At 44.7% G+C, this 57671-nt stretch carries 43 protein-coding genes and 1 tRNA gene (2 of these 44 cut by a window edge); 22 read left to right on the forward strand and 22 right to left on the reverse strand.

Annotation, left to right across the window (positions count from 1 at the left end; genetic code table 11):
* Both ACRD6K_RS00765 and ACRD6K_RS00770 read right to left on the reverse strand, forming a co-directional pair.
* On the reverse strand, window positions 1-90 hold the 5' end (the start) of the coding sequence (locus tag ACRD6K_RS00765) for a globin domain-containing protein (protein WP_430971671.1). It extends 366 nt beyond the left edge of the window; 90 of the gene's 456 nt are visible here — the first part of the coding sequence; it begins with the start codon at window positions 88-90; its stop codon lies off the left edge, out of view.
* A gap of 217 nt (window positions 91-307) precedes the next feature.
* The gene (locus ACRD6K_RS00770; RefSeq protein WP_430971672.1) at window positions 308-1504 is read right to left on the reverse strand and encodes a phosphoglycerate kinase; all 1197 of its coding nucleotides are present in this window, start codon (window positions 1502-1504) and stop codon (window positions 308-310) included.
* Between the two features lie 212 nt (window positions 1505-1716).
* Between ACRD6K_RS00770 and ACRD6K_RS00775 the strand changes: the two genes are divergently transcribed.
* Window positions 1717-2841 carry a DNA polymerase III subunit gene (locus ACRD6K_RS00775; RefSeq protein ID WP_430971673.1) on the forward strand — a complete coding sequence of 375 codons (1125 nt, stop codon included), beginning with the start codon at window positions 1717-1719 and terminating at the stop codon, window positions 2839-2841.
* A 20-nt stretch (window positions 2842-2861) separates the two neighbouring features.
* Here ACRD6K_RS00775 and ACRD6K_RS00780 read toward each other — a convergent pair whose 3' ends face one another.
* Entirely contained in the window at window positions 2862-5270 is a 2409-nt protein-coding gene (locus tag ACRD6K_RS00780) for a PAS domain S-box protein (RefSeq protein ID WP_430971674.1), read from the reverse strand.
* Between the two features lie 222 nt (window positions 5271-5492).
* Between ACRD6K_RS00780 and ACRD6K_RS00785 the strand changes: the two genes are divergently transcribed.
* From ACRD6K_RS00785 to porX, 7 genes are all read left to right on the forward strand, one after another.
* The gene (locus ACRD6K_RS00785; RefSeq protein WP_430971675.1) at window positions 5493-6626 is read left to right on the forward strand and encodes a PSP1 domain-containing protein; all 1134 of its coding nucleotides are present in this window, start codon (window positions 5493-5495) and stop codon (window positions 6624-6626) included.
* The gene (locus ACRD6K_RS00790; protein WP_430971676.1) at window positions 6623-7084 is read left to right on the forward strand and encodes a gliding motility lipoprotein GldH; all 462 of its coding nucleotides are present in this window, start codon (window positions 6623-6625) and stop codon (window positions 7082-7084) included. The genes ACRD6K_RS00785 and ACRD6K_RS00790 overlap by 4 nt, the downstream gene beginning before the upstream one ends.
* Before the next feature lie 9 nt (window positions 7085-7093).
* A complete protein-coding gene (gene trmB / locus ACRD6K_RS00795; RefSeq protein ID WP_430971677.1) occupies window positions 7094-7834 on the forward strand; it encodes a tRNA (guanosine(46)-N7)-methyltransferase TrmB in 741 nt (246 codons plus the stop codon).
* 4 nt (window positions 7835-7838) lie between these two features.
* Entirely contained in the window at window positions 7839-8171 is a 333-nt protein-coding gene (locus tag ACRD6K_RS00800) for an MGMT family protein (RefSeq protein ID WP_430971678.1), read from the forward strand.
* Window positions 8172-8185: 14 nt separating this feature from the next.
* Window positions 8186-9301, forward strand: coding sequence for an Mrp/NBP35 family ATP-binding protein (locus tag ACRD6K_RS00805; protein ID WP_430971679.1), 1116 nt, complete (start codon window positions 8186-8188; stop codon window positions 9299-9301).
* Between the two features lie 326 nt (window positions 9302-9627).
* Window positions 9628-13314, forward strand: coding sequence for a type IX secretion system periplasmic lipoprotein PorW/SprE (gene porW, locus ACRD6K_RS00810; protein ID WP_430971680.1), 3687 nt, complete (start codon window positions 9628-9630; stop codon window positions 13312-13314).
* A gap of 84 nt (window positions 13315-13398) precedes the next feature.
* Window positions 13399-14955, forward strand: a complete 1557-nt coding sequence (gene porX / locus ACRD6K_RS00815) for a T9SS response regulator signal transducer PorX (RefSeq protein WP_299578351.1) — start codon at window positions 13399-13401, stop codon at window positions 14953-14955.
* On the opposite strand, the gene ACRD6K_RS00820 is transcribed toward porX, so the two are convergent.
* Together ACRD6K_RS00820 and ACRD6K_RS00825 are read right to left on the reverse strand one after the other, a co-directional pair.
* Window positions 14952-15719 (reverse strand): ABC transporter ATP-binding protein, encoded by a 768-nt coding sequence (locus ACRD6K_RS00820; protein WP_299578350.1) that lies wholly within the window; start codon window positions 15717-15719, stop codon window positions 14952-14954. The genes porX and ACRD6K_RS00820 overlap by 4 nt on opposite strands.
* Complete coding sequence (locus ACRD6K_RS00825) at window positions 15719-16456, reverse strand: MlaE family ABC transporter permease (protein ID WP_299578349.1); 738 nt, start codon at window positions 16454-16456, stop codon at window positions 15719-15721. The genes ACRD6K_RS00820 and ACRD6K_RS00825 overlap by 1 nt, the downstream gene beginning before the upstream one ends.
* 301 nt (window positions 16457-16757) lie before the next feature.
* On the opposite strand from ACRD6K_RS00825, the gene ACRD6K_RS00830 reads away from it, so the two are divergent.
* The gene (locus tag ACRD6K_RS00830; protein WP_299578348.1) at window positions 16758-17846 is read left to right on the forward strand and encodes a mannose-1-phosphate guanylyltransferase; all 1089 of its coding nucleotides are present in this window, start codon (window positions 16758-16760) and stop codon (window positions 17844-17846) included.
* Between the two features lie 116 nt (window positions 17847-17962).
* On the opposite strand, the gene porK (ACRD6K_RS00835) is transcribed toward ACRD6K_RS00830, so the two are convergent.
* From porK (ACRD6K_RS00835) to topA, 8 genes are all read right to left on the reverse strand, one after another.
* On the reverse strand, window positions 17963-19309 hold the full coding sequence (gene porK / locus ACRD6K_RS00835) for a T9SS ring complex lipoprotein PorK/GldK (protein ID WP_299578347.1): 1347 nt from the start codon (window positions 19307-19309) through the stop codon (window positions 17963-17965).
* Window positions 19310-19434: 125 nt separating this feature from the next.
* Entirely contained in the window at window positions 19435-20289 is an 855-nt protein-coding gene (gene porN / locus ACRD6K_RS00840) for a type IX secretion system ring subunit PorN/GldN (RefSeq protein WP_299578346.1), read from the reverse strand.
* A gap of 2 nt (window positions 20290-20291) precedes the next feature.
* The gene (gene porM / locus ACRD6K_RS00845) at window positions 20292-21896 is read right to left on the reverse strand and encodes a type IX secretion system motor protein PorM/GldM (protein ID WP_430971681.1); all 1605 of its coding nucleotides are present in this window, start codon (window positions 21894-21896) and stop codon (window positions 20292-20294) included.
* 22 nt (window positions 21897-21918) lie between these two features.
* Entirely contained in the window at window positions 21919-22890 is a 972-nt protein-coding gene (porL, locus tag ACRD6K_RS00850) for a type IX secretion system motor protein PorL/GldL (RefSeq protein WP_299578344.1), read from the reverse strand.
* Between the two features lie 23 nt (window positions 22891-22913).
* Window positions 22914-24251 carry a T9SS ring complex lipoprotein PorK/GldK gene (gene porK / locus ACRD6K_RS00855; protein ID WP_299578343.1) on the reverse strand — a complete coding sequence of 446 codons (1338 nt, stop codon included), beginning with the start codon at window positions 24249-24251 and terminating at the stop codon, window positions 22914-22916.
* A gap of 30 nt (window positions 24252-24281) precedes the next feature.
* Window positions 24282-25226 carry a PorP/SprF family type IX secretion system membrane protein gene (locus tag ACRD6K_RS00860; RefSeq protein ID WP_430971682.1) on the reverse strand — a complete coding sequence of 315 codons (945 nt, stop codon included), beginning with the start codon at window positions 25224-25226 and terminating at the stop codon, window positions 24282-24284.
* A 106-nt stretch (window positions 25227-25332) separates the two neighbouring features.
* Entirely contained in the window at window positions 25333-26499 is a 1167-nt protein-coding gene (locus ACRD6K_RS00865) for a formimidoylglutamase (protein WP_430971683.1), read from the reverse strand.
* A gap of 164 nt (window positions 26500-26663) precedes the next feature.
* On the reverse strand, window positions 26664-28988 hold the full coding sequence (topA, locus tag ACRD6K_RS00870) for a type I DNA topoisomerase (protein ID WP_430971684.1): 2325 nt from the start codon (window positions 28986-28988) through the stop codon (window positions 26664-26666).
* Window positions 28989-29289: 301 nt separating this feature from the next.
* Here topA and ACRD6K_RS00875 point away from each other — a divergent pair, with 301 nt between their 5' ends.
* Window positions 29290-31632, forward strand: a complete 2343-nt coding sequence (locus tag ACRD6K_RS00875) for a transglycosylase domain-containing protein (protein WP_430971685.1) — start codon at window positions 29290-29292, stop codon at window positions 31630-31632.
* A gap of 126 nt (window positions 31633-31758) precedes the next feature.
* Here ACRD6K_RS00875 and ACRD6K_RS00880 read toward each other — a convergent pair whose 3' ends face one another.
* Complete coding sequence (locus ACRD6K_RS00880) at window positions 31759-32652, reverse strand: carbon-nitrogen hydrolase (protein ID WP_430971686.1); 894 nt, start codon at window positions 32650-32652, stop codon at window positions 31759-31761.
* A 19-nt stretch (window positions 32653-32671) separates the two neighbouring features.
* Window positions 32672-33700, reverse strand: coding sequence for an agmatine deiminase family protein (locus tag ACRD6K_RS00885; protein WP_430971687.1), 1029 nt, complete (start codon window positions 33698-33700; stop codon window positions 32672-32674).
* A gap of 251 nt (window positions 33701-33951) precedes the next feature.
* On the opposite strand from ACRD6K_RS00885, the gene ACRD6K_RS00890 reads away from it, so the two are divergent.
* A complete protein-coding gene (locus ACRD6K_RS00890) occupies window positions 33952-34524 on the forward strand; it encodes a DUF3332 domain-containing protein (protein ID WP_430971688.1) in 573 nt (190 codons plus the stop codon).
* Window positions 34525-34606: 82 nt separating this feature from the next.
* On the opposite strand, the gene ACRD6K_RS00895 is transcribed toward ACRD6K_RS00890, so the two are convergent.
* The 5 genes from ACRD6K_RS00895 to ACRD6K_RS00915 all read right to left on the reverse strand — a co-directional run bounded on the left by ACRD6K_RS00895 (window position 34607) and on the right by ACRD6K_RS00915 (window position 39384).
* A complete protein-coding gene (locus ACRD6K_RS00895; RefSeq protein WP_430971689.1) occupies window positions 34607-35644 on the reverse strand; it encodes a DUF4837 family protein in 1038 nt (345 codons plus the stop codon).
* 96 nt (window positions 35645-35740) lie between these two features.
* On the reverse strand, window positions 35741-35947 hold the full coding sequence (gene tatA / locus ACRD6K_RS00900) for a twin-arginine translocase TatA/TatE family subunit (protein WP_299578334.1): 207 nt from the start codon (window positions 35945-35947) through the stop codon (window positions 35741-35743).
* A gap of 50 nt (window positions 35948-35997) precedes the next feature.
* Window positions 35998-37332: an RIP metalloprotease RseP gene (rseP, locus tag ACRD6K_RS00905; RefSeq protein ID WP_299578333.1), complete on the reverse strand. Its 1335-nt coding sequence runs from the start codon at window positions 37330-37332 to the stop codon at window positions 35998-36000.
* A 1-nt stretch (window position 37333) separates the two neighbouring features.
* Window positions 37334-38512: a 1-deoxy-D-xylulose-5-phosphate reductoisomerase gene (locus ACRD6K_RS00910; protein WP_430971690.1), complete on the reverse strand. Its 1179-nt coding sequence runs from the start codon at window positions 38510-38512 to the stop codon at window positions 37334-37336.
* 8 nt (window positions 38513-38520) lie between these two features.
* Complete coding sequence (locus ACRD6K_RS00915) at window positions 38521-39384, reverse strand: M23 family metallopeptidase (RefSeq protein WP_430971691.1); 864 nt, start codon at window positions 39382-39384, stop codon at window positions 38521-38523.
* A 220-nt stretch (window positions 39385-39604) separates the two neighbouring features.
* On the opposite strand from ACRD6K_RS00915, the gene ACRD6K_RS00920 reads away from it, so the two are divergent.
* The 5 genes from ACRD6K_RS00920 to trxA all read left to right on the forward strand — a co-directional run bounded on the left by ACRD6K_RS00920 (window position 39605) and on the right by trxA (window position 45576).
* Window positions 39605-39677 (forward strand) — tRNA-Met (locus ACRD6K_RS00920).
* 350 nt (window positions 39678-40027) lie between these two features.
* The gene (locus ACRD6K_RS00925; RefSeq protein ID WP_430971692.1) at window positions 40028-40723 is read left to right on the forward strand and encodes an energy transducer TonB; all 696 of its coding nucleotides are present in this window, start codon (window positions 40028-40030) and stop codon (window positions 40721-40723) included.
* Between the two features lie 217 nt (window positions 40724-40940).
* On the forward strand, window positions 40941-41414 hold the full coding sequence (locus ACRD6K_RS00930; protein WP_430971693.1) for a regulatory protein RecX: 474 nt from the start codon (window positions 40941-40943) through the stop codon (window positions 41412-41414).
* A gap of 159 nt (window positions 41415-41573) precedes the next feature.
* On the forward strand, window positions 41574-45215 hold the full coding sequence (gene dnaE, locus ACRD6K_RS00935; protein ID WP_430971694.1) for a DNA polymerase III subunit alpha: 3642 nt from the start codon (window positions 41574-41576) through the stop codon (window positions 45213-45215).
* 43 nt (window positions 45216-45258) lie between these two features.
* Window positions 45259-45576, forward strand: coding sequence for a thioredoxin (trxA, locus tag ACRD6K_RS00940; RefSeq protein ID WP_299578326.1), 318 nt, complete (start codon window positions 45259-45261; stop codon window positions 45574-45576).
* 106 nt (window positions 45577-45682) lie between these two features.
* Here trxA and ACRD6K_RS00945 read toward each other — a convergent pair whose 3' ends face one another.
* On the reverse strand, window positions 45683-46447 hold the full coding sequence (locus tag ACRD6K_RS00945; protein ID WP_430971695.1) for a 30S ribosomal protein S16: 765 nt from the start codon (window positions 46445-46447) through the stop codon (window positions 45683-45685).
* Window positions 46448-47052: 605 nt separating this feature from the next.
* Here ACRD6K_RS00945 and ACRD6K_RS00950 point away from each other — a divergent pair.
* The 3 genes from ACRD6K_RS00950 (at window position 47053) to ppk1 (ending at window position 51784) form a co-directional block, all read left to right on the forward strand.
* Window positions 47053-47769 (forward strand): hypothetical protein, encoded by a 717-nt coding sequence (locus ACRD6K_RS00950; RefSeq protein WP_430971696.1) that lies wholly within the window; start codon window positions 47053-47055, stop codon window positions 47767-47769.
* Window positions 47770-47884: 115 nt separating this feature from the next.
* Window positions 47885-48974, forward strand: a protein-coding gene (prfB, locus tag ACRD6K_RS00955) for a peptide chain release factor 2 (protein ID WP_299578323.1) whose coding sequence is annotated in 2 segments (ribosomal slippage) — window positions 47885-47947 and window positions 47949-48974 — 1089 coding nt in all. Because the reading frame shifts where the segments join, the coding sequence is not laid out codon by codon here.
* Between the two features lie 410 nt (window positions 48975-49384).
* Window positions 49385-51784, forward strand: a complete 2400-nt coding sequence (gene ppk1, locus ACRD6K_RS00960; RefSeq protein ID WP_430971697.1) for a polyphosphate kinase 1 — start codon at window positions 49385-49387, stop codon at window positions 51782-51784.
* A gap of 91 nt (window positions 51785-51875) precedes the next feature.
* On the opposite strand, the gene ACRD6K_RS00965 is transcribed toward ppk1, so the two are convergent.
* Window positions 51876-52664, reverse strand: a complete 789-nt coding sequence (locus ACRD6K_RS00965; RefSeq protein ID WP_430971698.1) for an outer membrane protein assembly factor BamD — start codon at window positions 52662-52664, stop codon at window positions 51876-51878.
* Between the two features lie 458 nt (window positions 52665-53122).
* Here ACRD6K_RS00965 and ACRD6K_RS00970 point away from each other — a divergent pair, with 458 nt between their 5' ends.
* The 3 genes from ACRD6K_RS00970 to ACRD6K_RS00980 form a co-directional block, all read left to right on the forward strand.
* Window positions 53123-54316, forward strand: a complete 1194-nt coding sequence (locus ACRD6K_RS00970; protein WP_430971699.1) for a T9SS type B sorting domain-containing protein — start codon at window positions 53123-53125, stop codon at window positions 54314-54316.
* Window positions 54313-55311 (forward strand): PorP/SprF family type IX secretion system membrane protein, encoded by a 999-nt coding sequence (locus ACRD6K_RS00975; RefSeq protein ID WP_430971700.1) that lies wholly within the window; start codon window positions 54313-54315, stop codon window positions 55309-55311. Before ACRD6K_RS00970 ends, ACRD6K_RS00975 begins: the two co-directional genes overlap by 4 nt.
* Before the next feature lie 112 nt (window positions 55312-55423).
* Window positions 55424-57671 carry the start of a beta strand repeat-containing protein gene (locus ACRD6K_RS00980; protein ID WP_430971701.1) on the forward strand. It continues 4553 nt past the right edge of the window, so 2248 of the gene's 6801 nt are visible here — the first part of the coding sequence; it begins with the start codon at window positions 55424-55426; the stop codon falls past the right edge of the window.

Below are 57671 nucleotides of genomic sequence, written 5' to 3' on the forward strand. Positions count from 1 at the left end.
TTCTTCGCCCAGGTGTTGGTACAGTTCCAGGTCGGGCATGTATTGGTTTGGGCGTGCGCCAAACGTCATTCGGTCTATCTTCAGCTCCATGTCTTTCTTGCTTGTGCTATCGGGTAATGGTTATTCTCAATTTCTATACGCAACAACCATTTTCACCCGCTGAATGTTCAATTCCGGCTTGCAGGAAGCACCGGCTGAAGCACAAAAAAAGCCCGAAGAAAAAATCTCCGGGCCTGTTTTTATCTGTGGTTTCTTGTTTGTTCAAGATGGGGTTTGTGTTTGCACACCACCGCTTGCTGTAACTGGCTTATTCGCCGCGAACAGCTGCAATACCAGGAAGCACTTTTCCTTCTAAGTATTCCAACAACGCACCACCAGCTGTTGAGATGTAAGAAACACCATCAGCAAGACCGAATTTGTTAACAGCAGCTACTGAGTCGCCACCACCAACAAGAGAGAAAGCACCTTTTTTAGTGGCTTCTACTACGGCGTCACCAATTACTTTGGTTCCTTCAGCAAATTTCTCCATTTCGAATACTCCGGCAGGACCATTCCAAAGAACTGTTTTTGAGTTGCTGATTACTTCGTTGAATGTAGCAATGGTGTCAGGACCTACGTCCAAGCCCATCCAGCCTTCTTTGATGTCGCCGGCAGGACAAACTTCTGTGTTGGCATCAGCCGCAAATTTATCAGCTGCTACGCAGTCCGATGCAATCACCAGGTTTACGCCTTTGGCTTTGGCTTGCTCAATAATGCTTTTAGCCAATTCTAAGTATTCGTCTTCGCAAAGAGAAGAACCTATGTTACCACCCATGGCTTTCACGAAAGTAAAGATCATACCTCCACCGATAATCAGGTTGTCCACTTTGTTCAACATGTTTTCGATGATGGTAATTTTTGTAGAAACTTTAGCACCTCCCATAATGGCAGTCATTGGGCGTTGTGGGTTAGCCACCACTTTGTCGAGGCTGGCTACTTCGCTGTCCACCAAATAACCGAACAATTTGTCGTTGGGGAAGAACTTGGCGATAACCGCTGTTGAGGCGTGTGCACGGTGCGCAGTACCAAAAGCTTCCATGATCCAGCAGTCGCCGTTTTCAGCTAGTTTTTTAGCGAATTCTTCGTCACCGGCTGTTTCTTCTTTGTGGAAACGCAGGTTTTCCAGAATCAACACTTCACCTGGTTTCAAATCGGCAGCCATGGCTTTGGCTTCGTCGCCAATACAATCGGGAGCAATTTTAACAGTGGCTCCGTCCAGCAACTCCGACAAGTGAGCAACCAAGTGTTTCAGAGAGAATTTATCTTCTGGTCCGCTTTTCGGACGGCCAAGGTGAGACATGATAATCGGAGAACCACCTTTTTCAATCACTTTTTTAATGGTTGGCAAGGCAGCACGCATACGGGTATCGTCAGTGATTTCGAAATTTTCATTTAAAGGCACGTTGAAATCCACACGGATCAGTGCTTTTTTACCTGCGAAATCATAGGTTTCAATAGTCTGCATAATTGTATTTTTTAGTTTCTTAAAAATCGTTCTCAAAGATACGAAAAAGATCGTTTTTAAAGTTTGCTGTATCGGCTTAATAAAGAATTATTAATGCAGAGGTAAACTTGGTTGAAGGGGAGCGAAACGGGGTAAGATATTTGGAAACTTCCGTGAAAATAAGCGGTAAAGGCGGCAGGTTTTATTATTTTTGTTTGCACTAAAAGTAGCCTATGTTTTTTCGTGACGTTATTGGGCAGGATGCCACCAAAAAAAGATTAATTCAGTCGGTCAGGGAAGAACGCATTAGTCATGCGCAATTGTTTGCCGGGGCCGAAGGTTCGGGGAAGCTGGCGCTGGCTTTGGCGTATGCCCAATATGTTTCGTGTTTGGATAAGCAAGCCGGCGATTCGTGCGGCCAGTGTTCGTCGTGTAAGAAGTACGCCAAGCTGATCCATCCCGATTTGCATTTCGTGTTTCCGGTAGTGAAAACGCCCAAGTTTAAAGAGCCGGTGAGCGATAACTTTTTGGCCGAATGGCGAAAGCTGGTGCTGGAGAAGGCCTATTTCAACCTGGAAGACTGGTTCAACTTTATTGGTGTTGAGAATGCGCAGGGACTGATTTATGCGCATGAAAGCGAGGAGATCATTCGGAAACTGAACTTGAAGTCGTTTGAGGGCGAGTACAAGGTGATGATCATCTGGATGCCGGAGAAAATGCATGTGGCTTGTTCCAACAAATTGTTGAAAATGATTGAGGAGCCGCCGGTGAAAACCTTGTTTTTACTGGTTACTGAAAGCGAAGAAGAAATTATTTCCACCATTCGGTCGCGCTGCCAGCTGATTAAAATTCCAGGCATTCAGGCCGAACCGATGAAAGCAGCCATCGAACAACTGCCCAGAGTCGCCGGGAAAGATGTGGACAACCTGGTGCACCTGAGCCGCGGAAATTACCGCCAGGCCATAAACCTGCTCGACTTGAACGAAAGCACCCGTTACAACCTGGACCGCTTCAAGGAGTTGATGCGCTTTTCGTATGGCCGTAAGTTTATGGAGCTGTTTGAATGGATCAACAATGTTTCGGGGATAGGCCGCGAGCGGCAGAAAATTTTTCTGCAATACGCCATGGGACTGATTCGCGAGAATTTCATTTTTAACCTCAAAAATCCGGAGTTGGTTTTTATGCACGAAGAAGAACAGGCTTTTTCTTCGCGGTTTTCACCCTTTATTAATGAGCGCAATATTATTCCCATTAGTGAAGAACTGGAGAAAGCTTATCAGCATATCGCCATGAACGGCAATCCGCGGATTATCTTCACCGACATGTCTCTGAAAATTGTCAAGCTAATCAGGAAATAAAACAACTGACAGGGAGTTCGTTACATCCTACGGCTGGCTTGTTCTTTAGGCAGAATAGGGAATTTGACGTAAAAGGTTGTGCCGACATTTTCGGTTGACTCGAACCAGATTTCACCATCCAGCAAATTGGTAATTCCCTTGATGATGCTTAATCCCAGTCCGGTTCCCGGCTTGATGGTTTTGGATTGAACCTGCGTAAACCGTTTAAAAATGACTTCCTTGAATTGCTCGGGAATCCCAATCCCGGTGTCGGCCACATAAAAGGTGATGCTGTTTTCTTCCAATTCATAAATGCCGAACTCAATGACTCCTTCGTTGGTGTTTTTGATGGAGTTGGTCAGCAGGTTGTCAAACACTTGTTTTAAGCGAATGGGGTCGGTGAAAATGATAATGGACTTGGTGGCCAGCTTGTGGTTCAGCTTTAACTTCACATTGGACTTTTCCTGAAACAAGGAGCTTTGACGATGGTGATCGTAGGTGTTTTGAAGAAAGGGAACCACTGAAAAATAGCTCAACTCTACTTTCAATTGGTTGGATTCGATCTTGGCAATGTCAATGATGTCGTCAATGATCCGCAGGAGGTGGTTGCCTGACTTTTGAATGAAGCTGGTGTACCGTTGTTGTTTTTCAGGCGTGGCATCGGTATTGGACAACAGGCTTGAAAAGCCAATGATGCTATTCATGGGCGTGCGAATTTCGTGCGACATGTTAGCCAGGAAGGCCGACTTTAGCTGGTCACTTTCTTTGGCTTTTTGCGTGGCCACTTGTAGCTCCTGATTAAGCTTTTGCAACTCGTTCATCGCATTCTGCAGTTCATCATTTTTAAACAAAATCTGTTCTTCCAAGCGCTTGTGTTCGGTCAGGTCGTTCAGGATTAAAACCAGTTTTTCGCTGATGAAACTCCATCGGATCTGCACAAATTTGGTTGAACCATCTTTGCAGGTGATGTTGGCTTCGAAAGGAGGTTTAGAGCCCGGACGCTTTTTGGGAGCCACGACGTTTTGCTGCCACAGTTGCTGCATGGTTTTTCGGTAAGTTATGTCGGGATACGCTTTTTCAAACCAGGCTTTTACGTTTGGAATATCTTGCGTGCTATAGCCAAAGGTGTTGGAGAATTCCCGGTTTAAGTACTCCATGTCGTCTTCCTTGCTGATAACGGCAATCGGAATGGGCGATTCATAAAGCAAGTGTCGCAGACCCTGTTGGTTTTCAACCAGCCTTTGTTGCATTTCCCGTTGCTTGGTAATGTCTGTCAGTGCACCAACAATCGAGCTGGTTTTGCCATTGGTCAGCACGGGGGCTTCGTGCACCTGAACCCACACCCGGTGCCCGTCCTTGTGAAGCAGTTCCAACTCATAAGGCTCTTGCATTTTTCCGGTTCGGATCGCTTTTTCAACCAGCTCAAACCCTTGTTGGTTAATGGGATTGTCTGACGTGAGCTTGGTCCATCGCACCATGGCTTCTTCGGGCGTGTACCCCAGCAAGGTCTTCATTTGCGGACTGATGTAGGTTAAAAGATGGTCGGTGGTGTGGGAGTAAAAAACGTTGGTGCTATGCTCAATAATGTTGCGCAGTTTTTCTTCGCTTTCGCGAATCAGCTGACGGTTTCGCTTGTCATCACTAATGTTGCGTGTGGTACAAATCATGCCATCAAAGCGGTGATTTTTGATCAGTGGTACCAGCCAGCCGGCTAAAGCGGCGGGTTCGCCCTGAAGCGTGATCAGTTGTGCTTCATATTTGTAGGGCTTTAAGCTTTGTTTGGCACGGGTGTAATCGTCCAGAAAGCTGCCCAGGTGCTTTTTTTTGAATTCGTACACATTCTTCCCAATCAGGTCTTTACTTAGTGAGCCGGTATTCAGGGTTATGCCCGAGTTGGCGAAGAAAATGTTATCATGTTTGTCGGTTACCCAAATGCCTTCATGCAGGTGTTCCATTACCCGCTCATAAAAGTGAATGGGTTTTTGTCTGGGCTTTTCAATCCCTAAGGGTTGAATCAGGGTGAGCACAAAACATTCGGCCTGATACGAATGGACCTGGATATCAAAATAGGTTTTTGAATCGAACGAAAATTCGGTGAATTTTTTCTTTTCCCCGGATTGAACGGCAGTGGCAAATTTATTGATCCAAATGGGGTTGAAATCTTTAAAAACAGCTAAAACCGACTGTCCAACCACCTGTTGGCTTGTCAAGCCGGTTGTCTTTTCAAAGGCTTGGTTTACTGCCAAAGTAGTAAAACCGACGGGCTTTTGTTTGTTATCGTATTGCATTTGATGCAAGGAGCAGGCCAAGGGAAGTTCTTCGAAAGCGGACGTGTAGGCTTGGGGACTGATTTCACGACCTTTAATGGGAGTGTCCGGCTTCTGCTCTAACAAAGCAATTTGCTTTTTGAGAAGCTGAATTGTTCGTTGATATTCCTTTTCTGTACCCATATTTTTTTCGACAACAGATATCTAAATTAACTCATTTCGACTAATAATGCTATTTTTTAAGAGACTCAATTCGCGTGCTGACTGCTTTTTAACTTTATCTGCCACATTACTTATTTGACATCTGACGCTACCACTTTGTTTGTCAGCATTATTAATTATTTTTGTATCGATAAAGCATATTTTGCTTCCGGATTAACCTGATCCGGCATAAATTCTTAAACTATGGATGATCAACTATCAATCGAGCGAGGCTGTTGTAAAAAATCTGCCGGAACATGTTCCAAACTGGAGGTTTACGATTGGTTGAATGATGTGGTGAATAAGTCAGGAGAAGATGACATCATTGAAGTTCGATTTAAAAATACACGAAAAGATTATTACCGAAATGTTAACAACTTAAAGCTAAAAGCAGGTGACCTGGTGGCTGTGGAAGCAAACCCGGGACATGATATTGGCATTGTGTCTTTGACGGGGGCTTTGGTGAAACACCAAATGAAAAAGCACAAGGTTACCCTGATCAATGGCGACATTCGGATAGTATACCGTAAAGCAAAAACGGTCGATATCGACAAGTGGCGCGAAGCCATGGCGTTGGAACACAATACCATGATTGAAGCCCGGAAAATTGCGGCCAACCTGAAGCTGAACATGAAAATCGGTGATGTGGAATACCAGGGAGACCGGACGAAGGCGATCTTTTACTACATTGCTGATGAGCGGGTTGATTTTCGTCAGCTCATTCGTGTGCTGGCTGATACCTTCCGGATACGCATTGAAATGAAGCAGATTGGCGCTCGCCAGGAAGCCGGGCGTATTGGAGGAATCGGGCCGTGCGGACGTGAACTGTGCTGTGCCACCTGGATCGGCAATTTTGTGTCGGTAACAACCAATGCGGCACGCTACCAGGAAATTTCGCTCAACCCACAAAAACTGGCCGGACAGTGCGGAAAGTTAAAGTGTTGTCTGAACTTCGAGGTGGATGCGTACATTGATGCGCAGAAAGATTTCCCGCCAAGCAATGTTCCGCTGGATACCGAGGAAGGGCGTTATTATTTTCAGAAATCGGATATCTTTAGCCGTATTCTGTACTACGGAATGAATGGCAACAAAGGCCTGCCGCCGGTGGCCGTTTCGGTTGAACGTGCCAAAGAAGTGATTCGCCTGAATAAAAGAGGTAAGAAGGTTGAGAAACTTTCGGACGGGGTAATTGATAACGGCATTAAAAAGACCAAAGGCTTTGAAGATGTGATTGTCGAGGAAAGTTTGACGCGCTTTGACGAGCCCAAACCACGTCACCGGAAGAAAAAACGGTACTCGAAAAATAAGTCTTCCAGACAACCAAAGAAGAAATCATGAAAAACATCCTGAGGGGAATTGCTATCATCTTATTGATTGTGGCTTGTGATGCCAACCGGGTGTATGAAGATTATAAATTCATTGGCGAAGAGGGCTGGCATAAAGATTCGGCAGCCCGTTTTCAGGTGCCGGTCGATAGTAGCGGAAGCAGTCATAACGTCTACATCAATATTCGAAATAAGGGGAATTACCCGAACAGTAACATTTGGCTGTTTCTGGAGATTGTTTCGCCTCAGGGCAAGGTGCTGACCGATACGGTTGAGTATATCCTGGCCGAAAAATCCGGAAAATGGCGGGGCAGCGGAATTGGAGACCTTTTTGATAACCAGTTTCTCTATCGGAAAAATGTTCATTTTGACGAGTCTGGTGAATACCGGTTTGCCATTCGTCAGGGCATGCGGGCCCAACAGTTGAAGGGAATTCATGATATAGGACTGCGGGTAGAAAAACAAAACTAATATAGGAAAGTGGGAAAGAATAAACTGGCCAAGTTTTCGGAAATGGCCACATTTGATCATGTGATTCAGGCACCGTACAATAAAGTTGATCAAAAGGATCATGAATTGAAAGGACGGTGGAAACAGGATTTTTTTAAGAATGAGAACCCGTTGGTGGTTGAACTGGGCTGTGGAAAAGGAGAGTATTCTGTTTCGCTGGCTGAGTATTTTCCGAATAAAAACTTTATCGGGGTTGATATTAAAGGATCCCGAATGTGGAAAGGGGCTAAGCAGGTTGCCGAAAGAGGTTTGGAAAATGTTGGTTTTATACGGACTAATATTGAGATTATCGGTGCTTTTTTTGGGGCCAATGAAGTGGATGAAATTTGGCTCACATTCCCGGATCCGCAAATGAAGAAGCATACCAAAAGGTTGACCTCTACCAGTTTTATGAACCGGTATAAGCAATTCCTGAATCCGGAAGGAACCATACACCTTAAAACCGACAGCAATTTTCAATACCAGTATACGCTGGCTATGGCCAAGGAAAACAGCTTCCCCATTTTGGCCGAGACCGATGACTTGTATGCCTCTCCTTTACTGAGTGAGGTGCTTTCGATTCAAACTTTTTACGAAAAACAATGGCGTGAACGTGGCCTGCCCATTAAATACCTGTCTTTTCAGCTGCGTTCGGATAAACCATTGCGTGAGCCTGATGTTGAGATAGAAAAAGACCCCTACCGAAGTTTTGGGCGGTCGGCACGAGAGTAAGCTCATGGACAATTTTTTTGAAAAGGTGTGGGACGTGGCCTGCCTGATACCTGTTGGACGGGTGACCAGCTATGGCGCAATTGCCCGTTACCTGGGAACGGCCCGCTCGGCCCGGATGGTTGGCTGGGCCATGAACAATTGCAGTGCTGCAAAAGTTACAGTTCCGGCCCATCGGGTGGTGAATTCGAAAGGGATATTAACCGGGAAACACCATTTTCAGGGAGCTTATGTCATGGAGGACTTGCTGAAGAGTGAAGGAATCGAGGTGAAGGATAACCAAATAGTGAATTTTGATGAACACTTTTGGGATCCAATAAAAGAATTAGGAATACATTAAAAAAACAAGATACAATGGCTGATACACCACGTAAATTTATAGTTCCCAAAGATGTTACTGATGCCTTACGTACGGTGCAGTTTCCGGGGGGAAAAGAAAATATTGTTGCGCTGGACATGGTGCAGGAAATTCGCATTGCCGGTAAAAAAGTTACTTTTTCGCTGGTTTTTCAGCGTTCCGACGATCCCAATATGGCTGCTGTTATTCAGCAGTGCGAAGAAACCATCCTGCGTGAGTTGGGTGCCGATGTTGAGATTAAGGGAAACATTACGCCCAAAGCCATTCACCAGATGGAGCGCCCTATTTTACCCGGGGTGAAAAACATTGTTGCCGTATCATCCGGTAAAGGCGGTGTTGGAAAATCAACGGTTGCAGTTAATCTGGCAGTAGCGCTGGCTAAAACCGGTGCTTCGGTTGGGGTTGTTGATGCGGATATCTTTGGCCCTTCCATTCCCAAAATGTTTGGAGCCGAGCAAATCCGGCCGGCGGGCATTAAGGTTGACGGACGCGAAATGATTGATCCGGTCGTTCAGCATGGCGTTAAAATTCTGTCTATTGGTTTCTTTGTTTCGGGCGACGATGCTTTGGTTTGGCGTGGTCCAATGGCCAGCAATGCGCTGAAACAATTAATTACCGATGGAAACTGGGGTGAACTGGACTACCTGTTGATTGACTTGCCTCCGGGCACCAGCGATATTCACCTGACCTTGGTTCAGACGGTTCCGGTTACCGGGGCCATTATTGTGTCTACGCCGCAGGATGTGGCACTGGCCGATGTGATCAAAGGAGTTAGCATGTTCCGGGGCAAAAATGTGGATGTGCCTGTATTGGGTCTGGTGGAAAACATGGCTTGGTTTACGCCCGAAGAGTTGCCCGATAACAAATACTACATTTTTGGAAAAGACGGCGCCAAGAATCTGGCCGAAAAACTGGATATTCCCTTGCTGGGGCAAGTGCCATTGGTGCAGGGAATTCGTGAAGGAGGAGACTCCGGAGTGCCGGCAGCTTGCGATGAGCAGTCGCCCATGGGGAAAGCCTTTCTCGAGCTGGCTTCCAATACCATTAAGCAGGTTGAAATGCGCAACACGCAGCTGGATCCGACCAGGAAAGTTAAGGTTAGTCGAAAATAGACTATTGCTTGCTAAAGAAATTAATCTCCGCTCTTTCGTGAATAAGGGCGGAGATTTTTATTTTGGACAGTTTCGTTTGCTTTCATTTTCTGAGCACTTTCCTGCCTGCCGAACTTTGATATTTTAAGTTCAAGTCCCAATAAATTAGCTTGTTTTTTGTAATATTGTAGACTTTCAGGCATGAAAATAAAGCGCGGATTGTACGACCGGGGAATGAGGAGCAGGTGACGAATCCCATCGGACTTTTTTCGAACTCTTTTTCAGCGTGAGAATTGCAATATTATTCGAATAAATAAGTTTATCCTACAGTGCTAAAATATACTCGTTTGAGCAGATTTCTTCTACATAGCCTGGTTATTGCCTTCGCGCTTGTGATTATCGGTGGGTGTTCTACCGAAAAGAATACCCGCCTGTCTAGAGCTTACCACAATGTTACTGCGCATTACAATGTCTATTTCAATGGAAGAGAGAGCCTGAATGCGGGGGTTGAACGCATCAACCAATCTGTTGAGGACGATTTTACACGTATGCTGCCTGTTTTCAAATCGAGTGATCCAGGGACAGGTCGAATTGCCCAGTCGGATATGGAATATGCCATTATGAAAGCTTCGAAACTGATTAAGGTGCATTCGATTACCAAAAAGCCGAAACGTCGTAAAATCAGGAGCAAAGCTTACCTGCGGCTGGCCAGCAAGGAGGAATACAACAACTGGGTGGATGACAGCTATATTCTGATGGGGAAAGCCCATTTCTACATGAAGAATTACATGGCTGCCATTGAAAACCTGTCTTATGTTGTGCGGAGGTTTAGCGAGGAAGACACCAAGTTCGAAGCCTACATCTGGCTGATACGCTCCTATACCGAGCTGGAGCGCTACAACGAGGCACTGGAGTTGATTCAGAATGTGGATGCCAGCGTTGATTTCCCGAAGAAATACGATGAAGAATTTGCTTTGGCTGTTGCTGATTTTCACATTCGACAGAATGCTTTCCGAGAGGCGATTCCTCATTTGAAACATGCTATTGATGAAACGTCCAGACGTAAAAATAAGGTGCGTTTAACCTACATTTTGGCGCAACTTTACCAAGAGTCTGGTCAGCATGAGCTGGCAACAAAAACCTTTCGGGAAGTGGCGAAGATGAACCCGCCCTATGAAATGGCTTTCAATGCGCGTATCAATGCTGCAGGATCGTTTACCGGAGAGGGCGATGTGGATCGACTGAAAAAGGAATTGCGAAAAATGTTGCGTGACTCGAAGAACTACGAATTCCGGGACCAGATTTACTTTGCCTTGGGGTCCATTTTTATGACCGAAGGAAATCAGACGGTTGCCGTTGATAACTACATTCGTTCGGCCGCTGCCAGCAGTGTCAATGTATTTCAACGTGCTTTGTCTTGTCTGACCCTGGCTGATATTTACTTCGAAGAAAAGAATTATGAGGATGCACAAAGCTATTACGATAGTGCCATGGTGGTGATCGACAACACCTATCCGAAATACGACGATATTGTTGAACGCTACAACAGCTTAACCCGGCTGACCGATAATCTGTACACCGTTGTGCGCGAAGACAGCTTGCAACGCATTGCTGCCATGAGCGAATCGGAGCGGAATGCCTTGGTGACGCAGTGGATCAACACGGCGCGCGAGGAAGAGCAACGTCAGCGGCAGCTGGCCAATGAGGAAATGGCTGAACGTAACTTCTTCCGGATGAACCAAACACGAATGGGGCTGAACCGGCAGCAGCAGGGGAGCGGCTGGTACTTCTACAACCCAACAACGGTGGCTTACGGAAAAGTAGAATTCCAGCAGATTTGGGGCGAACGCAAACTGGAAGATGACTGGCGGCGGAGCAATAAAAACTCGGCGTCAGAATTTGAAATGGAACAGCTGGATGCTCAGGCTGCGGTTGACAGCAGTAATTTAAGGGTGGAAGATCCGATGGAGCGGGCTTACTACTTGCAGGATGTGCCGCAGACTGAAGAAGAACTAGCCCGTTCGCATCAGCAAATTCGGGATGCCCTGTTCAATGCCGGGCGAATTTTTAAACAGGATTTTGACAACTATGACCGGGCTATTCAGGAGTTTGAAGAACTGTTGCGCAGGTATCCTTCAAGTTCATACCAATTGTCCAGTTATTTCGAATTATGGGATCTTTACCGGATCGCTGGAAATCAGGAACGCTCGGACTACTACAAGAATCGGATTGTGGCCAACTACCCGGATAGCAAATATGCCAAATACCTGGTGAATCCGAACTTCTTTATTGAGTTGGAAGCCCGCCAGGACAGTGTGAATAATCTTTACCAACAGGCTTTTTATAACTATAAGCAAGGAAACTATAGTGTTGCCGAGGACTACGTTCAGCAAATCAAACGACTGGATCCGGATACCTTGCTGCTACCCAAGATTTCATTTATTGAAACCATTGCCGAAGGCGTTCAAACCGATTGGACTCAGTTTGGAAAATTGCTCAATCAACACATTCAAACTTATCCGTCCAGCGGAACGGTTGCCTTGGCACAGCAGGTGCTAAAACTGATTGAAGACAGTACGCTGGCTGATTATCAGAAGCTGGTGGCCATTGGCTATTTGAACGACCAGATTGAAAACGAAGAGCTGTTGCCGGAAAATCAAGCGGATCAGGATGAATTTGGCGGTAAGTTTTCATACGATGAGGATTTGCTCCACTACTTTGTGATTGCTTTCCCGCGTTCGGCTGAGGTCGATTTGAACCGTTTGAAATTTGACATTGCCAACTACAACATTGATCATTATACCCGTATGGACTTTGACCTGGAAACAGAAAACCTGAATAGTGAGATCGTCTTGGTGGTTGTCCGCGCTTTGCCGGATAAGGAGCAAAGTCTGATTTACTTCCGGTCGATTATTCGTGAGCGTGCTGTATTCCAGGCCTTAGGCGATATTCAGTATATGAATTTTGTGGCTTCGTCCTACAATTACCGTGAAATCAAATCGGACAGGAGCTACCTGGAGTATTTGAAGTTTTTTGTGAAAAACTACAGCCGTTTTGTGAGCAACGACTTTCCGGCCGACTCGCTTGAAGATCCGGAGGAATTGATGGCCCGTTTGCAGGCTGATGAAGAACGACTGGAAGAGAAAGGTTCTTTTGTGGTGGTGAAAGCCGACCAAACGCAAGGGCTTTTTGACCGGCAGTATGATGCACCGCAAAATTTTGTGATTGCCGTGAACGATCCGACCTTTGATTTGCGGGCATTGGAACCTGGGTTTAACCGGTATAACCAGTCGCAATTTGCCGATCTGAAACTGACCATTGAGCAGCAGAAGTTTGGCGATTATCAGTTGATGGTTGTTCAATCTCTGCAAGATGCCCAGGAAGCCATGAATTATTTCAGTAAAGTGGTGGCTAACCGGGCGCTATATGAGAGTCTGGAAACACGGGCCTATCGTAATTTTATCATTTCGGATTCGAACCTGGAGAAACTGAGAAAGGAAAGCACCATTGCCGACTACATTGAGTTTTTCCGCGACTATTATATCAGTGGGGCATTTAAACCCGGATCGGCGCAAGGAAGCGGGCAAGCGGCTGTCAGCCAGCCGGAGACCCCGGTGGTGGAGCCAACGCCTGCCCAGACCCAAAAACCGGTTTATGAGGGGCCATTCAATCCTCAGGTGGAAGGGAAACAGTTTTTCATTTTGCTGATTCCGAAGGCAGGGGTGGAGCCAGCGCAAATTGAAACAGCCATTGCCAATCATAATCAACAGAATTTCCCGACCATGAACCTGCAGCTTGAGGTGGCGGATTTTGATTCGGATACCCGGCTGTTGAAAGTTTCGGGCATAAATGACCAGGAGTCGGGGATGAACTACCTTCGTAGTTTGGTGCGAAACCAGCAGATCTATGAACCCTTGAGTAACGTGAGCTACCGCAACTTTGTAATTACACCCAACAACTACGATAGGTTGATGAACCAAAAGAACCTGGAAGCTTATCTTGATTTTTACAAAGTCTTTTATTTGGGTCGCTAGTGGCGTTAAACTTTGTTAAGGGCATACTACTTCGCGGCTTTTTTTGTTTGTATAGCTGTAGCTTTGAAAACAAAAACAGAAAACATGAAAACCATACGTATACTTTGGACCGATGATGAGATAGATTTGCTGCGAGCCCATATTATTTTTCTGGAAGAGAAAGGTTATGCGGTAACAACTGCTAACAATGGGGCAGATGCCATTGAATTGGTAAGTGAAAATCATTTCGATATCATCTTTCTGGATGAGAATATGCCCGGCCTTACCGGCCTTGAAACACTGGATAAAATCAAGGAAATTAATCCGAACGTTCCGGTGGTAATGATTACCAAAAGTGAAGAAGAGGATATCATGGATCAGGCGATTGGATCGAAAATGGCCGATTATCTGATCAAACCGGTTAATCCCAAGCAAATCCTGCTTTCCATCAAAAAGAATGTGGGACAGGAAGAGCTGGTGACCCGAAAAACTACTTCAGCCTACCAGAGTGAATTTGCAAAAATTGGCATGCGGCTTAATGAGCGGCTGGATTGGAAAGACTGGAGTGAGGTATACCGTAAGCTGGTTTTTTGGGAATTGGAGCTTAGCGCTTCCCAGGACAGCACGATGGATGAAGTGCTGAAAATGCAAAAGTCGGAAGCTAATAAGGCCTTTAGCCGTTACATTAAAAGCAACTATCTGACTTGGTTTGATAAAGGTACTGATGAACGGCCCTTGCTTTCGCCCGATGTGTTTAAGCGCAAGGTTTTCCCCCAGCTGGATAAGGGACACAAAGTTCTTGTTTTGGTGATTGACAATTTGCGTTACGATCAGTTTCGGGTATTAAACTCAGCCATTAATCCTTACTTTCTGACCGAGGAAGAAGACCTTTACTACAGCATTTTGCCAACAGCCACCATGTATGCCCGCAACGCTATTTTTGCTGGCTTAATGCCTTCTGAAATTGCCCGCTTATATCCCAACTACTGGGAGGAGGATGACAACGAGGGCAATAAGAATATCCATGAGCATGAGCTGATGCAAACCCAGTTGAAGCGCTATGGGCGAAACGAAAAACTCAATTTTGAAAAGATTACCAATTGGCGGTCAGGGAAGAAACTGAGTGACAGCCTGGGCAATATTATGCAGAATGACCTGTCGGTGATGGTGTTTAATTTTGTCGATGTCATGTCGCACGCCCGGACCGAGATGGACATGATGAAGGAACTGGCCAGTGATGAAAAGGCCTACCGGTCGTTGACCCTGAGCTGGTTTAACCATTCCACCCTTTTTGAATTGCTGAAATCATTGGCCGAAAATAAGGTGAAGGTGATTCTGACCACGGACCATGGAACCATCCGGGTGGATAATCCGCTCAAAGTTATTGGAGACCGGGAAACCAACACAAATTTACGCTACAAGCTGGGACGCAATCTCAATTACAATCCCAAGCAGGTGTTTGAAATTACGAATCCAGAGAAGGCTTTCCTGCCTGGTCGGAATGTGAGCTCAAGCTTTATCTTTGCGATGAATGATGACTTTTTTGCTTACCCGAATAATTACAACCATTACGTTCAGTATTACCGCGATACCTATCAGCATGGCGGTATTTCGCTGGAAGAAATGGTTATTCCGGTGATTACGCTGACCCCTAGGTCTTAGCTGTTTTTTTCGATTTTTACATCGCGAATCTGGCGGTAAGTTTTATTGGCGAATACAAATTCCTGCAGCTTTTGGTTTTCGGCCTGAAGGATTTCTTCTTTGGTTCCTTCCCAGGTTTTTACCCCTTCGCTGATGAACAGGATTTTGTCGCCAATTTCCATCACCGAATTCATATCGTGGGTGTTGATTACGGTGGTCATGTTAAAATCAAGGGTCAGTTCATGCACCAATTCATCAATAACCAGCGAGGTTTCCGGGTCCAAGCCTGAGTTGGGTTCATCACAAAACAGGTATTTGGGGTTCATCGCGATGGCCCGGGCAATAGCCACCCGTTTTTGCATCCCTCCGGATATCTCAGCGGGGAATAGCTTATGGGCTTTTTCGATGTTCACCCGATCCAGGCAAAAATCCACCCGCTTTTGTTTCTCCTTGAGCGACTGGTTGGTAAACATGTCTAAGGGGAAACGAACATTTTCTTCTACTGAAAACGAATCGAACAATGCACCTCCCTGAAACACCATGCCCATTTCCTGGCGCAGCTGTTTGCGCAATTTGTGGTTCATCTTGGTGAAGTTGCGGTCGTCGTAATAAATTTCACCTGAATCAACTTCATGTAGGCCAACAATCGACTTTAGCAGAACGGTTTTTCCACTACCACTGCGGCCAATAATCAAGTTGGTTTTTCCGGGTTCAAACACCGTGGATACCTCGTTCAGCACCTGTTTGTTCTCGAATGATTTGCTGATGTTCTGGATTGTAATCATTAGAATAAGAGTTGCGTTAAAATCAAATCAAACACGAGGATCAGGATGTTGGTGTTAACCACCGCACGCGTACTGGCTGCTCCTACTTCAAATGCTCCTCCTTCAACAAAGTAACCAAAATAGGCCGGAACAGTGGCTACCAGAAACCCAAAAAAGAGCGATTTAATCATGGAGAAGGTGACATAGTAAGGCGTGAATAAATATTGTATCCCATTGATGTAATCGGGAGCTGTGACGGCACCAACAGAAGGCCCAACAATTAATCCTCCAATCAAGCCAAAAAACACGCTCAGCACAAAGAGAAAAGGGAAAATGAAGACAACGGCCAGCGTTTTGGGCATAATCAGGTAACTGGCCGAGTTGATCCCCATAATTTCCAGGGAATCGATTTGTTCGGTTACCCGCATGCTGCCAATCTCCGAGGTGATATTGGAGCCAATTTTACCGGCCATGATCAACCCCATAATCGTGGATGAAAATTCTAAAATCAAGGTATCCCGGTTTCCCAAGCCAATGAGGTATTTGGGAAACAGTGGGTTGGACATGTTGTAGGCAACCTGCAGCGTAATAATACCGCCCATAAAGAGGGAGATAATAACCACAATGCCAACGGAGTTTAAGCCCAGTTGCTCAATTTCAACCAAGAGTTTCCGCAGGTAAATGCGGTGTTTCTCTGGGCGTGAAAAAGCACGGGCAAGCAAGGAAAAATAGCGTCCTATATGGTAAAAAAAATTCATAACAATACTTTAGCATAAAGTTACAAATAATAGTCAACCAAACGAGTTGTGTGAAAAAGTTTCTGCTGATGATGGAGAAATAGTGATGCTTACTAAAACAGGGTCCAGGTTAAGAGGGTGGTAGTGAATAAGCTTGTCTGGCGTTAATTATTTCTGATGTTTGCGTTCAACATATGAAAACTGCTTTTTGTCCGTTGACATAGATATGCAATAAGCCCTTTGAAGGAGGAATGCCGGAAATTACTCGTTACTTTAGGGCTAAAATAGGTATATTTGATATTGGACTTCAAAAACTAGATTGATGAACAACAATTTTTGTATTATAATGGCTGGCGGAATTGGAAGCCGCTTCTGGCCGATGAGTAAAAGCTCAATGCCTAAACAATTTCTGGATATTTTAGGAACCGGACGCACGTTTATCCAAATGACATACGATCGTTTCACCAAAGTATGTCCCCCTGAAAATATTTTCGTGGTAACCAGTGTCGATTATAAAGATTTGGTGTTGCAACAGCTCCCGGAGTTGAGCGATGATCAGGTTTTACTTGAACCTTTGCGTCGAAATACGGCACCCTGCGTGGCTTATGCCAGCTACAAAATCAAAAGCATTAATCCTGAGGCCAATATTATCGTTGCTCCTTCTGATCACCTAATCATGAAAGAAGAACAATTTATTGCCGAAATCGAAAAAGGAATTGATTTTGCGCAAAACAACGATGTGTTGGTGACTTTAGGAATTACTCCCAGTCGTCCCGAAACAGGCTATGGCTATATTCAGGTTGACGCTAAGTCGGAATATAAAAACTTTGGCAATTTATTTCAGGTGAAAACATTTACCGAGAAGCCCAACCTGGAAATGGCTAAAATCTTTGTGTCCAGTGGTGAATTCTTCTGGAACTCGGGCATCTTTATTTGGTCTTTAAAGAGCATTTTGGCGGCTTTCGATCAACATCTGGATGATGTGTCAAGTTTGTTTAAAAAAGGCGAAAAACTTTATGGAACCGAGGATGAGGTCCATTTTATTGCCAAGACCTATTCCGAATGCCAGAATATTTCCTTGGATTATGGAATCATGGAAAAAGCGGAGAATGTTTATGTGCTTTGTGCCGACTTTGGCTGGAGCGATTTGGGAACCTGGGGCTCCTTGTACGAGAACAGTTCTAAGGACGACTCCAATAATTCCATCAAGGGAGGGCAGGTGTTTACCTACCAAACCAAAAACTGCATTGTGAATGTTCCCAAGGATAAAGTGGTTGTGCTACAAGGGCTGGAAGGCTATATTGTTGTTGAGTCCGACAATACTTTGCTGATCTGCAAAAAGGAAGATGAACAGCAGATACGACACTTTGTAAGTGATGTACAGATGGTTAAAGGACCTGAATTCGTCTAAATGATCTTCGGCAGTTTCCTAAATTAATGTGTGTAGAAGATTCAGGTCAGGGGAAATGACGTAAAGTCTTGGAACTAAATAGCGAAAAGCTTTTTCACCAGGTGAAGAAGCTTTTTTTATTGCCTGAACTCATCTTTGAAAGAGGTACGAACACAACGGAATCCGATGTATGATTTGGTAGTATCTTCGTATTCGAAGCTTCGGGTGGAGTTACGCATGTAGTAAGCTACATCTTTCCAGGAACCACCGCGAATAACTTTACGCTTCATTGCTGGTGCATCATCGGGGGCTGAGTTATACTCATAAGTCGGGTTGAAATCATTGAGGTTTTCGTATGCTGCCTCGTTAAAGGCCGAACTGGTCCATTCCGCCACATTACCGCCCATGTCGTAAAGGCCATAATCATTGGGATCAAAGCTGCCCACCTTCATTGTTGTTGTGCTCGATTCGCTATCGGCCACATAGTTCCCCCTGCGTGGTTTAAAATTAGCTTTAAAGCAGCCGGGAAGGTTACGGGTATAGTAGCTTCCCCAGCTGTAGAGCGTTCGTTCATGACCGCCCCGCGAAGCGTATTCCCACTCGGCCTCGGTAGGCAAACGGTAAGCATGAACTTCTGGCGCCGACATCTGGGTCTGGTACTTGTTCATCAGTTCGGTTCGCCAATGGCAAAAAGCTTTGGCTTGATGCCAATTAACACCAATAACCGGGTAGTCGTCAAACCCAACATGGGAAAAGTATTTTTTGGTCAACGGTTCATTGTACGAGTAGGTGTAATCCCGAATCCAGCAAAGGGTGTCGGGGTATACCGGAACACTTTCTTTAAAGATGAATGACGACCTGTTTTCAATGGGCACTTCCTGGCCATCCGCATTGATTACGGTTCCCTCATAGCTTTGAGAATCGAAATTGTACCGGTTTTTTCGCTTTGCAGCTTGCTTAAAATCGATCCACTCGTAGCTGTAGATGAACTTTCGGGTATCGATGGATTTTCTAAAGTAGGTGCGTTCTTCTTCCGGAATGTATAGCTCTTCTAGGGCAATTTGAAAATCCGGGTTTCTCCATTCAATAGGGATGTGCCAATTCAGGTAGGGATTTTCGTATAGGTTGCCCCGATTATCTTCTGTCATCATGTATTCGGGGAAGGTTTCGGCCAGCAGGGTCCGGGCCAGCGAGTCACGTACCCAATAGACGAATTGTCGGTATTCATTGTTCGTGATCTCCGTATTGTCCATCCAAAAGGCTTCAACAGAAACCCGTTTGGTGGTTGAGTTGAAGTTCTGAAGTTCGTCATCTTCAGCTCCCATCACATAACTTCCGCGCTCAATGTAAGTCATTCCGAAAGGTGCTGGCTCAAAAAAGGGTTTGGAGTCTTCCGGATAAAGGTAATTGAGGGTCTGGTCCTTTTTGCATGAAGCGAAAAGCAACAAGGCGAGCGATCCGTATATGAAGGAAGTTTTGTTCATTCGTTGTTACTCCGATGATATGCCTAGAACAAACGCTGCTTTAAAAATTAATATTGTGTTGTAGAAATCGAAAAAAGCCTTATGAGAATGGCTCATAAGGCATTTGTTCGCATATTCTTAGTTTTCTAATATTCCCATAGGTCCTGTTCGTAATCAAAAATTTCAGCTTCAATTTTCCGTGACTCTAACATGGCGTCGCGTCCACTGAGGTATTGGCTGATGGCCCGGTTGTTATAAACGTTGGACTCTTTGACAATATAGCTGTTGAATTTACGCTTGATCAGCAGGTCATCAAAAGACATGCCCACCGCGGTGTTGTTGGGATTAATGACCGCATGAGTAGCCAGTAAGTCGCGGGCTTCGGGATAATAAATCCAGAATACCTGGCGGCGTTGAACATTCTCCTGATTGATGTCTTCATCACGGTAGTATTCCTGAATCGGGCAAATGCCAATGATCCGGACATTCATGGTTGAGGTCTGTTTGTCAAAAAACCATTCTTCCTTTACCATGAATTGCTTCACTTCTTCCGGACGAATTTCACCAACAATAATACGCTCTTCCATTTCCCCGGTTTCCAGGTTGCGCACTTGGCGGGTCCGTGTTGTTGCCCCAAATGCTTCCTTCACTTGAGGGAAGGTCATCGGAACTTTGAATTCGTCATCTGTTCGGGCATCATAGGCTGTAAGTTGAGCATTCTCGATGCCTTGTAGCAGCAGGTTGATCAGGTTAGTCCGACCATCCATGTTGATGGTTGGAAAGTAAAGTACCTGATTCATTTTTTCTCTCAGGTCGATAATGCGCCATATCTTCTTTGACCACATCACATCGGCTTCCCGAATAGGAGCCAGAGCCATGGGTTTCCGGTTCTCAATGTTGGTGCGTTTGAACGCACCATCTATAATCTGCGCTTGGGTGTCCTGCGTTGAGAAGCCGACCGCACAACAAGCAATTCCTATGGCTATGAAAAACTTTTTCATGTCTATCTTATTTTAAAACTAATTGGCGATAACTGTCTGTCGCTACCATCGTCTCCGTGCGCCAAAATGTTATCAATGTATATAATGCTTCCTGGTGCCAGGGCATTAAACTGAGTTCGTTGATCGTTGGTAAACCGATTTGATTTGGATGACCAAGTGTTGCTGTAGCCACCAGCTCCTGTGAAGGTAATATCAAACTGGGTGATGGTGAATTTTAAGTCAAAGTCAAAGTCAATGAGGGCTGCAAAAATACCATCTTCAGCCAACAAGTCTTCTTTCCGAAGCACACCGCTGGTTTGTCCGGCAATGGTGGCAACCGGATCCGGAACTTTTTTTACGCGGAAATCCATCGAACCCATAAAGCGCTGCATGCCATCAAAGTCGGCATTGACCGATACTTTTGTTTTTCGGCCATTGATGTCTTCTGCCGTTGGATATACCAGGTAGTTGTTTCCGTCTTTTGCAATCCGGCCATTGGTAACCGAAACCAGCAAATCTTCGGAAGGAACTCCAGGTACAGAAATACTCACCGGGTTAGGAACGCCCATGTAGAAGACATTCATTTTGGTGGGTGAAATCGTCACAGAAGGTTTGCTAACGATGTATTCTTCTTCAAAAGGGTAGGAGTTATACCCACCTTCAGGTGTCCGGTATTTTATGATCCCTCCCCATTTATAGGTGCCTGGAGCTGTTGCAGGAACTTCGTAAATTCCTTTGCCATCCACCACTTCCAGCGGTTCATCGTTAATCAGAATAATGGGTTGTTGAGTGGTATCCTCAGCGGCTAAGAATACTTCTGCTTTATAAACATCGCCTTCAAGCACATAAGATGACTTGGCAAAAACACGTGCCCCCAGTTTGTTGAATTTAAACGAACTGGCGTCAATCTGGCTGTACAAATAGGTCAGGATGTTTGATTCTGCATTCTGAATGTCAATCTGAATTTTCGATAGCAAGGCTATGACCGCGATGATTGGTTTACTGTCAAAAAGTTCAACTTCCCATGTTTTCCTTTCACCTCCATCCTTAAGTCTGATCTTAGGGTCTGAGGTATCCAGCTCCTGCTCAATCGTTGCCCGGATTGGTGAATCTTCATCCAGAAATGAAAGAAAGGCTTCTTTCAATTCAACAATATCGCTTTTCAGGTCTACACCTCTTTTCATGGTAAGCATCACCTCAGAAGGGACATTGAGCTCATCATCTTTTTTGATAACAATGGTGTCGCCTTTGGTGTTGATCATCCATGACTTCCGGCTCAGGCTTTCATCCGGCTCTTTTGCCGAGCCACCAGCCTTGAGGATCATCTCTTCTTTTAAGTCAGTAATTTTGGTCGTTAAAGCGTTCGTGAGTGATTTAACCCGGTCTGCTTTATCTTTCCACTCTTGTACTTTTGCGGGGTTTTCTTGATAGGCCAGGTCAAAAGATGCATAAAGCTGGTTGTTTTTCGAGTCGACACTTTTGAGTGTTTGCATTAAACTCGAATCAACCACGCGAAAGGCATCCAAAACCTCAGATGCAACGTTTAGTGCCATCATTGCGAGCAGCACTAAGTACATCATGTTGATCATCTTCTGCCGTGGAGTTTCCGGACAATTCTTAGTTCCCATATGCTAGTGAGCTTATCGGTTTTTACTTATTCTTATAATTCATGGCTCCCAGCATATTGCCATAAATTGAATTTAAGGCTTCCAGGTGTTTATTCAGTTCTTCAGCGTTTGTTTTATACTTCTTGATTTCTTCGGTGGACTGGGCAATCATTTGATTCATTTGCGCCATTTCCTTGAAGAAATTTTGAGAAGATTGGAGCTGCTCGTTCGTTTCTTTTAGTTGACTCTCGTAGGAGGAATTCAGAGACTCCAGGTTCTTGTTCAACTTGTTCAGGTTATCGCTGTAATTGGCCGAACTTTTACTGAGTTCTTCGATGCCTGAGTCAAATGAACCTGCCACTTTTTGGTATGAACTGGCCAGTTTGCTGCTGGCCTGGCTGAGCTGGTTGGTAAATTCTTCTCCTGAAGTGGCCAACTTGTTCAGCAATTGGTCTCCGTTTTCAGTAAGGTTACGGGCCGTTGAAGAATAAGAATTAACCAATTGAGTTACTGATTCATTAATCTGATGATTCGCCTGGGTGTTGATTTCCGAAAGGCTGTTCATCGATTCCGAAGCAGATGTTAAGTTTTTAACATACATGTCGGTGGCCAGTGTTGCCGTACTGATGTCGCTGATGCTTGATGCTGTGTTGCTCAGGTCCGTCAGCCCTTTGGTTACTTTATCCAGTATTTCCGGAGAAATGTCGGCTTTTTGGAACAGGTCGCCAAAACCGTTTTTCGATTCTTCCGGATATTGATCGTCATCCAGCACAAAGTCTTCTTTCAGCTGTGGATAAACTTTTGACCATTCCGGCATTTCCATAGGAGGCTCGAATGCCGAGATGACAAAAATAAAGGCTTCAGTACAAAGACCAACGATCAGTAGCAAGCCGGAGTAGGGCCAGTGTTGTAGTTTAAACAATGCACCTAATAATACGATTGAGGCACCCAAGTTATAAACATAGCCCGAAAATATCTTCCAACGTTTACTTTGTATTATTTCTCCAATGTTCATTTTTTCTCAGAATTAAGGTTTGACTAAAATTCATTCCCAAAAGAGGATCTTACACAACGAAATCCTATATATGATTTAGCAGTATCTTGGTATTCAAAACTCCGCGTTGAAACTTGTAGAAATGCCGAAATGTCTTTCCAGGAACCTCCGCGGATAACTTTGCGTTTCATAACTGGTGCATCATTTGGGCGCGCATTGTACTCAAAGTTCGGATTGAAGTCATTGACGTACATGTAAGCTGACTCATCGAAAGCTGTAATGGTCCATTCGGCCACGTTACCAGCCATGTCGTAAAGGCCGAAATGGTTCGGCTCATAGTGGCCTACTCGTAAAGTAGCCAAACCATCATCTTCAACATAATTTCCCCGCAGTGGCTTAAAGTTGGCCAGGAATTTTCCTTTCTCGTTGCGGGTATAATAGCCACCCCATGGGTACATGGAAATTTCTTTATCTCCGCGGGCCGCATATTCCCATTCCACCTCTGTAGGCAAGCGGTAATCCTGAATCTCAGGCTCTCCGTGGCTGGTCAGGTAATCATTGTGCAGCTTGGTTCTCCAGTGGCAAAATGCTTTGGCTTGTTGCCAGGTTACCCCAACAACCGGGTAGTCATCAAATCCGGGATGCCAAAAGTATTTGGTCGTCCAGGGTTCGTTATAGGCATAGGTATAATCTCTGATCCAGACCAAGGTGTCGGGATAAACATTTGCTGTTTCGCTGAAAATAAACGAGGAGCGGTTTTCAATGGGGCGTTCTTCTCCGTTGGCGTCAATTACAGTACCTTCGTAGCTTTGGGTTTCATAGTTGTACCGGTTGGTTCCTTTGGCAGCCTGTTTATAGTCAATCCAATAGTAAGTATAGAAAAGCTTTCTGGAATCAATTTCTTTTTTCCCGAAGAAACGCTCATTGCTTGGAATGTACATTGGTTCAAGGGCATCCATGAAGTCCGGATTATCCCATTCCAGACGCTCATCCCAATTGATGCGCGGCGGATCGATGATATTGCCATCCCGGTCTTCACTAACCATAAATTCCGGATACTGTTCACCTACCAGTGTGCGGGCAATGGAATCACGAACCCAGTTGACAAACTGGCGATACTCATTGTTGGTAATTTCGGTGTCGTCCATCCAAAAAGCGTCGACAGAAACCGTTTTAGTGGGAGTCGAAGACCAGGTTGGATCCTGATCGTTAGGTCCAATATTGACGCTTCCACGGTTTATAAAGGTCATTCCGTATGGCGCTGGCTCAAACCACTTACCCCTTCCTTGAACACCGGTTAGCTCGCCATTGCCGGATTTGCCGCAACTGGACATAAGTAAAACAGTTGCGATGATTAAACCTTTCGAAAATATGTCTTTCATAACTACGCGTATTGCTTTCATAAGATTAGCTTACAAAAATCGGATACTTTTATATTTTTTTAATCTGCCCTTCCCAAAATCAACAGCATAACGCAGGTAAATTTCCTGCGATCCGTATCCATATCTCCCCAGAGCAGAGGTTGTGATATCATAGGCCAAGCCAATGTTTAAACCATTGAGCATTTCAATGCTAAGTAAAATGGCGATAGCATCATCTATACGATAACTTAATCCGCCTGAAAACCGTTCCTTGTAAACCAAACCAAGCGTGAAATCAACCTGCGTACTCCGGAGGTCTGATTTAGCAAATACGGCTGGTCGCAACTCAAATAACGGATTCGACAGGCTTATATTGTATCCCCCTGATAAATAGTAGTGTCGGGTGAAAAAAGTGTAAGCCCGATCTGCAAAATTGATTTTTGCTTCGTTTAAATGGGTTACCGAAATCCCCGCAAAATAATCATTTGATTTTAAAAATACACCAAAGCCAAGATCAAGGGCCAATTGGCTGGATTCTCCCTTGGGGATGAAGTCGTCAGATCCGGGAGCTGTGGTGTACCCGGTTTCTGGTATTGTCCAATCGCCATTGATGGCTTTGTTAAATATACCAAAGGAAGTACCAATACCGAGATCGCCGATACTGGTTGTTGTATGGTAAGCATAGTTCAAGTTTACGAAAACGTTTTTTTCATATCCCAGTTCATCACTGATGATATTTAGTCCTACCCCACTTGTTCCGCCAAATATGTTAGCAGTAGTTTCCACGCTGAATAACAGTGTTTTTGGAGCGCCATCAAACCCGCTCCATTGGTATCTGTTCAATATTAGTCCAGTTATTGCTTCATTACTTCCAGCGAATCCCGGGTTTACTGCTAATTGAGTTTCCCGATTGAAACTAAATTGGGGATCCTGCTGTCCGTATGCGGCTAAGTTAACGAATATTGATAAAAATAAAAAGTAAAATATTTTTTTCATAAACTGGCTGTTACTGCCGTTATTCTGAGCCAAAGTAAGTGAAAATAATAATTCTTTCAGATGTTTCTATTCGACGCGCTACCAAATTTTTCAACGAAATAAGAGATTATTTATTTTGCATTCGGTTTAATTTACGAATATTTTTCCACCAACGATCTGGTATTTCGTTTTGTGCAGCCAGACGATAATCATCTTCTGTGCAGGCAATGATATGTTCCCGGGTGTCTTCTTCGTCCGAGATTTTCATCCACCAGCGGCCTGTTTTTTGACTTTGATAAAATGTTAGTGGTAAGTCAATATCATCAATCTCGAGCAAGAACTCGTTAAATTCATCGGTTTTCTTGCTGGGTGTTTCTACTTTTCGGTAATAAGCCCCTTCCAGAAAATGCCAAACAACCTGGGCAAAAAGCTTGCTGCTCAGATCATCGTGATCCAGGCGAGGAACAAGGTTGAAAAATCCGGCAACTTTGAGTTGGTCGGCCATGCCGGCATAATGGCCAATCTGGCAGGCTTCTTCTGCATACAGACCATTGGGCGAACCAAAATATTGAGCGGGTGCTTCCAGCAAACGAATGGCGTTAATGTCAAAACTTAAAACATCCGCATCGCGCATATAGGGTTCGATGTTGGACATGTCGTATCGAATTTCTCCGAGTCGTTTTAGTTCAGAGCCTAACTCGTGGCTGTAATCCAACTCCAAGCTATCAACAAAATAATTTTGGTAGCCTAAAATAGTTTGCGCATACAGGTTGGGCTGTCTTTCAATAATGAAGTTCAGGTAGGTCTCTGAATTGATGGATTTAATTCCTTTTTTGAAGTCAAACTTGGGGTCGATGTTGACCAGGTTAAATGGATTGGCTTCAAAGGCTTTGGTAATCCCAAATGTCAGATCCTGGCTGCCTCCAAGCAAAACAACTGTTTTGCCTTGCTCGACCAGGTTGCTACAAACGTCGCGAAGAGCATAGTAGCTGTCGTTGACAGTTTTGCCGATCCGGATGTTCCCCAGATCCAGAATTTTAAACCGGGGCGATATACGGTTCAAGTTGTAGAGGTGTTGGCGAATTTTATTGGGCGCTTTTGCACTTCCTTTTACCACGGCATTTCGGTCTTCTTCCATGCCAAGCAGAACAATATCGGCTTTCTCCAATGGGAGCTTCGTTTGATTTTTTTCAAGAAGTTTCCCCAGGCTGAACTTGGATTGCACCCATGATGCCGGCTTCCATTTTGAAAAATCAACCGGTTTCAGATAAAGCTTGATATTGGTCTCACTCATATTTTCTACTGTAATTTTTTGCGCCCGTGTACTCTATGTGCTCTGGTCTGATTGCTATTTGCCGTCTGGAGCTGTAAACTAGGCCGACTCATACAATCATTCTTTTTCAGACAATGAAAATAAATAAAAAAGGCAAACATGAAAATGTTTGCCTTAAGTTGATATTATTTTTTCTTTTTTCGCTTGGGCTTGGGGCCTTCTTCTATAATTTTCATACAGTCTTCAAGGCTTAGCTTTTCGGCCTCCGTATCCTTCGGGATCTTGTAGTTTTTCTTCTTGAATGAAATGTAAGGTCCCCACCGGCCATTCAGAATGCGCAACTCGGGCTCCTCATCAAAGACTTTGATCAGTGCTTTCCGATCCTTTTCGCGTTTGGCCTCAATCAGCTCAATGGCCCGGTCAAGTTCAATGGTATATGGATCATCCACATTCTTCTCAAGCGAAACAAATTTGTTGTCGTGGCGCACATAAGGGCCAAAGCGGCCAATGGCTACGGACACTTTTTTCTCTTCGTATTCACCCAAATCACGGGGAAGTTTAAACAGGTCTAAGGCTTCTTCCAAAGTGATGGTTTCCAGATGCTGGCCTGTTCGAAGAGACGCAAACTGTGGTTTTTCACCTTCTTCGGTGGTTTCGCCCAACTGGGCCAAAGGACCGTAGCGTCCAATTTTAACGGACACCGGCTTGCCAGTTTTGGGGTCATCTCCTAAAATGCGCTCGCCATTGGTGCGTTCAGAAAATTCCAAAGCATTTTCAACACTTTTATGGAAGGGCTTATAGAACTGATCAATCACTTCATTCCAAATGCGTTTCCCATCAGCAACTTCATCAAATTCAACCTCTACGTTTGCCGTGAAGCGTAAGTCCATGATTTGAGTAAAGTACTTGATTAAGAAATCATTCACCACCATGCCAATGTCTGTTGGGAAAAGTTTGGAACGTTCGGCACCGGTAATTTCTGTTTTAACAGTTTCTTTCAATTCATTATTCGCCAGGCTCATATGAATGAATTGGCGTTCCACTCCCGGACGATCTTCTTTGACCACATAGCCCCGATTTTGTACCGTTGTAATGGTGGGGGCGTAGGTTGACGGACGGCCGATGCCTTGTTCTTCCAGTTTTTTCACCAGACTGGCCTCGGTGTAGCGCGGTGGCTTTTGAGTGAATCGTTGAGTGGCTTCAATTGTTTCAGCACGTAAAACCTGCTTTTCTTTTACCGGAGGAAGCAAGCTGGCCGCTTCGTCTCCCTCGTCTTCGTTATCGGTCGATTCGAGGTAAACGCGCAGAAAACCATCAAATTTGATGACTTCTCCGGTAGCCTGAAACAGCTCGGGACTGTTTGAAACCGCAATGTTGATGGTTGTACGCTCTAATTCGGCATCAGCCATTTGCGAGGCGATGGTACGTTTCCAAATCAGTTCGTAAAGTCGTTTTTCCTGGTTTGAACCACTTACTTCTTCCTGATCAATATAGGTTGGACGGATAGCTTCGTGAGCTTCTTGTGCTCCTTTCGACTTGGTTTTGTACTGACGTACTTTATGGTATTTCTCACCCAGCGTTTGGATGATTTTTTCTTTGGCTGTGTTTACGGCCAGCGATGAAAGGTTTACCGAATCGGTACGCATGTAGGTAATCTTACCTGCTTCGTAAAGCTTTTGGGCAACCGACATGGTTTGCGACACGGAGAAACCAAGCTTGCGGCTGGCTTCCTGTTGCAAGGTTGATGTGGTAAACGGGGCCGCCGGGGTACGTTTCGCCGGTTTGGTTACGATATCAGCAATGTTGAATTCGGCTGTTTTGCATTTTTCCAGAAAAGCATGGGCTTCTTCTTTTGTTTCGAAGCGCTTTTTCAGGTCGGCCTTTAATTCAACGACATTGCCGTTTTTGTCGGGGACGAGGAAAACGGCTGTGATTCGAAAGTTGGAATTACTTTCGAAATTGATGATTTCACGTTCGCGCTCGACAATTAATCGAACGGCTACAGATTGTACTCTTCCGGCTGAAAGTGAGGGTTTAACCTTTTTCCAGAGCACGGGAGATACTTCAAATCCTACAATGCGATCAAGAACCCGACGTGCCTGCTGGGCATTCACCAGGTTTTCGTCAATTGGGCGTGGATTCGCAATTGCTTTCAGTATTGCTTCTTTGGTAATCTCATGAAAAACAATCCGCCGCGTTTTTTCAGGTTTTAGCTTCAGTACTTCTTTCAAGTGCCAGGCAATGGCTTCCCCCTCGCGGTCCTCATCGGATGCGATCCAAACCATCTTGGCTTCCTTGGCTAATTTCTTAAGCTCCGTAACGATTTTCTTCTTATCAGGCGAAACAATGTATTTGGGTTGATAATTGTTCTCCATATCAATCCCAAAGTCTTTTTTCTCGAGGTCTCTGATATGCCCCATGCTTGATGTTACAAAATAATCTTTCCCTAAAAATCGTTCGATTGTTTTGGCTTTTGCCGGGGACTCGACGATAACCAGATTCTCGTGCATAAAAACCTCCTGTTTTCTAAAAATTTCTGCAAATAAAAGAAAATGCTTGACCATCTTCAAATTTTACTCCAATATTTTTGGTTTCATATTTGTTTGATAATGATTATTTTATTGTGTCTTTGTGCTCATTGATAGCTTGCTGAGTCGAAATCGGACAGGGGGAAGTGGGGAATCATTTCCGGCTTGCTTTTTTTGTTTAATGTTGTGAAGGCGAACTTTTAAGTGCAGCCTGTTTTCTGCTGTAAAAAATAATATTCTTATTCCTTTCGTTATATTTGCCGCAAACTTTTTATTGCATCGCATGGAAAAGAAAAAAAATAATTTCAAGAAATATTCTTACCTGTTTTGGTCTCTTTATTTTACTGGAGTACTGGCGGTAGTTGCGTTTTTCTTTTTTATCGCTAAAGGTAAACTGGGCGAAATGCCAACCTTCAGTGAGCTGGAAAACCCGCAAAGCCTATTGGCTTCCGATGTTATTTCGCGCGACCATGTGGTTATGGGCCGTTACTTTCGGGAAAACCGGAGCTATGTGGCTTACGAAAAATTGCCCCAGGAGCTCATCGATGCCTTGATTGCAACCGAAGATGTCCGGTTTTACAGTCACTCCGGAATTGATCTGCGTGGCTTGCTGCGTGTGGTAAAAGGAGTGGTGATGGGCGATAAAAGCTCAGGTGGTGGAAGTACGATCACTCAGCAATTGGCTAAAATGTTATTCCCGCGACAGGAGTTTGAGAATAATTTGCAGTTGGTCTTTCGCAAGTTTAAAGAGTGGGTAATTGCCGTTAAACTGGAGCGAAGCTATACCAAAGAGGAAATTATTACCATGTATTTAAATAAGTACGATTTCCTGAATTTGGCCGTGGGGGTTAAATCAGCTTCGCGTATTTATTTTAATATAGAGCCTGATTCCTTGCAGTTGCATCAGGCGGCTATGTTTGTCGGCATGGCAAAGAACTCATCACTGTACAACCCGGTTCGTCGTCCGGAGTTGACCAAACAGCGCCGCAACGTGGTACTGGAGCAGATGAAGAAATATGGCTATATCAACCAGCACACTTATGATTCGGTGCGAGTGATGCCCCTTGGACTGGATTTTCAAAAAGAAGATTTTAAGCGTGGCCTGGCTCCTTACTTTCGGGAGTACCTACGGATTACCATGGGGGCTTCTAAGCCTGAGCGGAGTAAGTACGCTTCGTGGCAGCAGGTTAAATTTGAAGAAGACTCGGTGGAGTGGGCTACAAACCCTTTGTTTGGCTGGTGTAAAAAGAATTTTAAACCTGATGGCACCAACTATGATCTCTACGAAGATGGCTTAAAAATATACACTACCATTGACTCGCGCATGCAGAAATATGCCGAAGAGGCAGTTGAGGATCACTTAAAACTGGACTTGCAGCCTGATTTTAACAGGCACTTAAAGCGGCTAGAAAATCCACCTTTTTCGGGCGATATGAGTGATGAAGATGTAGACGGTTTGCTGAACCGGGCCATCCGTCAGAGTGAGCGCTACCGGGTGTTGCGTCTTCAGGGAAAAAACTTCAAGCAAATTCGGAAAATTTTTGAGGAGCCAACAGAAATGGAGGTCTTTACCTGGAAGGGCGACCGGGATACTATTATGACTCCTTTGGATTCAATCAGGCATTACCTGGGGTACATCCGCTCTTCATTTATGAGCATGGACCTGGCAACGGGCCAGGTACGGGCTTATGTCGGAGGTCCTAACTATAAGCACTTCATGTATGATATGGTTAAAGGGGGTAAGCGCCAAGTGGGTTCTACCGTGAAACCCTTCCTCTATACTTTGGCTATGCAGAATGGTTTATCGCCTTGCACCAAGGTGCCCAATGTGCGGCAGCAGTTTGTGATGCCTGATGGAACCATTTGGGAAGCAAAAAACTCGGGACGTGCCCGCGAAGGGGAGATGGTTACCCTGAAATGGGGACTGGCCAACTCCGTGAACCAGATTTCTGCCTGGGTGATGAAACAGTTTAATCCACAGTCGGTGGTCGACGTTATGCATAAAATGGGTATTTACAGTTACGTTGATCCGGTTCCATCCATGTTCCTCGGGACTTCAGATATCACCTTGTATGAAATGGTGGGAGCTTATGGAACCTTTGCCAATAAGGGCGTATTTACGCAGCCTATTTTTGTTACGCATATTGAAGATAAGCATGGTAATGTGATTGCCCGTTTCCGACCCGAACGTCATGATGCCATTGATGAGCAAACGGCCTACCTGATGATCAATTTGCTGCGCGGTGTAGTTGACAGAGGGTCCGGAGGAAGGGTGCGTTGGCATCCGGTTTATGGTCAGATTAAAGGACCGGTTGCCGGAAAAACCGGAACGACGCAAAACCATTCCGATGGGTGGTTTATGGGAATAACTCCCCAGTTGGTGGGCGGTGTGTGGACCGGCGCTGACCTTCGGAGTATTCACTTTGATGACATTCGCACAGGACAGGGCGCGAATATGGCTTTGCCGATTTGGGGACGGTTTATGCGTAAGGTGTATGCCGATAAGACCCTGGAATATACGCCGGATCATGAGTTTGAAAAGCCCATGAACTTTATTATGAATCTGGACTGTGACGAGGAAAATGATGTTCAGCAGAAACCGGCTGAGTTCGAAGATTTCTTTTAAACTTTTGAAAGAGATGGGGATGCCAGTTGAGCGGCGGAGGCTCGCCCATGAAGTTGAAAAAGATAGCCTGAAATAGTAAAAACCTGCGCCTATGGTCAGCCATTAGCGCAGGTTTTTTTATGGTTTTTAGTCGTTTAAAAAGCGTTTGGTAATGTCGCTGTAGCTTCCAATCCGTCGGTCTCGGAAGAAGGGCCAAATCCGGCGTACATCTTCTGAACGGGTTAAGTCAACCTCCACCAGCAAGTTTTGTTCCTGATTGGTGGATGCCTGTTCCAGAAATTCTCCCTGAGGGCCACATACAAAACTGTTTCCCCAAAACTGAATCCCTTCGGAAAGCGCTGACGGATCAGCTTCATGTCCCACCCGGTTGACGCTGATAACAGGCACACCGTTGGCTACAGCATGCGAGCGCTGGATGGTGATCCAGGCATGGCGCTGACGTTCTTGTTCTGCTTGGTCATCACGCGGATCCCAGCCAATGGCTGTGGGGTAAATCAGAAGTTCAGCTCCGGCCATGGCCATCAGGCGCGCTGCTTCGGGATACCACTGATCCCAGCAAACCAGTACACCGAGTTTGCCCACCGATGTTTGAATGGGTTGAAAACCAAGGTCGCCGGGTGTAAAGTAAAATTTTTCGTAGAAACCCGGATCATCCGGAATATGCATCTTGCGGTATCTTCCGGCCATGCTGCCATCGGGTTCAAACACCACAGCGGTGTTGTGGTAAAGGCCACTGGCCCGTTTTTCAAACAGCGAAGTTACCAGTACCAGGTTGTGTTTTTTGGCCAATTCGCCATAAAATGTTGTCGATGGTCCGGGAATGGGTTCAGCCAGGTCAAACACATCAACATCTTCGGTTTGGCAAAAATAGAGACTGTTATGTAGTTCCTGCAGAACCACCAGTTTGGCGCCTTGCTCGGCACATTGGGCAATGTTGGCGGCCAGCTTTTGCATGTTCTGCTCTGTGTTTTCGGTATTGCTTTGTTGGATCAGGCCAACGGTTAATTTATTTGTTGTCATGCTTGTTCATTTATGTAATTTACAAAACACCTTCAGGAAATTGCATGCTGATGCAATGAATAGAGCCATGCTGCTTGATTAGCGGACGGCTGTTGATGGGAATAATTTCCAGGTTTGGAAAGAGTTGTTTCATCACTTCCAGTGCTTCTGCATCTTGTTTTACGTCATAAACAGGAAGTAGAACAGCCTTGTTCAAAATCAGGAAATTGGCATAGGTGGCAGGCAAACGTTCACCGTCCTCATCAAAAACAGCATCAGGGAAAGGCAGCGCAACCAGATTAAACGGGTTGCCGTTCAAGTCGGTTAGCTCCTTCAATTCTACTTCCATTTTCTGTAAGGCATCAAAATGCGGGTCATCTGCTGCCGGGGGTTGTACGTAGGCAATGGTGTCAGCACTGCAGAAGCGGGCCAGCGTATCAATGTGGCTGTCGGTGTCATCGCCTTTCAGAAAGCCATGATTTAGCCACAGAATTTTTTCAGCATGCAAGGTTTTTTTGAGGAAAAACTCAATGGCTGTTTGACTCAGATGCTCGTTTCGGTTTTTCGAAAGCAGGCATTCGCTGGTCGTTAAAATACAGCCTTCGCCGTTGCTTTCAATGGCTCCGCCTTCCAGAGTAAAGTAGGACAAATCCTGTGTCGAGACCTCTTGGGCGAAAGTTTGCTGGCGAATGAGCATGGGAGTGATCTGATTATCGTAATTTGCGGCAAACTTCATTCCCCACCCATTAAACCGAAAGTTTAGCAAGGTGGGTTTCCCCTCATCGAAGATTGTAATGGCAGCATGGTCGCGGGCCCAAGTGTCATTCACAGGCATTTCGCGAATGATAAGCCGGTCATTCTCTTCTTGCAGAAAGGACGGCAGTTTGCTTTTGACTCGGCAGACAACCAGCAGCTTTTCGCGAGCTAATATCTCTTTGGCAATTCGCTCGTACACCGGAATGACCTCATCCAACATATAAGCCCAGTCGGTGTGTTCGTCTGGCCAGGTGAGTTGAACACCACTTTGTTGGTGCCACTCGGCAGGGAAAAAGGACGTTTGTTGTTTCATCTGATATATTTGGCTGCTTGCGGCGATTTTTTTCGGTTAAAGGAAGTCATTTCCCGAATTTTTTTCTTCTAAAAAGAAAAAAAATGATTTCGGTGACGTCCTTGGAAAAGAAATAGATACGCCTTATTTTTAAAAAGGTAAAAATAGAATAAAAAGATTGATGTGAAACAAATCGGTTATTCGTTGTTTTTATATGCTAAATTAGGGATTATGTCGTTTAGTTGAATATTATAAATTTTAATTAATAGGTTATGAAAAAAATGAAGAAGACTTCTTTTGTTGTGCTGTTGTCAGCCGTAATGATGTTGAGTAGTTGTATCGGTAGTTTTAACTTGACACGCAGTGTTTATGATTGGAACAAATCTGTTGGTGATAAATTTGTCAATGAGTTGGTGTTTTTGGCGTTGAACATTGTTCCTGTTTACGGAATCTCTGTTTTTGTTGATGCGGTGGTGTTGAACTCGATTGAGTTTTGGACCAATGAAAATCCGATGGCAATGAAAGAGGGCGATAAAAGTGAAAAGATTGTTGAAATTGATGGAAAATCGTATCAGTTGACTTCTGAGAAATACAAGATGACCATTCAGGAGTTGGGCGAAAACAACGAAAAAACAGAATTGGTTTACCGTGATGAGGACCAAAGCTGGTATATGAAAAAAGGAAACAAATACCAAAAGCTGGTTGAAGTTGAGTTAGGCGAAACAGCTGAAGAAACGGCTTACAAAGTTGTTCTTCCTGAGGGTGAAATGACGATTCAAAGTGGCTTCGATCGTTTGGCATTGAAAGACGGTCTGGACTTTGCACGCCAGGTTGCGCTTCAGTAATCAGAAACTTCGTGCAATAAATAAATAAAAAATGGGATTGTAGTCGACTACAATCCCATTTTTTATTTCGTTTTATACAGGGCTAATTGCCCATTTTAATCTGGCTATTGATCTTGTCATTCTTTTTCTGATAAGGCAGCTCCAACGAGAGAATCATTGCTTCTACCTGGCGCAGCAGGTTTCGCTTGTCAAATCGGGGAGCATAAACAAAACCGTCCAGCATTACAATGCGGTTGTTGGCAGCATCCAATACCGAAAGGTTGACATAAGGGCCACCCATGAAATCACCTTCTACGCGCCAAAGGCCACGCATCTCGGCCGCATAGTTTTTTCTCAGCTCAAATACATTGAATACCGGCTCTACCTGGTGCTCGGTAGTCATGTAGCTGCCTTCCGTTGGGCCTGGCACTTGGGCCTTCAGTAGCGAATCGCGCTTGTTTAAAAGGTAGTTTGCCGTAAAGGTACTATCGGAAGTGTAGGGAAAGGTATGAATAATAATTCCTTGGCTGATGTCGGGTGTTTCGTAGCGAATCCAGGCAAAATCATCGGTTTGTTTGCTGACTTTGAATCCCGGCGGAACGTTGAGTTCAATCTTAAACTTGTCGCGAATGGTGTTTTTAGTGGCTACGTCGTGGTAGTTTTTGTAGTTCATTTGTAGCCGGTCGCGTTCAGCTCTTAGCATGTAGCCTACAATCCGGTCTGAATTTTGGTCAAACAGGCTGTTGAATTCTTCGGTCGATTTTGCATAGATGTTGACCACAGACTGCGGCCAGGCCCAAATGTCTTTCTTGAATTCAACCCTGGAACTGTCGACTGAATTTGAGATTTTCAGTCGGATGATGTTTCGGCTTGTTCGGAAGATTTCCTTGAAAGCGGAGGGTGGAACATTAATCAGGTCAAAAATGGGTTCGTCCTGCGGCAGGCCCAATTGAGGCTGAGCCATTACTTCGCGGAAGCGTTTCCCGGTGGCTCCTTCCCAGGTAGCATCGGGAACTACAACAACCAATTCGCCGGCTTTTCCGGTAATTTTTTTACGCATGTTGGTGTTGCTGTCCTGGCACGAGCTCAGTGCAAAAAGCAGAGCAACCAACATTAAGCTTGAAGTCAGTATTTGTTTCATAATTTAAGGAGATCTGGTTTGTGATGTATGAATAACAAAAATCCTACCACAAAAAAACCCGCCTTGTGGACGGGGTTTTGGTTCAAGCTAAACTGATTATTTATTAATTTTTTCAGTGTCTTTTTTTTCACTTGGTTGATCGTCATCATCTTCGTTGGTGGCTTTCTTGAATTCCTTCATTCCTTTTCCCAATCCCTTCATCAGCTCAGGAATTTTACGCCCGCCAAACAAGAGTAGTACAATGACTAATATGATGATGATCTCTTGTGGGCCAAACATGCCGCAAATAATCGATAAGTACATAGTCCAAAGTTTAATGGTTTCTACAAAAATAGAAAAAAATTAATCGCTTCTTAAGTAAAAAGCTTGATAATATCGTTTGCATTCGCATAAAGTACCAAGGTAAGCAGAATAATCATCCCGCTGATTTGTGCGTACTCTAAGAATTTTTCTCCTGGTTTACGGCCCGAAACAATCTCATAAAGCAGGAAGGTGACGTGACCACCATCCAATGCCGGGATTGGAAGCAGGTTCATGACTGCCAAAATAATGGACAGGAAGGCCGTCATACTCCAAAAAGAATACCAGTCCCATGCCCCCGGGAAGATGTTTCCAATGGCAATGAATCCACCCAGCGATTCGTAGGCTTTCGTTTTGGGAGAGAAGATCAGTTTAAACTGCTTCAGGTAATCTTTAATGGTAGATATTCCCCGGTTGATACCGGCCGGGATCGACTCCCAAAAGCCGTATTCAATGGTTTCGAACTGGAGGTAATCGTATGCTTCTTTTTGCGGTTTTGCCTGAAAACCGGTGATCCCATCTTCGGGAACATTCACCGGAAGACTCAAGGCCTGTCCATTGCGAAGCACATTCAATTCAATGGTTTCGTTTTTATGTGCTTTGATATAGCTTAAAAATTCATCGTAAAACTGAAAGCTTTTACCATCAACGCCTTCAAAAACGTCTCCGGCCATCAGCCCGGCTGCTTCTGCCGGATAATCTTTTTCAACTTTGGCCACTTCCACATGAAAGTACCCACGAGGATTCATCACGCTGCGGCTCTTAATGAGCAGGGCAAGGTCTTCGTCCGAAACCTCTACATTCACTTCTTTGCCATCGCGCAACACCTGAATGGAATGGGCATTGTCCAGAATGACGGTCGGAATAATTTTATTAAACTCGCTAATGTATTCCTGATCGACCGACAACACTTTATCGCCGTTTTGCAGCCCAATTTGTTCGCCGGTTTCCGAAACCATGATTCCAATGGTCGCATTCTCAGTTGGTAAATACTGGGTTCCCCAGAAATACAATACGCCGGCGTATATCACGAAGGCAAAAATGAAGTTCATCATTACCCCGCCAAGCATAATCAGCAAGCGCTGGTAAGCCTTCTTGGAACGGAACTCATGGGGTTGTGGAGGCAGTTGCATGGCCTCTTTGTCCATGGATTCATCAATCATACCCGAGATTTTTACATAGCCTCCCAGTGGCAACCAGCCAATTCCGTATTCTGTTTCGCCGCGCTTGGTTTTGAACAGGGCAAACCAAGGGTCAAAAAACAGGTAAAACTTTTCGACCCGGGTTTTAAAAAGCCGGGCAAAGGCAAAGTGTCCGAACTCGTGGAGCACGACTAATATGGATAAGCTGAGAATTAATTGAGCTGCTTTTATAATTACTTGTTCCATGCTATTTTATCGTCTTAATTTTACTTCGTTGTTTAATTAATGAAGTTGTTAACAATCGGGTCTCTTTATCGGTTTGAATATAATCGTCCAAAACCGGATTTTTTAGGTTTGTTACTTTTTGCATGCTTTCTTCAATGAGGGCGGGCATGTCGACAAATCGAATTTTTTCTTTCAAAAATGCCTGAACGACCACTTCATTGGCTGCATTCAGAATGCAGGGAAGGTTACCTCCCTTTTCCAAAGCTTCAAAAGCGAGTGCAAGGTTACGAAATTTTTTTGTATTCGGTTGTTCAAAGCTTAGCGTTGGATAGTCCAGGAAGTTGAACCGTGCAAAGTTAGACGGTAACCGCTGCGGGAAATTCAGCGCATACTGAATGGGTAATTTCATGTCCGGAAGTCCCATTTGGGCCTTCATCGATCCGTCACGAAACTGAACAATGGAGTGGATAATGCTTTGCGGGTGGACAATCACATCAATCTGCGATGCTTTCAGGTCGAACAACCACTTGGCTTCAATTACTTCAAAGCCTTTATTCATCATGCTGGCCGAGTCGATGGTGATTTTAGCACCCATTTCCCAGTTGGGATGTTTCAGGGCATCCTCGCGAGTTACTTTCTCCAGCTGTGTTTCTGTCAGGTTTCTGAAAGGCCCTCCGGAAGCTGTGAGGTAAATCTTTTCGATTTCATTCATGTGCTCTCCGGCCAAACACTGGAAAATGGCGGAGTGTTCGGAGTCAACGGGGTAAATGTTGACTTTGTTCTGAACGGCTTTGCGCATGATAATTTCGCCGGCAACCACCAGGGTTTCCTTGTTGGCCAGGGCAATGTGCTTCCCGGCTTCGATGGCCCGGATGGTCGGAATTAAGCCTGAATAGCCCACCATGGCAGTAACTACCACGTCAACCGTTTCAAGCTGAACAACCTGTTCCAGCGCTTCCTTGCCTGCAAAAATTTTAATGGGCTCATCTTTCAGCGCCTCTACCAGCGTATTGTAGCGGCAATGGTTGGCTACCACCACCATGTTGGGCTGAAACTGTTTGGCCTGCTGAACCAAAAGGTCGATGTTGTTATTGGCCGTAAGTACTTCCACCTCGAAATGATCGGGGTTTTGGGCAATTACTTCCAGTGTTTGCGTACCTATTGATCCGGTAGACCCAAGAATGGCTATTCGTTTTTTCATAGCAAATTTTAAAAATCAATGTATTTCTCCGGATCAAGCGCAATTCCCTGGTGCCACAGTTCAAAGTGCAGATGCGGGCCGGTTGTCAGCTCTCCTGTGTTTCCCATGATGGCAATTGCTTCGCCGGCTTTCACCTTGTCGTTTACTTTTTTTAGCAACTCGGCATTATGTTTATACACCGAAACTAAATCGTGCTCATGTTGCAGGTAAATGATGTAGCCGGTATCAACGGTCCATCCGGCAAAAATTACCGTTCCGTCCATAACCGAAGAAATCCGGGAGTTGGGTAAACCTACCACATCAATCGCAACATGGTCATTTTGTTGGTCAAACCGGTTGGTGATAACACCTTTTAGCGGACTGAAAAAATGAAGGCTGGCAATGTTGGTCGGCTTCGAATTTTCTTGCTGAATGGAAAGACTGAGTTGCTCTTCCAGTATTTTTTGTTTGAAAATGGAGTCGTGGTTGTAATGATTAATCTCAATCTGATTGGATGGAATGGTGGTGTCTGCAATATAATCCGGGTCGTGCGGAACTTCGCCTTCAATTAGCAAACGAATTTTTTCAAAATAATTATCCCGAATTTGAAGTTGCTCTTCCAGCGAATCAACAAGCGTGGCGTTATGGACAATCATTTGCCGAACTTCGGCTGACGGATAACCCGGAATAAATTCGCGGATGGGAGTGTAGGCAATAATCACAACGGTCAGCAATATCAGAATTAAGCTCCCAAAGCCTGCTAAGGTAAACACCTTGATCCGGGTAAGTTGCATGCTCCAAACCGTTTGGTAGGTTGAATCGTTGTAAATGATCAACCGGTAGCGGTTTTTGAGCTTTTCAATTAATTTTTTCTTCCTTTTCTTTGTAACCATTGTAAGATTTTGGGAGCAACAAAATTAGCAACAATTCGATGAATGCCTATTGAAGCGCATTTAAATTAATACTTTTTAACGGATTTAAAGATGGTGAAAAAATAAAAAAGTGAAGAATGTTTTGTTATTTCAAAAACATGCTCTATATTTGCAACCGCATTTGAGGAAGTAATTACCGAGAATGTACGTTCAAAACAGACAAAAAACATTCAAAATATATTGCGGGATGGAGCAGTTGGTAGCTCGTTGGGCTCATAACCCAAAGGTCGTCAGTTCGAGTCTGGCTCCCGCTACACCGAAAGGAGAATCAAGAAATTGGTTCTCCTTTTTTTATGCACTTTTCTTTGCTCTTCAAGCTTGTTTTGTTCAAGCTTACTGCTTCCCTTTTCATGGACTGCCGGGCATGGTATTGTCTTCCTTTTTAACTCCATTGTTTGCTTCTGATTCTGTTTTCTCTTAATTAGAACCAAGCTTCATTTGTGTTCGTATATATTATTGAAAGTTTGTTGTTCCCCGAAGGCCTAAAGCCTGGTGTCATGAACCGTGTTCATTTCCTTCCTTGGTGAAGGATGCACTAGCCTCTTCCGCTTAAGTTACTCTTTACATGTTTCGATTTTATGATTGCAAATAAAAACCAAAAGTTATGGAAATCAAGAAATATCCATCTTGTGATTTGAATTGTTATCGGAATTTGTTGATTGAGATCGGCTTGGTCATCGCTCTGGGGATTGTGTTGCTTGCTTTTGAGTTTAAAACCAATGTTACGAAAGCTGAGTTTACAGGAACCTTAGCGGTGCAGGAAGTTGAAACCGAAATTATTCCGATAACCAGGCAGGAAGCCGTGAAGCCGCCTGAACCACCACCTCCGCCCAAGGTTGTGGAAGTGCTTAATATTGTCGCCAACGATGTTGAGATTGAAGATGAATTGGAAATTATGGACAGTGAAGCGGATGAGGAGACAGAGATTGATGTCAGTCCGATTGTTGTTGATTATGCGCAAGAGGAACGCGAAAAGGAAGAGGAGCAGGTGTTTTACATTGTCGAAGAGATGCCGGAGTTTCCGGGTGGCGAACTGGCCTTGCGTAAATACATTGCCGATGCCATTAAATATCCGGTTGTTGCTCAGGAAAATGGCGTTCAGGGCAAAGTGTATGTGTCATTTGTTGTGGGCAAAGATGGTCGGGTGACTAATGCCAAAATCATCCGAAGTGTTGACCCGGCGCTGGATAAGGAAGCTTTACGCGTTGTAAACAGCCTACCGGTTTGGAAGCCGGGCAAACAGCGCGGCGAGCCTGTAAAAGTGGCTTTCAGCGTACCCATTAGCTTTGTGTTGCAATAGCCGAAATTGGACGCGAAGCCACGATGAAATCAGGACTTACCTTGGGTGAGTCCTGATTTTTTTATTTGCTGGCTGCATGGAATCGATTCGTCCAACAGATTCCCTATCTTTGAATTTTTACAGAAATCCCTGGCTTGATCAACACGTTGCAAAGGCGTTAAGCTTGAGGAGGTTTGACCGAAAGTAACAGAAAAGGAATTGCATAAAGAAAAGAACGATGGCGCTGAATCAGCAACAAAAAGAAGCCTGGCACCGGGCAGCGGCTCTTTGCAGCCGCGCGGAAAAATGCTCGGGCGATATCCGCAAGAAACTACAGGATTGGGGGCTCGAAATGGACGAAACAACAGAAATCATCCATTTATTGATTGAGGAAAAATACATCGATGATGAGCGTTTTGCCCGAAGTTTTGTGAAGGATAAATTTCGCTTTAATCGATGGGGAAGGGTGAAGATCAGCTTTCAGCTACGGGCCAAGCAGGTGGATGCCGGAATAATTGAAGCGGCTCTGGAGGAGATTGACGAAGCGGCCTACCAGGAGCAGCTCTTGGATTTGTTGAGGGAAAAGAACAAATATGTTAAGGCTGCGACCGATTACGACCGGAAAGCCAAATTGATTCGTTTTGCACAGGGCCGGGGCTTTGAGCCGGATTTTATTTTTCCGGCAGTGGACCATTTGTTAAGGGAAAGCTAAACCAAAAGACTGGCTGGTCCGTTCCTTTCAGACTGAACACGATCCTCCTTTTTAGATGTTTTATGGACAGGAGTTTCAGGAGCAAAATGAAAACCGTATTTTTAGCCCTTCGATTTTTTTAGGGGCCACGAACTTGAAGACAGATAAAACGAATTGACAATGATTCCTTTCACTCATTTACACGTACACTCACAATATTCAATATTAGATGGAGCCGCAAGCGTAAAAGGGCTTGTGGCCAAAGCCAAGGCCGATGGCATGAAGGCCCTTGCCCTGACCGATCACGGGATGATGTTTGGGATCAAGGAATTCTATGATGTTTGTAAGCGGGAAGGCGTTAAGCCCATTTTGGGATGTGAAACCTACGTGGCTTCCCGGACGATTCAGGATAAGAGCGTTAAGGTTGACCGGTCGGGAGACCACCTTATTTTGTTGGCGAAAAACCTGAAAGGTTACCGCAACCTGATTAAACTAATATCCATTGCCAGTAATGAGGGCTTTTATTACAAGCCACGTATTGATAAAAACATTCTGGAGAAATACAGCGAAGGGCTGGTTGTATCTTCGGCCTGTTTGGGGGGAGAGGTAGCGCAGCACATCATGAAATCATCGATCGAGGATGCCGAAGAAACCATTAAATGGTACAAATCGGTTTTTGGCGATGATTATTACCTGGAGCTACAACGCCATCAATCGGATGATCCGCAGCGCAATGAGGATGTGTATAAGAACCAGGTTTTGGTCAATAAGGTAATTCTCGAGCTGGCCGAAAAGTACCAGGTGAAGGTGATTGCCACCAACGATGTGCACTTTATCAATGCCGAGGATGCCGATGCGCACGACCTGCTGATTTGCTTGAATACGGGGAAAGATGTTGATGATCCCACACGGATGCGCTACACCAAGCAGGAGTGGTTTAAGACATCGGCTGAGATGAACCAGTTGTTTGCTGATGTCCCCGAATCGTTGGTGAACACCCAGGAAATTGCCGATAAAATTGAAGAGTATGAGCTGAACTCATCGCCCATTATGCCGGAGTTTCCTATTCCGGAAGAGTTTGGAACCGAAGAAGAGTATGCACAAAAATATACAGAAGAACAATTAAAAGAGGAATTTAAGGACGGTGCTTTTGAGCGCTTGGGAGGATATAAAAGTGTTCTTCGGATTAAGTTGGAGGCCGAATACCTGAAACACCTGGCCTATTTGGGAGCTCAGGAGGATTATCGCTATGGAAACCCCATTCCGGCCGATGTGAAGGAACGCTTGGATTTCGAGTTGGAAACCATTAAAACGATGGGTTTTCCGGGCTACTTCTTGATTACCCAGGATTTTATCAACGCCGCGCGGGAGATGGGGGTTTTGGTGGGCCCGGGACGGGGGTCGGCTGCTGGTGCCGCCGTTTCGTTCTGTGTCGGAATTACTAACATTGACCCCATTAAGCACGACCTGCTGTTTGAGCGTTTCCTGAACCCCGACCGGATTTCAATGCCCGATGTGGATATTGACTTTGATGATGACGGCCGACAGCTTGTGCTCGATTGGGTGACCGAAAAATATGGCCGCGACCGCGTAGCGCATATTTGTACCTTTGGAACAATGGCCACGAAGCTGGCGATTCGCGATGTGTCGCGTGTGCTGAAGCTGCCCTTGCCCGAGGCCGATCGCCTGGCGAAGTTGGTGCCTGAGGCTCCTAAAATGAGTTTCGTCAAGGCGTATAAGGAAAGTCCGGAACTTCGGAATGAAAAGAAATCGGATAACCCCCTGATCGCTTCAACCCTAAAATTTGCCGAAACGCTTGAAGGCTCGGTTCGGCAGACCGGGGTGCATGCCTGTGGGATTTTGATTGGACGTGATCCGCTGGATGAGCACATTCCCTTGATGCCCACCAAGGAGGAAGATTTATACACCACCCAGTACGATGGGCGTTATGTAGAAGATATTGGATTGCTGAAGATGGACTTTTTGGGGCTGAAAACCCTGTCCATTATCAAGGAGACTTTAGAGAATATCCGCTTGTCGCGCAAGTTGGAGGTGGATATTGATGCCATCCCAGGCGATGATGAAAAGACCTTTGAGCTTTTTAGCCGGGGCGATACGACAGCTATTTTCCAGTTTGAATCCCCCGGGATGAAAAAGCACTTGCGTAACCTGAAGCCCAACCGTTTTGAGGATTTGGTGGCCATGAACGCCCTTTATCGTCCGGGGCCAATGGAATACATCCCCGATTTCATTGATCGGAAACACGGTCGCAAGCAAGTGCAATATGACCATCCGATGATGGAGAAATACCTGAAAGACACCTATGGAATTACGGTGTTCCAGGAGCAGGTGATGTTACTGTCGCGACACTTGGCCAACTTTACGCGCGGTGACTCAGATTCACTGCGTAAGGCAATGGGTAAGAAGATTAAGGCCATGATGGATAAGCTGAAAGTGAAGTTTATCGATGGCTGTAAAGCAAACGCGAAGTTTGTTGAGGGCTGTGAGGAAATGAACAAGGAGCCCGAAGTGATTATTGAGAAGATTTGGAAAGACTGGGAGGCCTTTGCATCCTATGCCTTTAACAAGTCGCACTCGGTGTGTTATGCACATATTGCTTATCAAACCGGTTACCTCAAAGCGCACTTCCCTGCTGAGTTTATGGCGGCGAACATGAGTCGAAACCTGAGTAATATTGTGGATATTACCAAGCTCATGGAGGAGTCAAAACGGATGGGCATAAATGTGTTGGGGCCTGATGTGAACGAGAGTTTCAATAAGTTTATGGTAAACCCCGAAGGCGATGTTCGTTTCGGAATGGCCGCCATTAAAGGGGTAGGAGCAGGTGCTGTGTTCGACATCGTAAAAGCCCGTGAAGGCGGCTTGTTTACCTCGGTGTTCGACTTTGTGGAGCGCGTTAACCTGCATACCGTTAATAAAAAGAATATTGAAGGCTTAGCCATGGCCGGTGCTTTTGATAGTTTTGGGCTGAAACGCAGTCAGTTTTTTGCCAGCATGGCCGAGAATGAACCCACTTTTCTGGAGCGGCTGACCCGCTACGGACAACAAATGCAGCTGGAAAGCAACAATGCCCAGCAGTCGCTGTTTGGTGAAATTATGTCGGCACAAGCTGTAAAAACCCCCGATATTCCAGACGTTCCCGAATGGCCCAAAATCGTTCTGCTGGAGAAGGAAAAAGCCTTGATTGGGATTTACCTTTCGGCCCATCCCCTGGATGACTTCAGGCTGGAGGTTGATAATTTTACCAGCAACGAATTCTCCTTGAAGGATCTGAATAACAACATTGAAGCGCTGAGAGGGAAGGAGCTAACTTTTGCCGGAATGGTGACCGAAAGCCGCGAAGCAGTTGGTAAGACCGGCAAACCATTTAGCACCATGACCCTGGCAGATTATACTGATTCTTATACCTTTTTCTTTTTTGGAAAGAACTATGTAGAATTTTCGAAATACTGTAAAACAGGGCTTTTCCTGATGGTGAAGGGGCAGGTTCAGCCACGTTTTAACTCCGATATGCTGGAGTTCAAAATTCGAACCATCGAGCTGTTGTCAGAAATCCGAAAGAACAACATCAAGTCGGTGACCTTGCAGTTGCCCTTGCAGAAAGTTACCCCGGATTTGATTCAGGAGATTGAAAACATCAGCATTAAGAACAAGGGGAAAGCCTTGTTGCGATTTAATATCTGGGATGCAGAAACAAAAAGTATGGTCAACCTGTTTTCTAGAAATACTCGCGTGGAAATGACGCATGAGCTGGAAGATTTTTTCCGGAAGCATGATTCGTTAACTTTTAAAATAAATTAGCTTTGCAGGCTTAAATAGAATAATAGATTAAAAAATATTGATTATGGCACAAGAAGTAAATGATGCAAATTTTGAAGAAATTGTTCTTCAGTCAGACAAACCGGTTTTAGTTGATTTTTGGGCAGAATGGTGTGGCCCTTGCCGCATGGTTGCTCCTGTAGTTGAAGAATTGTCACAGGATTATGAAGGGAAATTGTTGGTTACAAAAGTTGATGTAGACAGCAACCCGGAAACAGCCATGAAATTTGGTATTCGCAACATTCCTACAATTTTGTTTTTCAAAGGTGGAGAGATTGTTGACAAGCACGTTGGTGCAGCACCAAAAGCCGCTTTGGCATCTAAGGTTGATGCGATTCTTTAAGACAACAAAGAAATCGATAACATAGAAAAGGGGCTCAACTTATTTCAGTTGAGCCCCTTTTTATTTGGGAATTGTTTTGTCTTTTTCAGACCAGGGAAAAAAATGCTTACTCAGCTTTTTTCTCTTCTGTTTCGTCAGTAGCAGGTGCTTCTGCTTGAGGAGCTTCCTCTGCAGCAGCTTCTTCAGCTACAACTTCTTCTTCTGCTTCTTCAGGAGCGTTAGCTGCTTCAGCTTCGGCTGCCAGTTCGGCATCACGCTTTGCAATTGCGGCAGCCCGGTCGGCGTTCACTTTTGCTTCAGCTTCCAATTGTTTGGCTTTTAACGAATCAGCATCTTGGTTCAGACGATCTTTTTTCGCTTGAATTTTAGCTTCTTTGTCAGCTAACCAAGCGTTAAAACGACGTTCTGCTTCTGCTTCGTCGAAAGCACCTTTGGCAACACCACCCATAAGGTGTTTCTTGTACAATACTCCTTTGTAAGATAAAATAGCTCTTACAGTGTCTGTTGGCTGAGCACCTTTTGTAAGCCAGTCTAAAGCTTTATCAAAATCAAGATCGATCGTAGCAGGATTTGTATTTGGGTCATAAGATCCAATCCTTTCAATTAAACGACCATCTCGTGGTGCCCTGCTATCAGCTACCACAATGTGGTAGAATGCTAAACGTTTGCGACCATGTCGCTGCAATCTGATTTTTGCTGGCATGTGAATTAATTTTAATTGATAACAATTTCTAATTGTGGCGCAAAGATATACTTTTATTTTTTTAAATGAAACATTCTTTTCTTGAGTTTTAAAAGATAACTGCCCGATAGAGAAGCCAAAATTGCAAGAAAGGGGCTCGGTCTGAAGCGGTTTATGAATTGCTGACAATGAGCTGGTAGTCTGGAAACATCGGGAATAATACTACTCTGGCTGCTTGCTTTGGTAGGGATAAAGTCCGGTTCAGGAATTCAAAGGGATGTTAATTGCAACTGGTGGAAGGAAAAGAGCCTCTTGACGGCCATGCTGCATTTAATCAAAAGGAGGATGGATTTCCGGCGTCAAATCTGAGAAAGAAATATTGAGTCATAATCGCTGTAGTCCAGGCAAAAGACAAACTGGCTGTATGCAACAAAGCCAGCATAAGGCTTGTTCTTAAAAATAAGATGTGTTTCGAAGACAGTTTGATGATTAACTTTTCAAAATATATAGCGTGCTCGTGTGTTTAAACCTGAGGGGCACCTGAAAAAGTTGAGGAAGGGAGCTGAAAAGTGAAAGTGCCAATATTATTTTTTTTCAGACTGAAATAATACGCATAGACTTCTTTTGTCGTTTAAGATAAGGGTGTTGGATGCAGGTACTAATGCGGCTGAAGTTTGTTTGAAAGGAGGGATTAGCGATGTTTTTCAAAAAAAAATAATTTTCCTCCGCAACCTTTTGCTGCTTGAAGCATCTATTGGAGACATTAAAACAAAATTTATAGAATTTAGAACACTATGAAAAAATTTATTCCTATTGCGGCAATTGCGATGATGTTTGGATTCGTTGCATGTGAGTCAGAAGAAGTAGCATTTGATTCTTCATCTGATGTGTTTGTGATTTCCAAAACAGTAGAGACAGAAAATGAAGTGGATACACTTTATGGATTAGCGTTGCACGTTTTTGCCAACAAGCCGATTAAAAGTGCAGGTGTAACAGCTGAAGATCAAACAGAATATACTTTAGAGGCTTTTCAAGGCTATAGTTTAGATTTCTACTACGAAACTCCCGAGAGTGAGTTTTCAACAGAGAAGCCATTGGTAGGATCATACAGCTTTGATATTCTGGCTGAATCAGCTGAAACTGAGAAGGCGGTGGATAACCTGACTGAGGATATGATTTATCCAACTGACGGAATTGTTTCAACTTTTGATGCCGAAGAGGTGAGCATGACCTTGAGCTGGACTGAAATTGAAGGTGCAGACTACGTGATTGTTAAGATGTTTGAGAATGACGAGGATCAAACTCAAGTTTATCAGTCTCAAACTCAAAAAGGCGACACGAAAGAGTTTGTGGTTAAAGGTTCAGGAGCTGGCTGGAAAGCCGATTTCACTCCGGAACTGGATGATAACTTCATCGTAGAGCTACACGCTTTTAAGTATGAGCCAGGCAAAGTAGGTGTTAATCTGCAAGCCAAAACAATCAATACGAAAGCTGTTGTTTGGAACGAGTAAAAACACAACATATCTATTTTCAAAACGGGCAGCATCCTGAAAAGGGCTGCCCGTTTTTTTATTGATTAATCCGTGGTGTTTTTCTACTTTTGTGATCAATCAAAACAGATATATCATGATTCAAAAAGAGCAGCTTAAAGAGCTTGCAGAGCGCAGAGATGCTCTGAGGAGGCATCTTTGACTACGATGCAAAATTAATTCAACTCAAAGAAGAAGAGCTTAAAACACAAGATCCGGAATTCTGGAATAACCCCAAAGAAGCAGAGGCGCAAATGAAGGCCATCAGATCCATCAAGGTGTGGACCGAAGGTTTTGAAAAGGTGGATCGGGCGCTGGATGATTTGCAGGTTCTGTATGAATTTTTTGAAGCCGACGAGGCGAGCGAAGAAGAAATTGAGGGGCAATACCAAAAAACACTTCAAGTGATTGAAGACCTGGAAACCCGCAACATGCTCCGCAAAGAAGAGGATAAGCTGGGAGCTATTTTGCGTATAAATGCTGGCGCCGGCGGTACCGAAAGTAATGACTGGGCCGATATGTTGATGCGTATGTACATGCGCTGGGGCGAAAAGGAAGGCTATAAGGTTACGGTGTCAGAATTTAATGCGGGCGATGAAGTTGGCGTTAAGAACTGTACCATTGAGTTTGAAGGCGATTATGCTTATGGCTACCTGAAAAGTGAAAACGGTGTTCACCGGCTGGTGCGCTTGTCACCCTTCAATGCCCAGAATAAGCGAATGACCTCTTTCACTTCGGTCTTTGTAGCGCCATTGGTAGACGATTCGATAGAAATCGAAATTAGTCCGGCAGACATCAGTTGGGACACCTTCCGTTCGGGAGGAGCCGGAGGGCAGAATGTAAACAAGGTCGAAACCGGAGTGCGCTTGCGACATGCTCCTACCGGCATTGTTATTGAAAACACCGAAAGCCGTTCTCAGTTAGCCAACAAAGAGAACGCCATGCGTTTGCTGAAGTCGCAACTGTATGAGTTGGAGCTTCGAAAACTGCGGGAAGCCGAGATGCAGCTTGAATCAACCAAGAAAAAAATTGAGTGGGGATCACAAATTCGGTCGTACGTTTTACAACCCTATAAAATGGTGAAAGATACCCGAACCAATTATGAAACAGGCAATGTGCAGGCTGTTTTGGATGGGGAGATCGACGGCTTTATAAAAGCCTTCCTGATGGAATTTAGTAAAGACTAATTCCGGCTATGACTTTACAGGCGGAGACCTTCTTTCGGCCTCCGCCTTTTTTAAACACCTTCTTTCAAATCCTTTGGAATTTTAGAATGCGTCTGCTTTATTGGTAATGCATAGGGGTTTGCATTTTTGCGCTTGTTGGATTAGCAGGCTACGTGAACATGATGCAGGTTTAGGGCGTTATTCGATTAGCTGCAGGCTAGGCCAGTAAAGGGGCAACTGCCCGGAAGAAAACGGGTGATCTTTTCAAAAATCAAGATTCTTTGTCGGTAAAATCAGGAGCGAAATTCTGCTGCTAAATCTTCATTTGAACGGATGCAAGAGGTGCAAAAGCAGAAAGTTTTTTGCATCTTTAGGAAAAGATCGTTTTACGCCTTCGTCCTTGCAGGCGATTTTTCTAAAACAGAAAGACTATGACGAAAATTGACAACCCATACATTAATCGCGAAATTAGCTGGCTCTCATTTAATGCGCGTGTTTTGCAGGAAGCAGAGGATCCCACGGTTCCGCTTTTGGAGCGTATTCGCTTCATTGGAATTTTTTCAAACAACCTGGATGAGTTTTTTCGCGTGCGGGTAGCTTCCGTTCGGCGAATGGTTGACTTTGGCAATGATGAAACCTTGCTTGGTGACATCAAACCGGAAGAATTGCATGAGAAGATTATGGAGATTGTGGTTTCTCACCAAAAAAGATCGCAGGAAATTTTCCGTAAAATCATTCAGGAGCTGAGGCAGGAGAATATTTTGCTGATTGATGAAAACGATTTGGAACCCGAGCAGGTCCTTTTTGTCAAAAATTACTTCAAAGAAAAGGTGCTGCCCAACCTGATTCCGATCATGCTGAGCAAGGAAAATAAGTTTCCGTACCTGCGCGACCGCTCGGTTTACCTGGCAATTAAGCTTTCGCGGAAAGAGCGTCCGGAGAAGTTCGCCTATGCCTTGATTCGCGTGCCTAATATTTCCATGTCGCGTTTTTTGGTGTTGCCGGAAAAAAACGGAAGAAAATATGTTATCCTGCTGGACGATGTCATCCGGTTCAGCCTGCCCGATATTTTCCCCTTGTTTAATTACGATCACTTTGAAGCTTACACCATCAAGGTGACGCGCGATGCCGAGCTGGACCTGGATGATGATATTTCCAAAAGCTTTGTTGAAAAGATGGAAGCCAGCTTGAAAAAGCGGAAGGTGGGAACGCCTGTTCGCTTGTTGTACGATAAGGAGATTCCGGAGGACTTGCTCAATTTCATTATTAAAAAGATGAAGCTCGATCCGGATAACCAGGTGCCGGGTGGAAAATATCATAACCATAAAGACTTTATGGATTTCCCGGAGATTGGAAAACCCGAGCACTATTACAAACGGCTAACGCCGATTCGGCATAAGTCCCTGAAGCAGCACGAAAGCATTTTGAAAAAGCTGAGGCGCAAGGATATCATGCTGCATTATCCTTATCAAAGTTTCACGCACTTTTTGGACTTGCTTCGCGAAGCCGCAATTGACCCAAAAGTTAAAGAAATTGGAATAACCATTTACCGGGTTGCCAGCAACTCACGAGTGGTTAATGCCTTGCTGAACGCCATTAGAAATGGGAAAAAAGTGACGGTGGTTATTGAATTGCAGGCCCGGTTTGATGAAGAAGCCAATATTTACTGGTCAAACAAACTGCAGGAAGAAGGAGCCCATGTGGTGAACGGTGTGCCCGGCTTGAAGGTGCACAGCAAGGTGGCCTGGATTCGACGAAGGGAGAAAAACGCCTTCCGGAATTATGCTTATGTGGGAACTGGTAACTTCCATGAAGGCACGGCGCGGGTGTATGGAGATGATGGATTAATGACGGCTGATCCCAGGATTGCTGATGAAGTTGCTCGTTTGTTTAGCTTTTTTAAGCATAATTACCGAATCAGCAACTACAAACATTTGGTGGTGAGTCCGTTTTCAATGCGCAGTTTTTTTACCGATAAGATTGATCGTGAAATAGCCCTTGCCAAATCGGGAAAACGAGGGTACATGCTGCTTAAAATGAACAGCCTGATAGATCCGGAAATGATGGATAAATTGTATGAGGCTGCGCGTGCGGGCGTTGAAGTTCGGTTGATTGTTCGCGGCATTTTCGGACTGCTGACCGAGCTGAATGATGTGCATGAAAACATTGAGGCTATCAGTATTGTTGATAAATACCTTGAGCACTCCCGGATTTTCTTGTTCGGAAATGGTGGTGATGAGCAAGTCTTTATTTCATCAGCCGATTGGATGCCACGAAACTTAAACCGAAGAATTGAAGTGGCTTGCCCAATTTACGATCCGGACCTGAAAGCAGAACTGCGGGAAATGCTTAAAATACAGCTGCGTGATAATACCAAGTCCCGGATTCTGGATAATGATCTGACCAATACTTATAATCGGCAGGATATGGAAGGACGGTTTCGCGCACAGGAAGATTATTATCAATACATTAAAGAAAAACACCAAGTAGTCATGAGAATCTACCATAATCCAAGATGCTCGAAGAGCCGAGCCGGGTTGAAATACCTGGAAGAAAACGGCTATCAGATTGATGTGAAAAATTACCTGAAAGAGGGTATTAGTCCCGAGGAAATTAAGTCGATTCTGTCCAAGTCGGGCATGACGCCTTTTGAGCTGGTCAGAACCCATGAAAGTTTGTATAAACAAGAATACAAGGGGAAAACGATTTCGGATGAAGAGTGGATCGAAATTCTATCCAAAAATCCGCAATTGCTGCATCGACCAATTGTTATTAACGGGCGTAAGGCAATTTTGGCTCAGCCTCCCGAATTGATTGAAAAAATCCGCTAATCGGTTGATGATTAAAGTAAGAATAGTCTTTTTCAGGCACGGTTTGAATCAATGCAAAGCTGCCTGAAAAAGACTTTCGCTTCAACTGGTGTTAGCCCACCTTGTTTTGAAGCGATTGAATTTCCTTTTCAAGTTTGGCTTTCCGTTTTAACGCTTTTGACAAGGCCAGGGCATCTTTAATGGCCTGTTTGTCATAGTCCTCCAAAATGATGTAGTAATAGCGCGAGCCTAAGAACACCGCTTTTAAGTTACGATCGGCATGTTCGGCAATAAAGGCAATGACACCATTATCTGCCCCGTCGCGGTAGGTGACTTTCTCCCATTTTGTTTCCATAAAATCACTGCGATGATTGAGCACATTGTCCAAAGGTACTTTCTTCGTTTTGGCCTGAATGTCGTTGTCGTAAACCCGTAGTCCTGTATGCTCAAGCCATTGTTCTCCATAGTAGTTGCTTGAAATGTATAAATCGCCCCGCTCATCCAAATGAACCTGGATAAAGGATTTGTTCCAGCGTCGCTTAAATTGCTGGCGTTTGTGGATGTATTGCGTATAGCGGTCAAACTCGGTCTTTTCAGTCACAAACTTATTTTCCAGTTCTTGCAGGGTGACTTTTAAGGAGTCCATCTCGTCTTGTTTTTTATAAAACAGGTCACCATAAATTTTCTTCCTGAATTTGTCGGCCTCCACCATTGCCTGAATGGCCCCTTTGTATTTCAATTGCAAGGTGTCCAACTGCTGCAGGGCTTCGGTTGTATCTCCATTTTGGTACAAACGCTCAGCAAATGAAAGTCGTTCAGCTGCCAGTTCTTTTTCTGATTTTCCGCAGGAAAACAACAGGATGGCAAGGGCTGTGATCAGAAAAACTCGATTCAGAATCATGGATAAATGCATTTATAAGTTTCTTCGTACATTCAATTCTTCAAAGAAAATTAATAATTGTCAGGATGGAAACAAATTCCGTCCCTTTTTTAAGTTGCCGGGCTTTCCGGAGGTGTGCAATGCCTTGTTGAATGGGTAGAAGAATGATAAGAGCGCATTTCGTGAATTGACTTTTACGGAGGAATTGCTTCTCTGTCAATCCTGTATTTCTGCATTCCTTCTTTAGATATGATCATATGATTGTAATTATTCGGCTTTAATTCGAAAATAGGACAGTTTAGATTGAGAAATTCCGCTTCGTGTGTTTCGTGTAATTAAGAATAGGTATTACTTGATGCACAACTCTATCTTTGTCATTGCTTTAGGGTCTGGAAATCAATATAAAAGGGCTGTCGGGATTCGGTGAAATGCTTGCTTGACGCTTTTTTTCAGACCTGTGCTCAATAAAGGGATGAAGAATGCGATTGTTTAATTTTTTACTCGCTGGACTGCTTGTGCTAACCATTGGCGTTTATGCAGATACCGGGGATTTGAATGAAGAAAAGGGGGGTGTGAAGATTCAGGAGTTGGATCTCTATGTGGCTGAAGAAAGCTCAATTTGCTTTGACGGCGATGTGCTTCTGGATGAAACAGCCAGCCTTACAAACCAAGGAACGGTTTATTTTCATGCGACCTCTCCGGCTACGGTTACTTTCTCAGGTAAGCACCTGGGCGATGGCAGCTTTGTCTTTGCAGGCAATTCCGATATTGATCTTGACGGATTTGGTTCCAGCTTAGGATCGTTTAGAATGGATAAGCCAGAAGGAGACGTTTTTCTGAATGGTGATCTGTTTATTCATAACTCACTCGTTTTGACTTCGGGAGTGGTCCATATTTCGAATGAAAGTTTATTTAAAATAGTTAATGCTGCAGCGGATGCCGTGATGTTCTCCAATTCGGCTAACAATGCCAGTTATGTCGATGGCAAATTGATTCGTGAAGTATTGCCTGGCGATACGTACTGGTTTCCGGTAGGTGATGACTATGCTTTTCATCCGTTGTTTATCAGCGATGCGAAAAACGGCGGAACGGTTGATGTGTTGTTTGACGGAGCTCTTTTTGCCGATGCGGCAAGCATGATTAATGATCCGAATGTGCGCAAGATTGAGCCTTGGGGATGGCAGGTGTTCTCTGAAAGCTCTACCCCGAACAGGTTTACTGTTGGGCAATCCATGTTCGATGCGTTTCAAAATATCTTAGGAGTTGACGACTACAGCATGCTTTACGCCCGAGCCGATGATTTTCTTTTCAAGGATTATTCGATTGATTATGAGTCGCGGCGGGTTAATGATTTCTACTTGCTGGGTAACACCAAAAACTCATCCGGCTTTTATGGCCAGGCCTGTGCTTCTGTTTTGGAACTGGTCAATTTCATTCTTCTTGACGGGATGTCTTATTCTGTTTTTGAAGTACCCAATATTTCCAGGTATTCTCAAATTGAACTGGAGGTTTACAACCGCTGGGGAGCCATGGTGTACAAAAATCAGAACTATCAGAATGACTTGGATTTTGCTCATTATACCCCAGGAACCTACTACTATCAAATGACCTTGTGGACGGGAGATTCCCCTTTCGTTGTTCGAAATGTGGTTGAAGTAAAAAGCAGCAAATGATCCGGAAAATTCGATACATGGTTTTAGGCCTGATGCTGCTTGTGCAAAGTCAGCAATCGACCGCCCAGGAAATGATGCATTTGCAATCGGTTGTTAAGCAGGAGTTCATTAATCCGGCCTATAATTCCTTCAAGGATTATATTTCGATCAACCTGATCAGCCGGCTTCAATGGGTGAGCTTGCCTTATCATCCCGAGGTTTTTGGAACCAACGTTTACATCCCTTTTCGCTTCAAGCGCCTTGGGCTGAATGCAACCTTGATGCGCGAAAACATCGGCCTCCGAAAAATCAACTCGCTTGATCTTAGCTTGTCGAGCAATGTAAAAGTATCGCCTAAAGGCTTTTTGGCTTTTGGTTACGGCATCGGTATAAAAAGTACTTCTTACCGCACCGAGGACATTATAACCTCTTATGATGATGAATACCTGCTGGATCATGAAATATGGGGAACCGATCGGTTTACAACTAAGTTGGGGGCCTTTTATATGAACGACTTTATGTTTGCCGGGCTGAGTGCCAACATGCTTGTTGATAAAACCTGGAATGAGGAACTGGTTATTTATCCCAGTTGGGACCTGATCCTGGGAGCCATGTATCAAATCAACCGGGATGTTCTTTTCCGGCCCGATCTGGTGGTCAAGTACTACCGGGGGGCTACTCAGCAGGTGAACGAAGGAGAGGTTTCCAATGGCTATGCGGCTCCGGTCTTCGACCTGGCGGTCAACTTTTTATTCAAAGATCGGATTTGGGCAGGCCTGAGTTATCGTTTGAATATGGCTTTAACGACTTCATTATCACTAAAAGTCAATAAAAACCTGATGGTGGGATATACTTACGAATATGGTGTTGGAAAAGGAGTTAATCAGTTCAGTTCACACGGGCTGAGCCTTTCCTATAGTTTCAGTCAAAAAGCGGTGCTGTATAATTATCAGCGGAAAGCTGCTGTTCGGCACCGGATAGGCGAGGTAGTCAACCGGAATAACTTATACCGGTAGCAGTTGCCTTAGTGCTTGAAATTGTGTGGTTTATCCAGACGTTTGGAATGAAAGTAAATTTTTGAAAATAGAAGTGTTTGTGCAGAAAATTAAAAGATAATTAGATAGGCTTATGAGAAATGTTTACGTTTTGCTGATTGTTATATTGCAACTTACATGCATGGGCGTTAATGCTCAGGATGGAGGGGTCAGTATTGGTAAAGGGAATGTTCCTGCGAATTCAAAGGCAATTCTTGAATTATATTCGGAAAGCAAAGGACTTTTAATTCCTCGCCTGACCACGGATCAGCGCTTAAGAATGTTTAATGGAAACGATTCATCGGCGAAAGGCCTGTTGGTGTTCGATAGCCAGGAAAATCAGTTCTATTTCTGGAGTGGCCTTGGCTGGAATACCATTTCAAGTGAATTGTCAGCCATTCAGCTTGGCACAACCAATCCGACAGGAAATGTTGCTGAAGGGCAGTTGTTTTTTAACACCTCGGATGAGAATTTGCTGATCTACAGCAATGGTAAATGGCTTGCTGTGGGCAACAACCTTCCAACAGAGGATGGCGGTCTTCGTTTAGAAGATGGGCAGATGTTGGTAGGCGTAGACGGAACAGCCAAAGGCGTGGACAAAACCGCAATTTCGCTTACGGATTTTGGCTCGGCTGAAACGAATTTATTGATGGACGGAAACCGGATTAGCCAACTGGCCGACCCGGTAGATGCAGCAGATGCGGCAACCAAGAAATATGTTGATGAAGCAGCTCAGGAATCACAAACACTGAGCTTGGATGGAACTATCCTGTCAATTTCGGGTGCCACCCAAAACCAGGTTGACCTGAAGAATGCTTTAAGTGAAGACGATAAGCCTGTCATTCACGATTCTTCATTACAAGGCGATGGCTCCAGCTCAAACCCCTTAGGGCTGGCCAGTCGTGCTGTCGGTACTTCTAACCTGAAAGGGCAAGGCTCGGTACTAAACCCCGGAACTCCGGGCAATGTTTTGCAATCAAATGGCGACGGAACTTTCTCCTGGAAGGATCTTTCTCAGGGAGTGCTGGTTGATGCCTCTGAACTTACGCTTCCTTCCGGTCAGTTTTTCATTGGTAACGATTCGGGGAAGGCTACTTCAACCAAAAAAAGTAATATTCCCTTGAGTGGTTTTGGCTATGCCCAGTCCAATGTTTCGATGGGGGGCTACCGAATGACTGATTTGTCGAATCCTTCGGAAAACCGGGATGCGGCAAATAAAGAATACGTGGATGGTCAGGTGGAGCGGTACATCAAACCGCAAACCTTAAGCCTGGACGGGAATCAGGATTTGACAATCTCTGAAGGAAACACCATTAGCCTGGCTAATTTGTACCAATCTTTAAGTTTGAATGGGACGATTATTTCCATTTCAGGTCCGCGCGGAAGTCATGTTGACTTAGCGGCTATTTTGAATAATGGCGATGGCGGCTTGAGCAATGTTGTTCATGACAATAGCTTGCATGGCGATGGAACTTATTCCAACCCGTTGGGCTTGTCCTCCGGTTCCGTAGGTGCTTCAAGCCTCAAGGGAAGTGGCGGTTCTTTGTCGCCGGGCATTTATGGGCACGTTCTGCAGTCAAACGGCGATGGTTCTTTTTCCTGGAAAGACATCTCATCAGGAGTGTCGGTTAATCCTTCTGATCTGACCTTGGGGAATGGTTTGTTCTATGTTGGTAGTGCGGCAGGAAAAGCCGAGGCAACCAGCAAAAGTGCCATTCCGTTAAGTGGTTTTGGTGCCCCAGTCAGCAACATTTCCATGGGAGGGCATACCCTGACGAATCTTGCGGTTCCTGCCAACGCGACTGATGCAGCCACCAAGCAGTATGTGGATAATCAACTGAACTCAATACCCGGCGCAACAACCACGGATGACGGTTTATTAAGTGCTTCGGATAAAGGGAAGCTTGATGGAATCAGCGGAACCAACACAGGTGATCAAAGCCTGATTCTGTCAGGAACGAATTTAAGTATATCGAATGGCAATACGGTTGACCTGTCTGCTTTGGGCGGTGGCGGAAGCATTACTTCTGTAACCACCGAAAATGGCTTGACCGGTGGGGGTGCTTCCGGAGATTTAACCTTAGGACTAGCCTCAGTTGGTGACCAAACAATTTTAGGAAATAACTCGGGTGCTTCGGCCGTTCCGGTTCCTTTGTCTTCGACAGTTATTAAGTCAATGCTGGCTTTGGCAAAGGCTGATGTGGGGCTGGACCAGGTGGACAACACCAGTGATTTGAATAAACCCATAAGCAATGCCACTCAAACGGCATTGGATGGTAAACTGGATAAAAATCCGGCTATTACCGGAGACACAAAAACTAAGATAACTTACGATAATAACG

The sequence above is a fragment of the Sunxiuqinia rutila genome (genome assembly GCF_050589705.1).
GTDB classification, from domain to species: Bacteria; Bacteroidota; Bacteroidia; order Bacteroidales; family Prolixibacteraceae; genus Sunxiuqinia; species Sunxiuqinia rutila.

Excerpts from the sequence above, each read along its gene's own strand:
- porK (WP_299578343.1), bottom strand. The coding sequence starts at position 24,251 with ATGAAAGACATATTTTCGAAAGGTTTAATCATCGCAACTGTTTTACTT.
- ACRD6K_RS00800 (WP_430971678.1), top strand. The coding sequence starts at position 7,839 with ATGGACAATTTTTTTGAAAAGGTGTGGGACGTGGCCTGCCTGATACCT.
- ACRD6K_RS00805 (WP_430971679.1), top strand. The coding sequence starts at position 8,186 with ATGGCTGATACACCACGTAAATTTATAGTTCCCAAAGATGTTACTGAT.
- topA (WP_430971684.1), bottom strand. The coding sequence starts at position 28,988 with ATGCACGAGAATCTGGTTATCGTCGAGTCCCCGGCAAAAGCCAAAACA.
- trxA (WP_299578326.1), top strand. The coding sequence starts at position 45,259 with ATGGCACAAGAAGTAAATGATGCAAATTTTGAAGAAATTGTTCTTCAG.
- ACRD6K_RS00895 (WP_430971689.1), bottom strand. The coding sequence starts at position 35,644 with ATGAAACAAATACTGACTTCAAGCTTAATGTTGGTTGCTCTGCTTTTT.
- ACRD6K_RS00780 (WP_430971674.1), bottom strand. The coding sequence starts at position 5,270 with ATGGGTACAGAAAAGGAATATCAACGAACAATTCAGCTTCTCAAAAAG.
- ACRD6K_RS00875 (WP_430971685.1), top strand. The coding sequence starts at position 29,290 with ATGGAAAAGAAAAAAAATAATTTCAAGAAATATTCTTACCTGTTTTGG.
- ACRD6K_RS00950 (WP_430971696.1), top strand. The coding sequence starts at position 47,053 with ATGAAAAAATTTATTCCTATTGCGGCAATTGCGATGATGTTTGGATTC.
- porM (WP_430971681.1), bottom strand. The coding sequence starts at position 21,896 with ATGGGAACTAAGAATTGTCCGGAAACTCCACGGCAGAAGATGATCAAC.
- ACRD6K_RS00930 (WP_430971693.1), top strand. The coding sequence starts at position 40,941 with ATGGCGCTGAATCAGCAACAAAAAGAAGCCTGGCACCGGGCAGCGGCT.
- ACRD6K_RS00925 (WP_430971692.1), top strand. The coding sequence starts at position 40,028 with ATGGAAATCAAGAAATATCCATCTTGTGATTTGAATTGTTATCGGAAT.
- ACRD6K_RS00975 (WP_430971700.1), top strand. The coding sequence starts at position 54,313 with ATGATCCGGAAAATTCGATACATGGTTTTAGGCCTGATGCTGCTTGTG.
- ACRD6K_RS00965 (WP_430971698.1), bottom strand. The coding sequence starts at position 52,664 with ATGATTCTGAATCGAGTTTTTCTGATCACAGCCCTTGCCATCCTGTTG.
- ACRD6K_RS00910 (WP_430971690.1), bottom strand. The coding sequence starts at position 38,512 with ATGAAAAAACGAATAGCCATTCTTGGGTCTACCGGATCAATAGGTACG.
- ACRD6K_RS00865 (WP_430971683.1), bottom strand. The coding sequence starts at position 26,499 with ATGAGTGAGACCAATATCAAGCTTTATCTGAAACCGGTTGATTTTTCA.
- ACRD6K_RS00785 (WP_430971675.1), top strand. The coding sequence starts at position 5,493 with ATGGATGATCAACTATCAATCGAGCGAGGCTGTTGTAAAAAATCTGCC.
- ACRD6K_RS00790 (WP_430971676.1), top strand. The coding sequence starts at position 6,623 with ATGAAAAACATCCTGAGGGGAATTGCTATCATCTTATTGATTGTGGCT.
- ACRD6K_RS00970 (WP_430971699.1), top strand. The coding sequence starts at position 53,123 with ATGCGATTGTTTAATTTTTTACTCGCTGGACTGCTTGTGCTAACCATT.
- ACRD6K_RS00860 (WP_430971682.1), bottom strand. The coding sequence starts at position 25,226 with ATGAAAAAAATATTTTACTTTTTATTTTTATCAATATTCGTTAACTTA.
- ACRD6K_RS00880 (WP_430971686.1), bottom strand. The coding sequence starts at position 32,652 with ATGACAACAAATAAATTAACCGTTGGCCTGATCCAACAAAGCAATACC.
- ACRD6K_RS00820 (WP_299578350.1), bottom strand. The coding sequence starts at position 15,719 with ATGATTACAATCCAGAACATCAGCAAATCATTCGAGAACAAACAGGTG.
- porK (WP_299578347.1), bottom strand. The coding sequence starts at position 19,309 with ATGAACAAAACTTCCTTCATATACGGATCGCTCGCCTTGTTGCTTTTC.
- ppk1 (WP_430971697.1), top strand. The coding sequence starts at position 49,385 with ATGACGAAAATTGACAACCCATACATTAATCGCGAAATTAGCTGGCTC.
- ACRD6K_RS00830 (WP_299578348.1), top strand. The coding sequence starts at position 16,758 with ATGAACAACAATTTTTGTATTATAATGGCTGGCGGAATTGGAAGCCGC.
- porX (WP_299578351.1), top strand. The coding sequence starts at position 13,399 with ATGAAAACCATACGTATACTTTGGACCGATGATGAGATAGATTTGCTG.
- ACRD6K_RS00885 (WP_430971687.1), bottom strand. The coding sequence starts at position 33,700 with ATGAAACAACAAACGTCCTTTTTCCCTGCCGAGTGGCACCAACAAAGT.
- tatA (WP_299578334.1), bottom strand. The coding sequence starts at position 35,947 with ATGTACTTATCGATTATTTGCGGCATGTTTGGCCCACAAGAGATCATC.
- ACRD6K_RS00775 (WP_430971673.1), top strand. The coding sequence starts at position 1,717 with ATGTTTTTTCGTGACGTTATTGGGCAGGATGCCACCAAAAAAAGATTA.
- rseP (WP_299578333.1), bottom strand. The coding sequence starts at position 37,332 with ATGGAACAAGTAATTATAAAAGCAGCTCAATTAATTCTCAGCTTATCC.
- ACRD6K_RS00890 (WP_430971688.1), top strand. The coding sequence starts at position 33,952 with ATGAAAAAAATGAAGAAGACTTCTTTTGTTGTGCTGTTGTCAGCCGTA.
- ACRD6K_RS00825 (WP_299578349.1), bottom strand. The coding sequence starts at position 16,456 with ATGAATTTTTTTTACCATATAGGACGCTATTTTTCCTTGCTTGCCCGT.
- porN (WP_299578346.1), bottom strand. The coding sequence starts at position 20,289 with ATGAAAAAGTTTTTCATAGCCATAGGAATTGCTTGTTGTGCGGTCGGC.
- ACRD6K_RS00770 (WP_430971672.1), bottom strand. The coding sequence starts at position 1,504 with ATGCAGACTATTGAAACCTATGATTTCGCAGGTAAAAAAGCACTGATC.
- ACRD6K_RS00915 (WP_430971691.1), bottom strand. The coding sequence starts at position 39,384 with ATGGTTACAAAGAAAAGGAAGAAAAAATTAATTGAAAAGCTCAAAAAC.
- dnaE (WP_430971694.1), top strand. The coding sequence starts at position 41,574 with ATGATTCCTTTCACTCATTTACACGTACACTCACAATATTCAATATTA.
- porL (WP_299578344.1), bottom strand. The coding sequence starts at position 22,890 with ATGAACATTGGAGAAATAATACAAAGTAAACGTTGGAAGATATTTTCG.